The following is a 57,671-nucleotide window of genomic DNA, read 5'->3' on the forward strand; positions in this document are numbered from 1 at the left end:
ATTATCACACTAAAAAAAACACAAACACACCGTCTGAACATATTGCTGCTCTTTATCCTTTATTCCTGAAAATTGCAGATCAGAAACAGGCTGAGGCAGTTGCTAAGGCAGTTGCTGAGAAGTTTCTCTACCAGGGAGGATTAGTGACTACCACCAAAAATTCAGGGCAGCAGTGGGATCTTCCCAATGCCTGGGCTCCTTATCAGTGGTTAGGTTTTAAAGCAATGAAAAACTACGGCTTTGATGAGCTGGCAGAGAAAATTAAAAACAACTGGTGTTCCAATGTAGAAAGAGTCTATAGAAACACCGGGAAGCTGATGGAAAAATACAATGCATTAGACACAGAAACAATAGCAGGCGGCGGGGAATACCCCAATCAGGATGGATTCGGTTGGACCAATGGAGTGTATTTACAATTACAACATAACTGAAACTAACAATAAAAAATATGGCTATGAAAAAAAAATCGATCTTTTTAATCGCCGCAACAGCTACATTATACTTTAATAATGCTTATGCCCAGGAAACACCGAAAGATTCGGCAAAAGTTTCTTCTATAGATCAGATTGTCATTACCGGAAATTCCAGCCCGAAGAAAAAAATAGAATCCAGTACTGCGATTTCCACATTTAGTGCGAAAGAAATTCAGAAGCAAAACCCGATCAGTGCGGCTGCTTTATTGCAGAGGGTACCCGGATTTGCTGTGGAAACTTCAGGAGGTGAAGTAGGGAATAACCTTTTTGCAAGAGGAATTCCTTCTGCCGGTGCTTATGAATTTGTACAGGTGCAGGAAGACGGACTTCCGGTCTTCGAAGATGGGGCACTTCAATTTGCTAATGCAGACAACTTTTTCCGTGTGGATAATTCGGTAAGCCGTCTGGAAGCTTTAAGAGGAGGGTCCGGTTCTATTTTTGCAACCAATTCTCCGGGAGGGCTTATCAACTTTATTACCAGAGAAGGAACCAATGATTTCAGAGGAACCGCAAAACTGGAAACAAGTACCTACGGCCTGATGCGTACAGATCTGAACGTTGGCGGTGCACTGGTTCAGGATAAGCTATTCTTCAATATCGGAGGTTTCTACAGAACAGACAGCGGAATCAGAAAGACAGGCTTTAAAGCCAATGACGGAGGTCAGATCAGAATGAATCTGAAATATGTCTTTGATAAAGGATATGTAAAAGTGTACTATAAAAAACTAGACGACAGAAATACATTCTTCCTTCCGATTCCTTTGACGCAGAATGGAGATGATCTGAAAGGATTCCCAGGTTTTGATCCTAATTACGGAACATACAGCTACAGGGCAATCAGCCAGCTGAATATTCCACAAGCAGGAGGCGGGTTTTTCAAAAGAAACCTGGAAGACGGAATTCATCCTAAAGTAGATGTGCTGGGTGCTGAGTTTAAATATGATCTTGGAAACAATTTCAGTGTTTTAAACAAAACCAGATATACGAATATCAATATGAATTATACAGGGATTTTCCCTGCCGGAGCACCATACACCGCCGCAGATTTTGCGAAACGCAGTGGGATTTCCGGAAGCAATTACCAGTATTCATTGGTAAGCAATGGTGGAGTTGTTAATCCTCAATTCGTACAGGAACTGGGCTTCTGGGCTATTGACAAGCAGATGAACAACTTTGTGAACGATTTACAGTTCAACTATAAATTTGACAAAGGAAACGTTACGGCAGGATTCTATAAATCAAACTGGAAGTCGCATCAATACTGGAACTGGAGTAATATCCTTGCTACTGCAACAGACAGACCGGAATTGCTGAACCTGGTAGATACTTCTCTCACGCCTTTGGATAATGGATATTCAAAAACGTATAACGGAGTAACCAACATGACGTTCCTCCAGAGAGATACGCAAACACAGGGAAGTCTGAATGATCTTTATGTAAACTTAGATTATAACATTACTGATGCTTTAAGTGTAAACGGAGGTCTTCGTTACAGCCACGATTATTATAAAGGAAATTTTGCCAATACAACCACTGCCAATTTAAATAATTCGGGGTTAACAACTGATGGAACTCATGGTTTCAACACCACAACTGCCGATGATAATATGAGTGTTTTAGGAAACAAATACACGTATTGGAATTATAATATTGATAAAGTGTCTTTCACTTTAGCGGCTAATTATAAAATCAACAGAGAAAATGCTGTATATGCCCGTTTTTCTAACGGTTTCAGATCTCCGAATGAAGAAGCATACTACAATTATTTCTCCAACCCGACTCCGGACAAACCTCTAAAATCTGTAACAACCAACCAGTTGGAAGTAGGGTACAAATATTATTCGCGTACTTTTGATATCGCAGTAATTCCGTTCTATTCCACATTGAAGAATCTTTCCTTTACAGATATTTTCTCTAATGGAAAATCTGAAAATACTTTTGCCAATACCCAGAACTATGGGGTTGAATTTGAAGGGTACGCCCGTTTATTCAACAATATTTTGGAAGTTTCATTCAACGGAACGGTGCAAAGCCCAAAATATAAAAACCTTGAAGCAGGAAGTCTTCTCGAAGGAAATGTAGTACGAAGAATGCCGAAGTTTTTCTTCAATATTTCACCGGCAGTTAATATCACAAAAGCCTGGAGAGCTTATGCAAGCATGAATTACTATGGAAAACGTTTCCAGGATGAGATGAATGTGCAGACGTTGCCTTCCTTCACGGAATTTGGTGCAGGTACCTCTTATCAGTTAGGAAAAATACGCTTTGCAGTTGACGGAACCAATATCTTTAATACCATTGGTATTACAGAAGGAGATCCAAGAGCGGGATCACCCACAGGAGATGGAACCATCATGGCAAGACCTATCATGGGAGCTGCTGTAAGAGCATCCATTACTTTAGATTTCTAAAACAAACTCTATTTCTTCTTAAGAATGAACCCACCGGAATTTTCCGGTGGGTTCATATTTTTATTTCAAAAACGGATTATACTGTTTCTCAAATCCAATAGTTGTCGGGTTGCCGTGTCCTGAAAAAACCTTGGTATCATCATCCAGAGTAAAAAGTTTGGATCTGATGCCCTCAATCAGCTGATCATAATTTCCTTTATAAAGGTCTGTTCTTCCGATGCTGCCTTCAAAAAGCACATCCCCGGAAATCATGAATTTCTGACGGGCATTATGATAAACCACGCTTCCCGGAGAATGTCCCGGAACATGATAAATTGTAAACTTTTCCCCATCCAAATCCAGTTCATCCCCTTCATTGATATATTTTACCTCCACTTTTACAGGATCAATCTGCATTCCGAACCTGATCCCGCTTGCCTGAAGCATATCCAGCACTTCCTGATCTTCCTGATGCATAGTCACAGGTACTTTGAACGTATCAAAAGCCCACTGAAGCCCGAATACGTGATCAATATGAGCATGTGTCAAAAGGATTTTCTGAATTTTCAGCCCGTTTTCGGTAATAAAATTACTGATCGCCTCGGTTTCCTGCCCGCTCATATTTCCCGGATCAATTAACCACGCATTTTTATTTTCGTTATAGATGATATAAGTATTTTCGCTCGCAAAATTGAATACGAAACCTTGAATCTGAAGCATATCTGAATATTTTTTATTCAAAAATACGATATTATTAAGAAAATGGCTATTTTTCGTTATCTTCGTCGTAATGAAAACTTTACGAATACTCTTACTTTTTTTAGGCGGACTGGTTTTTGGACAAAATATCCAAAGTATTCAGCTGTTCAATCCTCAGACCAATGACGAAACTCCGGTAATCAGAATAGGAGAACAGTTGGTTTTGGGCTTTGATGATCTTACAAACGGCAGTCAGATCTACAGATACACATTCAAGCATTACGACAGAAACTGGAATGAAGATAATCTGTTTTTTACAGAATTTGCTACCGGAAGTATGAATGCACTGCTGGATCAGTTTCAGTATTCTTTCAACACGCTGCAGGCGTATACCCACTATAAACTGGTTTTCCCGAATGATAAAATCCAGCTGAAGGTTTCAGGGAATTATGAACTGATTGTTTATAAAGATTCTGCGGATAAGCCGCTCTTCAAAAAAAGGTTTTACCTGGTAGAAGATGTAACTTCCGTGGGACTGAATATTTCAAGATTTGCAGATGCCAAAAAGCCCAATCTTAACCAAAGGGTAGAAGTGAATGTATCTCCGAAAGGAGGAGATATTTCTTCCAATGTTAATTCCATTACGATGAATGTGATGCAGAATAACAATCCGAATATGGTCATTTCTAACCTTAAACCGAGCAGTGTCTTAGGAAATCAGATACTTTTCCAGCAAATGAATCTTACCTTCCCGGGGGATAATGAGTTTTATTATTTCGATAATAAAAATATGAATATGGCAGCTGATATGGTACGCGCTACGGAAATAAAAGATGAGGTGAACCAGACCTATCTTCATCCGGTGTGGGCATTCCCTTTAAATTATCAGTATCAGCCGGATGTAAATGGAGCATGGTATTACAGAAGAAATGATTTAGGCAGGGAAAGAGATGCAGAACGAGAAGCCGATTACTCCTGGGTACATTTCTATCTGGAATCCGATCCTGTAGATAAAGAGATTTATGTGTTGGGAGGGTTTAATAATTTTTTACCAAGCAAAGAAAATCAGATGCAGTACGATGCAGCTACCAAACAGTATGTTGCTAAAATATTCCTGAAACAAGGTTTTTATAACTATGTTTTGGTGACAAAAGATGAAAACGGGTTGAACTTTGGAGAAGTGAATGGTAATTTCTGGCAGACGGAAAATCTTTATCAGGCATTTATTTATTATGCGCCTTTCGGAAGAAATTATGATGGATTAATGGGCTATGGTGAGTTCAGAACACCAATTGCTAATAAAAAATAGATCATAATCTGATCGTATTTAAGTAAAAAAATATATAAATAGGACTGTCTCATAGGATAGTCCTTATTTTTTTTGTCAAAATTGAAGATGTTTAATCGTTGAATTTAAGATTTGCATTAATTTTTTTAAATATAATGCACGGCATAGTGAAAAATAATAATTCACAAAATTTTGATTTTAATTAAATATTTTAATCTAAAAATTACATTGTAGAAAAATTATATTTAAATAATTTTCTTTGTTTTAAAATCATCATTGTGTTTTGTTTATTGATTAATAATATCTATTGAATTTTAATCATGATTTATATCATTTTATTGTGAAAAGTTTATAAATTCGTCAGCACAATCAACCAACCAAATATTATTATGAAAACGAAATTTATCTTAGTGGCAAGTGTTGCCGCCTGCTCTTTTGTTTTTGCACAAAACACACCATCCAAATTAAATCCCGGTAAAAGCGGGCTGCATGCAGACTTTATGAGATTCGACAAAAACGCACCAGCTTTTCAGGGAAGCCCTGTTTTATTTGACGAAGCTACAGAGAGACTTTCTCCGGGGCAGGGGCTCAAGTTGGGACTTGAAAAAGATGCCTTAGGTTTTGAAACACACAGATTTCAACAGACCGTAAATGGTATTCCTGTGGAATACGGGATGATGGCTGTACAGACTAAAGGAGGGAAAATTGTAGGACAATCAGGAAAATGGGTTCTTAATGTTCCGAAAAATGCTGAAAGAAAAGCTAATATTTCTGAAAATATCGCTCTGCAGAATGCTTTATCATTTGTAGGAGCAGAATCCTACAGATGGCAGAATAAAGAGGAGGAAGACTTTTTAAAGAAAGACGCTAATGATCCCAATGCAAGCTTTGCTCCCAAAGGTGAACTGGTTTATTATTCAGATCCCACAGACGAAAAACTGAATAACCTAACATTAGCTTATAAATTTGATATTTATGCGGAAAAGCCTTTAAGCAGACAATACGTTTTCGTAGATGCTAAAAACGGAAAAGTATTGGGAGTGGATGCCATTATTCACGAAGTAAATGCTCCGGGTACAGCAACAACAGTTTACAGTGGAAACAGAAATATTGTAACTGATTCTTATAACGGAAGCTACCGGCTAAGAGAAACAGGTAGAAATGCAGGAACTTCTGTGGAAACCTATAATCTTAAGAAAACCACTAATTTTTCATCCGCTGTAGATTTTACGGATGCAGATAACGCCTGGAATAACGTTAATACCAACAAAGACCAATATGCTACCGATGCTCACTGGGGCGCAGAAATGACACTGGATTATTACTATTCAAAATACGGAAGAAAGAGTATTGACAATAATAACTTTGCCATCAAATCATATGTGCATTATGGAAACAATGTATTCAATGCCTATTGGGATGGTTCAAGAATGTTATATGGTGATGGAAGCTCTACTACAAACGGCGGTAAACCTTTAACAGCAATAGATGTCTGCGGGCACGAGATTACTCATGGTTTAACTTCTAAAACAGCCAACCTGGTATACCAAAGAGAACCGGGAGCTTTGAATGAAGGTTTCTCAGATATTTTCGGGAATACGATAGAACGTTGGGCGAGACCCACACAGGCAAGCTGGACGCTGGGAGAAGATTTCAGCTACGTGATCAGAGATATGTCTAATCCTAATGCTTACCGTCAGCCGGATACGTATAAAGGGACCTACTGGAAAGACGCTACGACTACAGGTTGTGCAGTACCAGGGCAAAATACCAATGACTATTGTGGAGTACATACCAATTCCGGAGTGCTTAACTTCTGGTATTATTTACTGGTAACCGGTGGTACAGGTACTAACGATAACGGCTTCGCTTATAATGTTTCCGGAATCGGACTGGATAAAGCAGGAGCTATCGCTTACAGAACATTGACGACTTACCTTACGTCTTCATCCAACTATGCCAATACAAGAACCTATTCTATACAGGCTGCTACTGATCTTTACGGAGCAACCAGCAATGAAGTGACTCAGGTTAAAAATGCATGGAATGCAGTAGGCGTAGGTGGCGGAACTTCTCCGGCAGGACTTGTTGCAGCCACTTCAAATGTTTCCAATTATACCATCAGTCCGAATCCGGCAACAGACAGATTTACTGTAAACTTCGAAGGTAAAGCGGGAAGAGGAGTGGTAGAGCTGGTAAGCCTTACGGGTAAGAAAGAAATTTCTGAAAAAGTGGAACTGAAAGACGGAACCAATCAACTTAACATCCAATTACCTTCCAACTTACTTCCAGGAGTGTATGTGGTAACTGTAAACGGAGAGAAAGCAGGAAATCTTATCAAAAAATAGACACCAAATTTTAATATATTCAGCGAAAAGGCCACAAGTTAGTTCTTGTGGCCTTTTGTTTATTTGAGTGAATTGAATTATACCAAATAAAAATCATTCAGTTTTTCTTCACAAAGTATTTTTACCACATCAATCCATCGGTCTTCATCATTCAGGCATGGAATATAATGGAAGTTTTCACCTCCACCATGCATAAACTGCTCTTTTCCTTCCACAGAAATCTCTTCCAGCGTTTCCAGACAATCAGAAACGAATGCAGGACACACGATGGCCAGATTTTTTATTCCTTTTTTGCCAATTGTTTCAAGCGTTTCGTCGGTATAAGGCTCAATCCATTTGTCTTTTCCTAATCTTGACTGAAAAGAAACGATTGTTTTCTCCTTAGGTAAATTGAGCTTTTCAATCACAAGCTGTGTTGTTTTGTAACACTGATGACGGTAGCAGAACTGATGGCTCGGATTATCTTCTCTGGAACAGCAGTCATTAAGATTACACGTCTTTGTAGGATCTGTTTTGTAAATATGTCTTTCCGGAACGCCATGATACGAAAACTGAAGGGCATCAAAATTTTCAGGAAGCTTTTCCTTAATGCTTTCCGCCAGACAGTTGATGTAAATATCTCTGTTATAAAAAGGCTGAATATAATTGATCTTGATCGTTGGAAACTTCTTTTTTCTTACTTCTTCGGCCTTCTCAATCACGGTTTCCGTAGTACTCATAGCATATTGAGGATACAAAGGGAAAAGAACAATTTCCGTTACTCCCTGATCTACCAGTTTCTGAATACCGGTTTCAATGCTGGGCTGTGCATAACGCATCCCGATTTCCACCGGAACATCTACCACTTTCTGAAGCTTTTTCTGAATTTGTTCGGTGATGACAATCAATGGAGATCCTTTATCTGTCCAGACCGTTTTATATGCTTCAGCAGATTTTGCAGGTCTTGTTTTCAGGATAATCCCCTGTACAAGAAGCGCACGAAAGATCCAGCGGTAATCAATTACCCTCTCATCCATCAAAAACTCATCAAGATATTCCTTTACGTCGTTTACGGCAGTTGATCTCGGTGATCCGAGGTTAACCAGTAAAATTCCTTTCTTATTCAATATTCTAAATTTTGTTATGAAACAGAAGTTATAAAATCTGTTACTAATTCTGATACTTTAGCAAAGGTATTACTTTCCAGCACGCCATTGCTGTCAAATTTGCCTTTTATTCCCTTTATCAATGTCTGATGTTGATCATCCACAGCTGCGCCCAGCGTTTTTAAGATTAATAATAGCTCTTCGTGGCATTTTTCTCCGCTTGCTGATGCTGTAATTACAGCTGCAGGCTTTTCAGAAAAAACCGTGGTGGATACACACCATTCCAGCATATTTTTTAATCTTCCCGGAATGCTGAAGATATATTCGGGAGTGGAAAATATAACTCCCGATGAATTTTCAATCGCTTTTCTTAGCCGTATGACCTCGTCAGGCGTATTTCCTTCCGTAAGGGCCGGATCAAAATGGGGAAGAGCAGAAAGATCATTGTGGAACTCAAAATCTGTATTGCTCATACCTTCCGTCACCTGTTCCATCAGTCTCAGGTTGCCGGAATTTTCCGAAGCACTTCCAATAATCACTACAATTTTCTTTCTGTGAGGCATTTCAGCTCTATTATCCGTTTACAGCCTCCACTCTTTCTACCAAATCAGGAACGAATTGCTTTAAAATATTTTCAATTCCGTTTTTTAAAGTAGCCGTAGAACTTGGACAACCCGAGCAGGCTCCCTGTAAAAGCATTTTCGCTGTTTTGTTCTCCTGATCGTATTCCATTAAGGAAATTTTTCCGCCATCATTTTCTACTGCCGGAGCTACATATTCATTTAAAATGTCAGAAATCTTCTGCTCATCTTCTGTATAATCTCTGTTGATGATTTTTTCAACAGGATTTTCGTGTTTCTGAGGTTCTATATTGGCAATTTCACCACCATTCTGAAGATATTCCGCAATAAGTGCACGAACAGTCATCATTACCTGATGCCATTCTACCGAATTATCTCTTGTAACCGCTACGAAATTGTCAGAAATGAAAACTTCCGTTGCAAAATCAAACTCTTTAAAAATAGCTTGTGCCAAAGGAACCCCATCAGCTCCCTCTCTCGATTTTACTTCCACGAAGCCATCCATCAGTAATTTGCTTGAAACAAACTTCATTACATTCGGGTTCGGAGTCATTTCAGCATAGATCTGATACATTTCTTTTTTCTTCTGAAGATAAATTCTTGGGTTAGCCAATAGCTCGTCTTCTATAACATTTTTCAGACTTTCAGCTACATGTTCCCATTCTACGGTATCCTGTTTGGCTACAGCAACAAAATTAGCTGTGATGAATATTCTTTCCACAAACGGATAATTGAAAAGTTCCTGAGCTAAAGGAATTTCTGATATATCTGAATTTCTGTCCAACTCTAAAGACCCAGGAATGAGATTGTAATCAGCAACAAATTTCATTACTTTAGGGTTTTCGGTAGGTTCTATAAGTACGGTACGCATTTTTTCGTTAAATTTGAGATACAAAAATACGCATTAGAACTTAGAAGCTGAAAATTGAGAGTTAGATTTTTGCTATCGCTGTAATTTAGAACTTAGATACCGGTAATGATAGTATATTCTAATTTTCAAATGGGCATATTTTCAAATTTTCAAATTAATACTTATGGCACTTATAAAAAAACTTTTAGGAAAAGCACCACAAATTGGTGAAAATACCTTTTTAGCAGAAACTGCTACCATTATTGGAGATGTTACCATGGGAAAAGACTGCAGCGTTTGGTATAATGCAGTAATCAGAGGTGATGTTCATTACATTAAAATGGGGGACAAGGTAAACGTACAGGATAATGCAATGCTGCACTGTACCTACCAGAAACACCCTCTGAATATAGGAAACAATGTTTCTATAGGTCATAATGCTATTGTACACGGATGTACCATTAAGGATAATGTCCTGATAGGGATGGGAGCTATTGTAATGGATGACTGTTTGGTGGAAGAAAATTCTATTGTAGGAGCAGGTTCTGTAGTTACTCAGGGCACCCATATAAAATCAGGAGAAGTATGGGGAGGAGTTCCTGCAAGAAAAATTAAAGATATTAATGCCCAGTTACTGGAAGGAGAAGTGAACAGAATTGCAGATAATTATGTGAAATACTCATCGTGGTATAAGGAGAATGTGAAGGATCATCAGTTCTAGGCAGCCAGGTGAATAGAGAATAGTCAATTCGCTTTGCTTGTCAATTAAAAAGCTCCGTTCATTGACAGAGCTTTTTTCGATTTGATATAGAACCTTTGTTTTAGGATTAGTTGGGATCAGGCGTTATCAGCCTTACCTTTCCGTGGATACATTTTAAAGAGGTAGGCGGAGTAATCGCGACACAGTTGGACATGATATTATACTTCTCATTAAAAGCCCTTACTTTGTCTGTATATTCATTTACTCTCTTCAGGAAAGCAGTTTCAATTTTCTTCGGATAAGCAATATATTGCTGAGGACCGCCACAAGGCTTCACTCCCATAGGTGCAAAATCCCATTCGCTGGCATCGGTACATTTTTCTCCTGATACTTCAGATTCGATAGATGCTTTTAGTCCGTCAAGCTGCGCCTGTTCATATTTCTGGCTGTCTTCGTCGGCAGGTCTGTTGGCAATATCAATCGGCAGATTGGTATTAGCATTCTTGGATGTATTACATGAAACTAAGGTTAATATAGTGCATAATACAATTACCGGAACATGAAAGAATAATTTTTTCACAATAAACTTTTTCTTTTTTATAATTTTTCAAAACTTATGCCAAGGTAAGAAATTCAAATTCATTTCCGTACTTTTGACAACGATGAACAATCATTTTTTTGACTTAATAGAATATACCAACAGAAGCGTTTTTTTAACCGGGAAAGCCGGGACGGGAAAGACGACATTTCTTAATGATTTTGTAAGACGGACTAAGAAAAAGCATATCGTAGTGGCTCCCACAGGTATTGCTGCTATTAATGCCGGAGGGGTTACCATCCATTCTATGTTTGGGCTGCCATTGAGAACCTTTCTTCCTACAACAGAAAGGATAGATACCAGTCTGGCTAATAATATTGCCGATCTGATGCCTCATTTCAAATACCGTAAAGATAAGCTGAAGCTGCTCAGAGAAGTTGAGATCATCATTATTGATGAGGTTTCCATGCTTAGGGCAGATGTGCTGGATATGATGGATTTTTCTTTGCGATTTATCAGAAGGAATAATCAGAGATTTGGAGGCGTTCAGATGCTGTTCATTGGTGATCTGTATCAGCTTCCTCCGGTAGTGAGAGATGAGCATATTCTTAAAATGTACTACAATTCTCCCTTCTTTTTTGACAGCCATGCCATTAAGGAAATTCCTATTGTCACCATTGAGCTGACAAAAGTGTACAGACAGTCTGATGAGGAGTTTCTTGAAATTCTGAATGCCATCCGTGATGGTGATGTGGACCATATAGATTTTAACCACCTCAATGAAAGATATGATCCTGATTTTGATATGGGAAAGGAGTCTTACGTGTATCTGTGCTCTCATAATAAAATGGCAGATGAAATCAATCAGGAGAAGCTGGCGGAGATTAAAGTGGAGCCTCAGATTTATGAAGCTAAACTGGTAGGGGATTTCAAAGAAAATCAATTTCCGAATGATCAGTTTCTGGAACTGAAAATTGGTGCACAGATTATGTTTATCCGAAACGATATTTCCGGAGAAAAGAAATATTTTAACGGAAAACTGGGTGAAATTATCGGCTTGGACGAAAATGAAATCCGTGTTGTACTGGACGAAAGCGAAAGGGAAATTGTGGTGAAAAGAGAAACCTGGGAACAGAAAAAATACTTCCTTGATACTGAAAAAAATATTAAAGAAGAAGTGTTGGGCAGTTTTGAGCAGTTTCCGATCAAATTAGCCTGGGCCGTTACCATTCATAAAAGCCAGGGTTTAACGTTTGATAAAGTGATTATTGATGCCGGGAAAAGTTTTACTGCCGGGCAGGTATATGTAGCTTTATCCCGCTGCAGAACGCTGGAGGGAATTGTTTTGAAATCAAAAATTACTCCTGAAGTTATTTTCAAGGATAACAGGATTTTACATTTCCATACCGACACCATTGCCAACGATCATGTGGAAGCCATTCTGAATCAGGAAAAATACGATTACAGTATCAGAAAAGTACTTCGCACGCTGGATTGTACATGGTTTTTAAAAGAAGTGGAGGAGTGGAATAACCTTTCGATTGTTACCAAGAATATTGACCATGCGAAAACCAAGCAGCTTTATCTTCAGCTGAAACATGAAGCGGTAAATCTTGGAAAAATATTTGAAAAGCTGGAACGCATCATTTTTCAGAAAGTTAATCTTTTTATTGAGCAGAAAGAAGAATGGACTGAGATTGAAAGTAAATCCAAAGGAGCCGTCAATTTCTTTTTTACAGAAATCAGAAATAAAATTTTCGATCCTTTGAAAGATTTTTACGCCGAAATAAAAGGAGCGAAAGGCTTAAAACAATATAATGAAGAGTTTAAAAGCTGGCTTGAAGATATTGAAGAATACCTGAACAGCCTGAGAGACATCCACCTTCTTGAAACGAAACTTTTAGATGAAAAGAATGATAAGGAAATTAATCTGAAAATTGCTAAAGTTCCTTCACAGGTTTTGACCTTCCAGTTATTTGAACAGGGAAAAACCATCGGAGAAATTGCCTTGGAAAGAGGTCTGGTGAAAGAAACGGTGATTGGGCATCTTGCCAAATTTGCAGAGCAGGGACTGCTGGATATTTCCAGAGTCATCACCTCAGACAAGATTAAAGCTTTTGAAGATGAGTTTTACAAAAATCCGCACGAGACACTTACCGAGTGGAAAAATGCACTGCCAAGTCATTTTGAATTTAACGAAATAAGGATTTTAATCAATCATTACAATTATAAAAAAGAAAAGAACTCCTAGGAGTTCTTTTTTGATTTGAAATGAATTTTTGAAACTAAGGATACATGGCATTTATGGTATTAATATCTCCGGTTGTAAATCCGGTTCTGTTATACGTGAAACTGCTGTTGTCTGCTCTGGTAATGGTGGGTTGTCCGTTTTTAGAATAAGATGTCGGCCAATACATCATTACCGAATTAATATTGAATGGCCCAATATCTGTTCCGGAACTGTAAATATTAAAATTATAAGACTGTCCGCTTTGGATATTGTTCCAAAGGATTTTTACATACTGATCCCTGTCTTTACGGGTATGTTCATGGTAAAGTCCCACTGTATGACCCATTTCATGAATGACCGAACCTACAGAAATGTACTGGTCCAAAGAAACCGTTTGTTTTCCGCCCTGGTACCCGATATGGGCCCAGCCATCCGATCCGGATGAACTTCCGAAAATAAACTCAACATAATTAGACTGATTGGTACGGTAGATCCATTGAGTATTGGTTTTGCTGTTATACTCGCTGATGGCGGAATTGATTTTATTAACGTTGATAGAACCCATATTACTGGCAATGGTGTAATAAATTTTACCGCTTGGCCATCTTGAATAGCTAGCCCCTCCTTTATTGACTTCATTACCTTCGGATAACTGTTTGTCAGAAAGAACCATATCTCCCTCGAAGAAATTCATTCCGTTTTTTCTTTCATAAATAATGTCCTGGCCTCCCAGTTTTCCTTTTTTTAGATTGTCTGCGTTGAAGGCGCTGGATTGTGCTTCAGAAGCAATGTCTTCATTGTTTTTACTGCAGGATGCTATTGTTGCAGCGACAAGAAAACTCATCAATACCGTTTTCCCTGTCAGGATCTGCCGATAGAACAGCCGGTTTGGTTTTTTGTTCATATTCAATTTTTTTAAGATTTGGTATACGAATATAATGAATATTTCTCTTTATGATGAATTATAAATGTTAAAAAAACTTTTTTATGATGATTATTTAATTGGAGGGTTTGTAGATGTAAAATAATAAAAGGGTTTGAATATTTTCAAACCCTTTTTATTATTATTCGTTTAGCATATCTTGATTTACTCTGTAACCAACAATTTTTATGTCTCCATCTTTATTCTTTTCTAAAGTAAAAGATTCTTCTGTTTTTTTAGTACCTCTTTTTACATTATACATGAAGAAGTATTGACTTCGTGCATTACTTCCCTTCACAACCATTGTTTCCCATTTGGCGAGATTATATTCTTCAACGGGACCAATTTCATTGACTGTATTCATAAGCTTCACAAGTTTTTCTTTATCGGTCACTTGAAAAAACTTCTCACCAAACAATTTATAAATATCATCAGGATTTTTTCCATAGCGGAGTTCCCAATAAAATTTTATGGGAATTTTTTCACCATCTGTTTTATCAGATTCTCTGTCCTTATAAAATTGATTGAAGGAGCAGCTCATTAAAAGGAATGATAAAAGGAGCAAATAAACATTTTTCATTTAAATTTTTGTATCTAATATTAATTTTCTGCGGTTGTTATCATAAAAAGTAGCATGATAACTTTTGTCTCTGAATTCAGTTTCTGTATTTTCTATTTCATTAAATAGGCTTTTGTCTGTTCGGGAAAATTCGACAATTTCAAAATACTTTTCATCAATATAGTTGAAGTCTACCAGCTTTAGATAGTCATTAATAGAGTTTTTATCAATCATAATTTTTCCACCACCAAATTGATGCCTGTCCTGACCATTTTTCTTTACGCCAGATATCCAATATTCCTCACCGGTTTCTATATCAAAATGATTAGCGTTGATTCCTGGCCTCTTGAGTTTTTTGAGTGCCTTGCTATTGAAATAAACAGTTTTTCCGGATTTTGAAAATTCTACAAAACCAATCCATGCCGGCCCGTGATGACCGTAGGATTTGTTTTCGATATACATTATTTTTGTTTGCATGTTCTGATTTGATACTGCAATTTAACTCAAAATCTTATAAGTAAAATCAAATAAGCAAAAATTTTATTCCAATAGTTTTTCCCTGAACTGATCAATTGTTTTTATTAATTACAAAAAGTAACTAATGCGGTTTATATGTCTTAAATTTGTTTGGTTTTTAAGAATCCAATTTAAATCATGAAACTGACAGAGGAGATTCTTATCCCCTTTTGAAAAAATAACGATCTCACTATGAAAAATTTTGAAATTTCTGTTTTAGATCTTGCTCCCGTAAAGCAAGGTAAAAGCATTCACGATACTTTTCAGGACAGCTTATCATTGGCTAATCACGCTGAAAATTTAGATTACAAAAGATTCTGGCTGGCAGAGCATCACAATATGGAGAGCATTGCAAGCTCGGCGACTTCCGTTTTAATAGGTTTTATTGCCAATGGAACACAAAAAATAAGAGTGGGCTCAGGAGGAATTATGCTTCCTAACCACAGTTCTCTGGTGATTGCAGAACAGTTCGGTACATTAGAATCACTTTTCCCCGGAAGAATTGATCTTGGATTAGGAAGAGCTCCGGGAACGGATGGGTTGACAGCTCAGGCTTTAGGAAGGAACCCCGCCATTATCAACGAACAGTTTCCGAGACAGATCCTTGAACTTCAAAGATATTTCTCAAAAGAAAATTCAGATGCGATGGTTCGGGCCATTCCCGGCGAAGGACTGGATGTGCCGCTTTATATTCTGGGATCAAGTACAGACAGCGCTTGGCTGGCAGCAGAATTGGGATTGCCTTATGCATTTGCAGGACATTTTGCTCCGGAGCAGATGGAAATGGCTTTTAAAATATACAGAGAGCATTTTGAACCCTCAAAATATGCAGATAAGCCTTATATCATTGCCTGTGTAAATGGTGTAGCAGCAGAAACTTCGGAAGAAGCTCATAAAATTTCGACTACTTTATTCCAGGCATTTATCAACATTGTAAGGAACGACAGAAAGCCTTTTGCGCCGCCCGTTGACGATATGGATGAAATCTGGTCGCCCATGGAAAAATCTATGGTTCTGCAGAAACTGAGATATACATTTATAGGGGATCAGGCAGAAGTGCAGGAAAAGCTGAAAGATTTTCAGCAAAGATTTCAGGTAGATGAGCTGATGATCAATTCTCACATTTATGACCATCAGAAAAGACTGAGGTCTTATGAGATTTTCAGAGCAGCAGCGAACTCTATCCAAAGCGTAATAAACCATTCATAATTAGTTGGCAGATGCTTATTTTTATGAGTATCTTTGCAAAAATAAAAAGTAAAAATGTCCGATATTAAATTAAATACTATTCCAGAGGCTATTGAAGACCTTAAAAATGGTAAAATAATCATAGTAGTAGATGATGAAGACAGAGAAAATGAAGGTGATTTTCTTTGTGCTGCTGAACTGACAACGCCGGAAATTATCAATTTTATGGCACTTCACGGAAGAGGGCTGATCTGTATGCCGCTTCCTGAAAAAAGATGTGATGAGCTTGGTCTTGAAGTGATGGTAAGCAGAAGCAGCGATCCTAAAGAAACTGCTTTCACAGTATCGGTTGATTTGCTGGGTAACGGAACATCTACCGGAATTTCTGCAGGTGACAGAGCAAAAACCATTCTAGCCCTGATGGATGAAAAATCCAAACCTACGGATTTTATGAGACCTGGCCATATTTTCCCGCTTCGTGCAAGAAAAGGAGGGGTATTGAAAAGAGCCGGACATACTGAAGCCGCTATTGATCTGACCCATTTGGCAGGTTTGAAAGAAGGAGGAGTAATCTGTGAGATTATGAATGAAGATGGTACTATGTCTCGTCTGCCCGAGCTTCACGCATTCGCGCAAAAACATGACATGAAGATTGTTTCCATTGAAGACCTGATCCATTATCAGCTTAAAAAAGGAAATCTGGTAGAAAGACTTGAAGAGAAAAAAGTGAAAACGCATTATGGTGATTTTGATTTTTATGCTTTCAGAGAAACTTCTAATGATCAGATTCACTTTGCTTTGACCAAAGGTGCATGGACTGTGGATGAACCTGTTTTGGTAAGAGTGCAGTCTTCAGATTCTTATTTCGATGTATTAACAAGACTGAACAACGGAGAGAAGCCATTATTGGAAAAAGTAACCAATATGGTAAATGAAGCCGGGAAAGGAGCTATCATTTTCATCAACAACGTTTCTAACTCTGAAAATACTTTGAGAAAGCTTCAGCAGTTCCTGAACTATCAGGATGGTCAGGAGCAGCATCCTACGCTGGCGTACAATTACAGAGATTATGGAATTGGAACACAGATCTTAAAGAATTTAGGAATCAATAAGTTTAAAGTAATCACTCAAAACCCTAATATCAAGCCTCAGGTTGGAGGATATGATGTAGAAGTGACTGAGATGGTACAATTATAATAAAATGGGATCGTCAGGGATAATCCTGACGGTTTGTCAATAAAAAAGGTTTAGAATTTTCTAAACCTTTTTTATTGGTATTTAAAATGAATTTTAGCTTAATGCTATTCCTTCAAAGTTCCTGAAACCATTGAGGAAATCTTTTACATTCATTCTTTTTTTGCCTTCGAGCTGAAGCTCAAGCGGAAAGTAGATGCCATCCTGTGTATAGATTTTAAATTCATTCTTTGAAATCTCTAAAGTTCCTGCCGGTTTCCCATGGTCAGAAAGTTCAAACGTACCTCCGAATATTTTTAGTCCTTTTTCCTCGTTTTCAATCTTTAAGGTTGTAAAAGCAGCAGGATAAGGAGACATTCCCAAAATAAACTGGTGAACAGTTTTTGAAGGCTGCTCCCAACTGATTCTTGTGTCTTCCTTGAAAATTTTATAGGCATTTTTAGGATGTTCTACATGGGGCTGAGGTTTTTCTTCGATAGCATTTTCTGCAAGGCCGTCTAAGGTTTTAACGACCAGCTTCGCACCCATTTCCATCAATCTGTCATGAAGGCTGCCAGCGTTTTCATCTGGTAAAATTTCTATTTCCTGCTGAAGAAGAATATTCCCTTCATCAATTTTTTCATTAATAAAGAATGTAGTGGCTCCCGATTTCTTTTCCCCGTTAATCACTGCGTAGTTAATAGGGGCAGCTCCTCTGTAATCAGGAAGCAGAGAGGCATGAAGATTGAAAGTACCCATTTTAGGCATCTCAAAGAGAACTTTAGGCATCATTCTGAAAGCTACTACCACAAAAACATCGGCATTCAGTTTTCTAAGCTCTTCCAAAAACTCCGGATTTCTTAATTTTTCCGGCTGAAAAACGGGAATATTATTTTCTTCTGCATAAATTTTTATCGGTGACTGGTGAATTTTCTGTCCACGTCCGCTTGCTTTATCAGCTACTGTTACTACACCTACCACCTCATGGTGGGATTGGTCAATGGCCTCCAAAGAAGTTTTTGCAAACTCAGGAGTTCCTAAAAAAACGACTTTCAATGATTTCATACTGCAAAGATAAGTTTTTGATCTGAGAGTCGAAGGTAGGAGATGGAATGATCTGTTTTATCGTATGGTTAATGAAAGCCTGCTCGGAATTGTAGCGGTGTCTGGCTTGTTTTACTTTTAAATAATTTACTGAAGGACTGCGGGTGTTCAAAGCCAAGCTCATAAGCTATTTCGCTTATAGATAATTCAGTGGTGGAAAGTTTCACTTTAGCTTTTTCAATAAGTTTTTCATGAATGTGCTGCTGTGTGGATAACCCTGTAATTGTCTTTAGCATATTATTTAAATAGCTTGAAGATAAATGGAGCTGTTCTGCCACAAACTGTACCGAAGGAAGAGACTTAACTTCATCTTCAAAATAGAATTCAAGGATTTCTTCAAGCCTTCCTAAAATCTGTTGGTTTGCCTTTTTACGTGTTATAAACTGACGCTGATAAAATCTTTCCGAATAGCTTAATAAAGTTTCTATCTGGGAAATTATAATCTGCTGGCTGAAAGTATCTATATGGGTATTGTACTCATGATCAATGTTTTCTAAAATACTGATGATAACAGATTCTTCTTTTTCAGAGATAAATAATGACTCATTAACTTTGTAATCAAAAAACTCATACTTTCTGATTCCCTTTGCCAAAGGCGTATTCCAAAGAAAATCAGGATGTATCAGTAAGGTCCAGCCTGCATGCTTAATATGGGAGGCGGCATTGGCTTCAATGCTGAAGAGCTGGCCCGGAGCAATAAAAAACATAACACCTTCTTCAAAATCATAAGCTGAATGGCCATATTTCATCTTGAGATCAAAATCTCTTTTTACAGAAATAGCATAAAAGTCATAGAATATATGCAGGGGCTGATCGCGATTTGCACTGGGAAAGTTTTTGAAATTAACCAGGCTAATCAAAGGATGCTGTGGTCCCGGAAGCCCCATTAGCTTGTGATAGTCGCTTATTGTTTTAATTCGTTGATACTGCATTTGTGTAAAAATAAAAAATTATGATAGGTAAATAGCGGGCTCACCTGGATATTGGGTACTAATATTTTTTATAGTAAACAGCAAATTCTTTAGCGAAATCCTCTAATTTTACTTTTCCTGTGACAGCACATTTTTGAAAGTCATAATCTTCCCTCATTTTGCCATTATGAATACTTGTATTTAAATCAATTGTATTAACGATTACATCTTCGGAAAGTCCTTGTTTTTCCATGCTGCTTCTGACTTCTTCGTTTGTAAAAATTTTCCATTCCAACTGTGGTATACCGATTTCTTTTCCTATTTCCTTAGCAATTTCGCTGGCAGTACGGTCATCACTTGCGATATATCTTACGCTTTTATCATTGCATGAGGTAGATGTTAATTCCTCAAATGAAGCATCTGCGATATCCTTTGGTGAGGATAATACGATTTTATCATTACCTCCGTAATTCGATCCTATATATCCTAAGTTCCTGATCATTCCTGCAAAGTGGAAGAGATTATAATAAATATATCCGGCACGTATATGTGTTATATTAAGATCCGGAATTTTATTAAGAATTTGTTCTACATCATAAGCACCGGTAATAAAACCCGTTTCTTCAGGTAAGTGGGCTCCCCAGCTGCTTATATTGACTACTTTTTTTACTCGCGATTTTTTGATAGCATCTGCATAAGCGTTTCCAATACTGTTATAGTAAGCTCTCGAATTAACAACCTGATAATTAGGAGGAACCATGGCGAATACAGTGTCCACATCACTAAAAGTTTTTAATAAGAATTCAGGATCATCCACGGATCCTATTGCCGGGATGGCCCCAATAGATTCGATTTCTAATGCCTTTTCCGGGTTACGAATGATACCGATTACTTCATGACCGCTTTTTACCAATTGCTGGGTTAAATTTTTACCGATATTTCCAAGAGAGCCTGTGACTGCAATTTTCATTTTTTCCAAATTTTATGAATTATTATGGAACAAAGGTCAGGCATTATCAAATTCCTTTTGTAGCCAAATCAATTTTTATTGTAGTCAAAAAAAGTCTGTCTCCTGATTTATGGGAAAGGTAATGGGAACTGATATTGTAGTTACTGGATCGTTATTCGTATCACGTTCTGTTCAGCTCATATGTTCTGAAATTCAGCATTCTTACCTTTCCGGAATCTAAAAGAAAAATAAGATTCTCCAGAATATTCTCCTTAGAATGGTAGCTCAGCTGTATCGAAAGTTCTTCTATAGTTGCCGGTTTTTTAGCTAATAAATTAACGATCTGCTGGGAAATGTTTTTCCCAAAGATGGATTGTTTATTCTTTTCGCACACAGAACATTGGCCACAGTTTTTTGAGTTTTTCTCCCCAAAATAAGCGAGAATAAGTTTCATTTTACAGTAATCATTATTTTCTGCGTAGAATTTCATTTCTTCCCATTTTTGGATTTTATTTCTCTGAATATGCTCAAATAATTTCCAGTATGTACTGTTCACCGCTCTTTCATCACGGGGTTTCAGGAATTTAATGCTGGCTAGCGCCCCATCAATATATTCAAGATAATTCTTTTGCTGCAGTTCTTTCAGACGTTCTTTAATTAAAGGGACACTGATATTGATTTTATTGCTTACCAGCTGTTCACTGAACATTACTTTGTGAGTTGTAATTCCGGAAACAGTACGGAAAAGGAGTTCTATAAAATGCGCATCTTTTTGTGGCAGCTGGTCTATCTCGTCAGCTTTGATAAAAAGCTCAAGAGAGGACAGGCTCTTGTTTTCGTTATAGTAAATAATTTCCTGATTATGCAGGAAATTAAGAATATTATTAATTTTTGCTTTCGACAGTTTGGTGAAGTTCTGTATACTAAGCGCATTCAACTGAAATGTTTTTTCTGGAAGTTCAAATTCTGCAACCTGAAAAATAGAGTAGAGGTAGCTGATGATTTTTAAAAACTCCGCTTTGCTGGGCGTTTGGTTTTTTAAAACCTGATCAAAATTGAGAAGTTCCTGTTTATTCCAAAGCATAAAAGCGAAACTGTCTTTCCCATCTCTTCCGGCTCTTCCTATTTCCTGATAATAGTTTTCGAGGGAAGCAGCAGGGGAATAGTGGATCACAAACCTTACATTGTCTTTGTCAATACCCATTCCAAAGGCATTGGTAGAGATAAGGACATGATTATCACTGGTATTCCAAAGGTTCTGCCGTGTATTTTTTTCTTTGGTGGTTAGGCCGGCATGGAAATAATCCACATTTTTCAGCTGATTTTTTTTCAGAAATTCAGCAAGCAGCTCAGCCTCTTTTCTTGTTCTTACATACACAATTCCTGAGTCGTTGCTGTATTTTAAAATATCAAAAACACGTTGAAATTTATCCGCAACTTCATCTGTAAATATCCTGATATTTTCTCTTTTAAAACTTTTTTGAAAAACAAAAGGTTTCTTGAGTTCCAGTTTGCTTTTAATTTCTTCCAAAACTTTCGGAGTTGCCGTTGCTGTAAGAGCAAGGCATGGAATCTCAGGATTATTACTTCTGAAGCCTTTAATATTCTGATAGCTTGGTCTGAAGTCCTGACCCCATTCTGAAATACAATGCGCCTCATCCACTGCAATAAATGACAGCTGAATTTCCTCCATATTCTGAATAAACTGACTATTGGTAAGTCTTTCAGGAGATACGTAGAGTAGTTTTGTAAGACCTTCTTTGCAACGGTCATATATGGTTTCTGCATCATACTCATCCAGTTCAGATGAAAGGTATTCTGCTTCTATACCACGGGATTTAAGCTGATTTACCTGGTCTTTCATCAGCGCCAATAAAGGAGAAACTACTAGGCATGTTCCTTCTTTGAGCAAAGCAGGCAGCTGATAGCATAAAGATTTTCCTGCTCCTGTAGGTAACAGAACCAGTGTGTCTTTTTCATTGATAACGGCATTAATGATCTCTTCCTGAGAATCTCTGAAATCGGTATAACCCCAGAAATACTTAAGAGTATCATATTTGAGCTTTTGAAAATCCTGCGGAGAAATCATGTTGTAAAAATAAGGAAAGAATGATGACAAAAAAAGCCACGCAAAGCGTGACTTTTATATAATATATCTATAAGTTTATTATTTAGCTTCGAAATATACTCTTCTGTTGGCTCTGTTTTTCCATTCAGGGCATTTTGTAGCTGGTTCACATTCCGGATATTTAAGGTCTTTTTCACCTTTTCCAACTGCCTGCAGCTTACCGGTTTGAACACCGTTTTTGATCAGATAGTTCTTGACGTTGTTCGCTCTTCTTTCAGATAGTTTTTGGTTGTAAGCGTCAGTACCTCTTGTATCAGTAGCTCCGATTACGTTGTAAGATCCGTTTGAAGAATTAATATAGTTTACAGCATTATTCAGGATAGGGGTATTTGATGGTAAAATTCTGTCAGAATTTAAGTCAAACTCTATTCCCTCCAATTTCGTTTCTGTTTCTACTACAGGTCCTGTAGTGGCTACCGGGCATCCGTTGTTTTCAACAGGTCCTGGCACTGTTACACACTTATCGTAAAGGTCAATTACTCCATCTAAGTCTGTATCAAGAGCAACTCCGGCACCATCCACTCTTGCTCCTGCAGGAGTATCAAGCTGTCTGTCCCAGTCGTCACATACTCCGTCGTTATCAGCATCTCCTTTTTTACATACTTCGATATCCTGGTTTTTGTTAGCCAATACATCAAGTTTGTAATAAATTTCCTGAAGCGGATCATGCCACATTACGTGAGATTCGTGCTTCCCAAGCTTTAAGGAAACCCCTAAAGTAGCGTTGAAGAAGTTGTCAGAAACCTGCTCAGAACGTCTGTTAATAGCGCTGTAAGCATCACCGCCACCGTCAAATTCTTCATCACCGGTTACTACATACATTAATCTACCTTCAATATCAATTCTTCTGTTTACTTTAAACTTCAGACCTGCACCAGCCTGCATAAACAATGAACCTAACTGGAAAGGTTTAATTTCAGTCATCAGTCTCTGTCCGTTGATGTCTTTCTGGTATGCTCTGTAAGCGATGGTACCGATACCTGCATATCCATGCAGAGCCCATCTGTAAGGGGAGTGGTTGTCAACCCTTCTTAGTAAATTAGAGAAGTTGATATCTCCTAAAATTGAGATTGCATCATACTGAGTTCTTGCTGCTACGGCATAAGCATCTGGTGCAGCATTTTTGGTATTGAACCATCCCTGTCTGGTTTCACCTCTGTCGTACTGTAAATTGATTCCGAAAGCATGGGTAATTGCTTTATCAATACTTACGTAAGCTGAATATCCGAAAAGGTTTTTACCATTACCGTTTTTAATGGAGGTTAAATCCGCAGATTGAAGAAGCGGAACTCCTACTCCGGCAGAAATAGCCCAGTCATTAAATCTCTTGGATTTGTTGGTGAATGGGGAAACATTAGCAGATCCTGAAGAAAATGTGTTAGGATACTCTCCTTTTGAAACTGCCGTTGAGTCTTGTGCATAAATGGCAGAAGGAATTGCCAAAGCAAATGCAACAATTGCTAAACTTAATTTCATAGTGTTATTTTTTTAAGTTAAGTTATTTTAAATGATTTTTTACGTTAAAAAGCGATTTTGTGTTGATTTTTTTCAAAACAAACTTGCTGATTTTTAATATGTTTCAAGTAAGCTGTATGAAAATAATGATAAAGGTATGTAAAATAATTCGTAGTAGAAAAAAAATAAACCGAAAAGAGCAATTCTTTCCGGTTGAGTATATGGTAAGAATTATTTTTTCTTCTTCTTAGCAACACCTTTTTTCACAGTCTTTTTTACTGGAGCATCTTCATAGTCTTTCTTTTTGATAGAATCCCAATCTGAAGCTTCTATAAATCTTACTGTAACTTTTCTGTCTGCCATTCTTTCAGCATCTGAAGCTGAGGCAGGTACAGTTGCTTCTGCAGAACCTACACCTCTTGATTTCAGCACATTTTCATTGATTCCTCTACTTTCTAAAGCACCTACTACTGCAGCTGCTCTTTCTTTAGACAGTCTTAGGTTGTAAGCAGCACTTCCTTTGATATCGGTATGTCCTGTTAAAAGGTAATTACCACCGTTTTCTTTGATGATAGAAGCTGCTAAATCTAATTTTGGATTAGACTCAGGTCTGATCGTTGCTTTATTAAAATTGAAATAAATATCTTTTAGAGATCTTTCTACTTCTTTAGCTGTTTCGTTGTTGTCTTTCTTAGCTACCGGGCATCCGTTGTTTTCAACAGGTCCTGGCACTGTTACGCACTTATCGTAAAGGTCAATTACTCCATCTAAGTCTGTATCAAGAGCAACTCCGGCACCATCCACTCTTGCTCCTGCAGGAGTATCAAGCTGTCTGTCCCAGTCGTCACATACTCCGTCGTTATCAGCATCTCCTTTTTTACATACTTCAATATCCTGGTTTTTGTTAGCCAGTACATCAAGTTTGTAATAAATTTCCTGAAGCGGATCATGCCACATTACGTGAGATTCGTGTTTTCCTAATTTGAATGAAAGACCTAAAGTAGCGTTGAAGAAGTTGTCAGAAATTTGCTCAGAACGTCTGTTAATAGCGCTGTAAGCATCACCACCGCCGTCAAATTCTTCATCACCGGTTACTACATACATTAATCTACCTTCAATATCAATTCTTCTGTTTACTTTAAACTTCAGACCTGCACCAGCCTGCATAAACATTGAGCCTAACTGGAAAGGTTTAATTTCAGTCATCAGTCTCTGTCCGTTGATGTCTTTCTGGTATGCTCTGTAAGCGATGGTTCCGATACCTGCATATCCATGCAGAGCCCATCTGTAAGGGGAGTGGTTGTCAACCCTTCTTAGTAAATTAGAGAAGTTGATATCTCCTAAAATTGAGATTGCATCATACTGAGTTCTTGCTGCTACGGCATAAGCATCTGGTGCAGCATTTTTGGTATTGAACCATCCTTGTCTGGTCTCACCTCTGTCGTATTGTAAATTGATTCCGAAAGCATGGGTAATTGCTTTATCAACACTTACGTAAGCTGAATACCCGAACAGGTTTTTACCATTACCGTTTTTAATGGAGGTTAAGTCCGCTGATTGAAGAAGCGGAACTCCTGCTCCTACTGAAATAGACCAGTCATTGAATCTCTTGGATTTGTTGGTAAATGGCGAAACATTAGCAGATCCTGAAGAAAATGTATTGGGATACTCTCCTTTCGAAACTGCCGTTGAGTCTTGTGCATAAATGGCAGAAGGAATTGCCATAGCAAATGCAACAATTGCTAAACTTAATTTCATCGTGTATATTATTTGTATTCTTTTTTTTAAAGAGAAATTTAATTTTTTAATTATTTTACCGGACATCCGTTGTTTTCAACAGGTCCCGGTACAGTTACACATTTGTCATAAAGGTCAATAACTCCATCAAGATCCATATCCAAAGCTACTCCGGCACCGTCTACTCTTGCACCTGCAGGAGTATCAAGCTGTCTGTCCCAGTCGTCGCATACTCCATCATTATCAGCATCTCCTTTTTCGCACACCACAAGATCTGTAGAAGCATTTTCTAAAACGCTTGTTCTGTAATATGCTTCCTGAAGAGGATCATGCCATGCAAGGTGAGAGTCATGTTTACCTAGTTTGAAGCTTGCTCCTAAAGTTACAGCCCATGAATTATCAGATTTTCTAGGATTAATCAAATTGTAGTTGCTGTAAGCATAACCACCTCCATCAAATTCATCATCACCACTAATAAAATACATGGTTCTTGCTTCAAGATCAATAAGTTTTGAAACATTATATTTGAGCCCTAAACCTCCCTGATAGTAAACAGAACTGATTCCCAGCGGAACATCGATAAATGTAGGATATGTTTTATTACCCCACTTGTTTACATCATTGTCATGCAATGAAGTTCTGTATCCCTGAAGACCAATTCCCATATATCCATGGAAAGCCCATCTGTAAGGAGAATGATTATCAACTCTTCTTAATAGATTGGAGAAGTTAATATCACCTAATAAAGCGAGCTGATCAAATTGGGTTGTTGCTGTAGCGATTCCGGCTGCCTGTCCTGCAGCTCCTGCAAGTTGCCCTGTCTGTTTTGTTTCTCCTCTGGTGTAGATAATACTTAAACCGAAAGTATGTGAAATTTGCTTGTCAATACTTACATAAGCATTATATCCCCATTTAATATTATCCTTGCGGATAGATTTTAAATCTGAGTGAACCATAAATGCAGGACCCCCTCCAACAGAAATAGACCAGTCTCTGAAGCGTCTGGCTTTGTTGTCGAAAGGCTGTACATTAGCGGAACCTGAAGAGAATGTATTAGGGTACTCTGTGGAAGAGTTTACCGTTGTACTGCTGTTCTGAGCGAAAGCAGCAATTGGCAAGGTTGTAGCCAATAATAATAAACCTAATTTCATACAATTTGTTTTATGTTTTAAATAAATTTTTCTAATAACACCCTTGAAAAATCCCTTTCAAAAAGATGTTTTTTATGAGGGATTACTAGTCTTTCTGATGTAAAGTTTAATTCATTATACTTAATGATATCAATATCAATTATCCTGTCAGTATAACCTCCGGATACTTTTGAATCATTAATTCTTCCCATCTCAACTTCTATATTCTTAATACAATCAAGCAGTTGAATTGGTGAAAGATGTGTGAATATTATTGCTGCAATATTACAAAAAATATTGGAACTGACAAACTCTACAGGTTCAGACATTAAATATTCGCTGATTTGTGAAATGTTATTTCCTGCCTCTTTTATCTTCTCAAGAGCAAGCTCTATATTTTTTTTTTGCTCTCCTAAGTTACTTCCTAGTAACAAAACGACCTTATGTTGCGACATATTGGAAAATTGATTGATTTATGAGAAGTTTCTTTAAAAATGTTTTGGCAAATATAGTAGCAATTGTCATACTTTGCGCTTTATTTTTCATCTTTTTCATTGTGATGCTTGTGTTCAGTTCTATGGGAAGTGATAAGTCTGTAGCGGTGAAAAAGAACTCGGTTCTTACGATTAATTTAAAGACAAATATAATAGACAGTCCTACGGAAGAGCAGATGGGGTTGTTCGGTTTAGGTGCCCAGAATAAAAGCGTTCTTCTGTATGATGCAGTGGAAGCCATTAATAAAGCCAAGACTGATGATAATATAAAAGGGATCAGCATTGAAGCAGATGATCTGTATGCAGGGCTTACGCAGATTGATGATATCAGAAATGCTATCGAAGATTTTAAGAAAAGCGGAAAATTTGTTTATGCTTACGGTAACGGAGTTTCACAGTCTGCTTATTATTTAGGATCTGTAGCGGATAAATATTATCTGCATCCTGCGGGAGGCATTGAATTGAAAGGTTTATCCACTGAAGTAACCTTCTTTAAGGATTTTGCAGACAAATATGGTATCGGGATTGAAGTGATCCGTCATGGGAAATTTAAATCTGCCGTAGAACCTTTTCTAAGAAATGATATTTCTCCGGAAAATAAAGAACAGCTAAGCACTCTTCTCAATGATCTATGGAAAAATACATCCCATAAAATGGCAGCTTCAAGAAAAATTGATACGGCTCAGTTCAGAACAATTACAGACAGTCTGTACGGAATGATCCCTGAACAGAGTTTAAAATATAAGTTGGCAGATAAGCTTATCCAGAAATCAGAATATGAAGATATTCTTAAAACAAAGCTGAATGTAAAGGATAAAGAAAAGCTGAACAAAATTTCTTTGGCAAGCTATATCAGTTCATATGCGGATGAAGATAAGTCCGGTGAAAAGATAGCGGTATTGTATGCGTCAGGATCTATTAATAACGGAGATGAGTACAATGATATTCATTCTGAAAAATATGTAAAGTATATCAAAAAACTTCAGGAGGATGATAAAGTGAAAGCCGTAGTTTTCAGAATCAATTCGCCAGGGGGAAGTGCTAACGCTTCTGATGAAATCTTGTTTGAATTACAGCAGTTGAAAAAGAAAAAGCCACTGGTGGTTTCTTTCGGAGACTATGCTGCTTCCGGCGGGTATTATGTAGCAATGGCCGCAGATAAGATTTATTCAGAACCCAATACGCTTACCGGTTCTATCGGAGTATTTGGAGTAATGCCTTATTATAAAGATATAGCCGGCAAAAACGGAATCCGTGCAGATATTGTGGCTACCAATGCCAACTCTATGTATTATTCCGGATTAAATGGAGTTACCCCTTATGGTGTCAATATGATGACAAGAAGTGTAGAGGGTACTTACAAGAGATTTGTATACTTTGTGACTCAAAACAGAAAGAAAACTTTTGAACAGATAGATAATGTAGGTGGAGGTAGAGTATGGAGCGGTGTGCGAGCCAAAGAGATTGGCCTTGTAGATGAGCTTGGAACTTTGAATGATGCTGTAAAGTTTGCCGCACAGAAAGCAGGATTAAAAACGTATCAGATCGATGCATTTCCCAAGAGAATGTCTCCGTTCGAACAGATTTTCAAAGATTTGAATGAAGAGGACGTTTCAGCAAGAATTATCAAGAATAAAATCGGTAAATCGAACTATGAAATTCTGCAGCAGATTACAGACAAAAAATTACAGTCTGAGGTGAAAATGGAAATGCCTTATCAGATTAGAATTAACAACTAACTAAATTTTATATTGTATACAAAAATCCCGGATCTGAATTTCAGATCCGGGATTTTATTTTTTATAAGCGTTCGTATCAGCTTTTTCTGGTGGCCATTCCGTAAATCCAGAGGATGATTAAAGCTCCTCCAATAGATAGAATCCAGCTTCTCGGATTCCAGAAAGACGTTACATCTCCCCAATGTAGAACGTAAACCCCAATAGCTCCTCCTACAAATGCTCCCAGAATTCCAAGGATAATAGTGATTAGCCATCCTCCTCCCTGAGTTCCGGGCATGATCATTTTAGCGATTGCACCTGCAATAAGACCGAATAAGATCCATGTTATAATTCCCATAGTTGCAAATTTTTTTATGTTAGTATTTAAATGAATTGTTTGCTAGTATAAGGGAAAACATGATATAAATCATCTTTTCTTGAAGAATGAGTCTACAAATTCCGTACCATTAAAAAGCTGCAAATCCTGCATTTTTTCACCTACTCCAATATATTTCACCGGAATCTGGAACTGATCGGAGATTCCGATTACCACTCCGCCTTTTGCGGTTCCGTCTAATTTGGTAACGGCTAAAGCGTTTACTTCGGTAGCTGCGGTGAACTGTTTGGCCTGTTCGAATGCATTCTGTCCCGTAGAACCATCAAGAACCAAAAGAATCTCATGTGGGGCATCAGGAATAACCTTCTGCATTACTCTTTTGATTTTGGAAAGCTCATTCATCAGGTTTATTTTATTATGAAGCCTTCCTGCAGTATCTATAATGACAACATCGGCATTCTGTGCAACGGCACTTTGTACGGTATCAAATGCAACGGAGGCAGGATCTGATCCCATTTCCTGTTTTACAATGGGAACACCCACTCTTTCGCTCCAGATGACCAGCTGGTCTACGGCAGCTGCCCGGAAGGTATCTGCAGCCCCAAGAACTACTTTTTTACCTTCTGATTTGAACTGATGAGCCAGTTTTCCTATCGTTGTGGTTTTTCCCACTCCGTTTACTCCCACCACCATAATGACGTAGGGCTTTTTGGTAGTGTCAATATTTCCTGTACCGGCATGAGGATTTTCAAGCAGTAGTCCGGAAATCTCATCGCGAAGAATTTGATCAAGTTCATTGACGCCTACATATTTGTCTCTGGCAACACGTTCTTCAATTCTTTCGATGATTTTAATAGTAGTGGAAGCGCCTACGTCAGAAGCGATCAGTACTTCCTCAAGATCATCCAGTACCTCATCATCTACTTTGCTTTTGCCGACTACGGCTTTCGTCATTTTTTCAAAGAATCCCTGGCTGGATTTTTCCAATCCTTTGTCTAGGGTTTCTTTTTCTTCCTTTTTGAAAATATTTTTAAACCAACTCATAGTTTTAGTTTATTCTTATTTATTTTTTATCACTGCTGTGGCTTCTACTTCTGTAAGCACGTCATCTCTGAACAGCCTGTTTACTTCCACAAGGGTGCTTACAGGAGAATTCTGAAGGCTTACCTACAAATCCCTTACTTTTCTGAATTCAGGTGTTTTTTTGATGTCTGTGGTAAAGATTCCCAGTTTGATTATATCTTTACCTGTTCCTGCATATTCTTTCAGGATACCTTCTGTATTTTTGAAAACCTGCTGTGTCTGCTCTTCTATTGTTTTCCCACGAGATTTCCTTCCGTGTCCATTGGTACCTGTCCGGATCATAAAATCATTCTGGAACTTCCGCAGTCAATGCTTACTGATTGGGAAGGCCCTTTTAAGCTGAAAACTTTTGGCGAACTTTTATATTCTACGGGCGTCATTGTTTTCTGACTGAATGAAAATAGAAAAGCTGCTGTACAGGCCAGAACAAGTATCTTTTTCATACTTTACTGATTAATAATCTGGTGCACAAAGATAACAAAAAAACTACCCAAAATATGAGTAGTTTTTTATATTGTAAATAAAGTACTGATTATTTTTTTAAATAACCATCTACTTCATCAGCATTCATTACTTTTTCTTCGAAAACGTAAGCTCCTGATTTAGAAGACTTAACCATTTTCACCACTTTAGTCATTTTTTTAGACCCAGTTTGTAGGGTTGCTACTACTTTCTTTGCCATGGTAAGTTATTATTTATAAATTACTTAATTTCTTTGTGAATGGTAGATCTCTTAAGAACAGGATTGTATTTTTTCAATTCCAATCTTTCTGTAGTGTTCTTTTTATTTTTTGTAGAAATGTATCTAGACATTCCTGGCATACCACTTTCTTTGTGCTCTGTGCATTCAAGGATTACTTGAACTCTATTTCCTTTTTTTGCCATGATTTATTAATTCTTTTTAATCAATCCGTTTCTAGTAGCTCTTTCAATAGCTTCCTCGATTCCAATCTTGTTAATCACTCTCAATCCATGAGCTGATACTTTCAGTGTAACGTGCTTATCTTGCTCCGGAAGGTAAAACTTCTTCTCTAATAAGTTAATTTCAAAACGACGCTTCGTTTTGTTATTAGCGTGAGAAACGTTGTTACCAACCATTGCACGCTTTCCTGTTATTTGGCAAATTCTTGACATATCTCGATGTTCTTATTTGTATAATATTTGAGAGTGCAAAATAACGAAGAATTTTTTAGATAGACAAATCTTTTGGAAAATATTTATAAATAAGTGGCTGATTAATAATATTGATTTTTTAAAATAGCAGAATCCTTGGGATACAGCAGATAAAGGGTCCTGATATATTTCATACAGGCTTTTTTTTATGCTCAGAATTTAATAATCTATCTTTGTTTTTAATTAATCTAAATAAAAATAAAAGTGAAGAGAATTTATATTTTATGGTCTATGTTACCTGTCAGCGTCATGGCTCAGAACTTTACAGAGATCCAGACCGGCATGAATAACTTTTATTATTCGGCAGCTGATATTGCAGATATGGACAACAACGGAACCATGGATCTCGTCCTAAACGGCGCTATTGATTCTGATGGTGACGGAAATGTAGACCGTACTTACAATGAAGTCTATCAGAATAACGGAACAACATTACTGCCTTATGCAGGACTGGGAGCGGATGTAACGCATCTTGGCGATATCAGATTCATTGATTATAATAATGACGGGCTGATGGATATTGTATCTACCGGACTCAGTTATTTGGATGTTGTTAATTACAGGCATTACCGGTTCAGAAATACCGGAGCGGGTTTTGTGAAAGATGCCGAGCTTCCGGGGAAAATTTACGGATCTATAGAGATTTTTGACTTTAATCATGATGGCAGACCTGACTATGCCATCAACGGAACACAGTATGCTCATGGAGGTGGTTTCAGAAATACATTGGATTATTATAAAAACACAGGTGCTGGATTTGATATGACGGAAAACTGGGTAGATGGTACCCAAAGTGGAAGTTTTAAAGTCGTAGATCTGAATAATGACCATCTTCTGGATCTCATAATTATAGGCTCAGACATCAATGGTACTCCGGTGTCTAAAGTATATATGAATCAGGCCGGAGTTTTGACTCCTACACAGGATCTCTTTCCGGTAGGGGTGGGAAAAATAGATTTCGCCGATTTTAATGCGGATGGATTTCAGGATGTTGTCGTGATTGGGAGGGATGGAAATGATGATGGGTATTTTGCTGTTCTGATGAATGACGGAACAGGTCATTTAACACCCCAAACGATTACCGGAACTGATATTTCTGACGTTTCACTAAGTATTGGTGATCTTAACAATGACGGTTATTATGATTTTATTGTTTCAGGGAACGAAAATTATAATGCGGTTGTCAAAACATATATCTATGATGTTTCCAATAACAAGTTTAATGAAGGAAGTATAACAGGAATTACTGACTTGGGAGGTCCCGGAGTGGTACATCTTTTTGATTTTAATAACGATCATCATCTGGATGTGTTATTGGGAGGATTTGACTGGGCGGCTTCCGACTTACCTTCACTTACGAAAGTATTTAAAAATAATTCCACAGCTGTAAATGCTAAACCTACTGCACCTACTCAGCTGAACGTGACAAAAAACGGAAACAGATTCAATTTTACATGGAGTGGTGCTTCAGATGATAAAACTCCGGTGAATGCACTACGTTACGAAATCACAGTAGGATCTACGCAGGGAGCAAATGATATTGCCAAATATGTAGTGACAACGCCATCATGGTTTCTTGAACTTGATCCGGTTATTCAGAATGTGTACTGGAGTGTGAAATCTATTGATGCTTCAAAAGTATACTCTGATGCTTCCACACAAGGCACATTAGGAACAGCAGACATTACATATGATCAACAGCTTGTCATCTATCCGAATCCGGTATCCGATAAAGTGTACATCAGAGGAGAAAAAGTTTCAGAAGCGGAAATGTATGCGATGGATGGAAGAAAAATCAATATCAGTGTAAATGGAGATCAGTCTATTGATGTTTCTCATGTACCGAAAGGAGTCTATATTTTAAAACTGAAGATAAAAAACGAAATAACCACCAGGAAACTTACGATTAAGTAATTGAATTACAATTCTATCTTCTATTAATGAGAAAAGCCAGACGTCCAGCTGGCTTTTCTCTTTTTATGGATGAATCTGAATACGCTGCAGTTTTTTTGAGCGTTAATTCTTATGGTAGTCGTTGTGTTTAAAATTATGCTTTCTTCGTTTTCCTTTTAAACCATTCAATCAGAAAATAAAACAATAAAAACCCTAAGGCAAAAATGGAAAACCTTGAAAGAAGGTCTCCGGCCCTTGTATAAAATGTCATTGTATCATAGAGATTTACTTTTGCAAATAGAGCTGTTTTATCTCCATAAAAAGTATCAGCAGTCACTTCTCCTTTTGCATTGATATGTGCTGAAATTCCACTGTTGGCTGCACGGGCAATTTCTCTTCTGGTTTCAATCGCTCTTAGTTTAGCATAGGATAAAAGCTGTTTATGTCCTTCCGTAACGCCCCACCAGGAATCATTGGTCATAATTCCTAAGAAATTAGCTCCCTTTTTCACATAATCTGTTACAAACTCACCATAAATGCTTTCATAGCAGATAATAGGGGCCAGTTTTCCTTTATTATAAGGATTTGAAAAAGCTACTCTTTCTTTATCTGTTCCCAAAGAGGCTACGGTGCCCCCCAGATTCAGCATAGCATCTCCTAAAAGTGGCTTCAGAACATTCATATAAGGAAAGATTTCCACCCCTGGCACTAATTTCCCTTTGTGGTACACCTGAACTTTTTGGTCAGGAACCAACTGAATGGCTGTATTATAACTGCTTACCCAAACACCGCTGTTGATCTGATAAGCTTCTTTAGGCAGGTCGGCAGGATTGTAAAAGAGACGGTGTGAAGAAATTCCTGTTGCAAAAACAGATCCCGGGTGACTTGATAAAAATCCTTTGATATTATTTAAAAGCAGGCTTTTTTCAAATGCTGTTTCAGAGATAGATCCTCTTCCAGGAAGTGCAGTTTCCGGAGCCATATAATAATCAATCTTTCCCGTAGAATTCTTTTCGGCAAGCGCTAACAAATCCTGCTCTATGGCGAGGCTGTCTTTGGAATACTTTTCAGCATAAGGATCAAGGTCCGGCTGCAGCATCAGAACGCCTACCTGTCCGATGGGTTTTTCATCAAAATTATTGTATTTGATCACCGAAATAATCATGGGAAGAACAATTAAAGCCCCAACGATTGCCGAATTTTTAATGAGATCTTTTCTTTTTCGTCCGGCTTCCCACGTTCTTACAGTGTAGAAAATTAAAACATTAATTAAAAGAATCCAGAAACTCCCTCCGGTTGCCCCCAACGTGTCATACCATTGGATCAGTTTGGGATACTCTGAAAATACATTCCCCAGGTTCAGCCAGGGCCATGTTAATTCCCATCCTAAATGAAATTTTTCAAAACTCATCCAGATGGCAATCAGAAATCCTAATCCCCAATAGGTTCCCTGTGCATTTTTATACCAGTGATAACATTGGAAAACCAGAGAATATAGAAAAGAATTGACCAGAACGGGAAATACAACCGCCATCATAGAGTGGCTTCCGTCCGGATTTTTTGAGCCGTACAGCCATCCTGTAGTGACGATATTCCAGATCACAAAGCATAAGTAGGATAATCCGAAAACGACCCAGCTTTTTCTTTTATACTCTGAAAATTTTGAAACTCCATGTTCCATCATCAGAAGGGGAACAAGGGCGAAAAATATAAAAAACGGTACCCCGTAAGTTGGCCATGAAACCGACAGCAGCATTGCTGAAATAAGGGTAAGTAAAACGTATTTCATTGGGATAAGATATAATGCAAAAATAAGACTTGTAAAAAGAAACGCCAAGCCAAAAGAAATTATTAAAAAATTAATTTTTTAAGGCCATATCTTTTATTCCCCAGTCCTGAATTGTCATCAGGATGGGCATAAAGGTTTTTCCGTATTCGGTGAGCTTATATTCTACTCTGGGTGGGATTTCTGCATAAATTATCCTTTCGATGATCTGATCCTCTTCCATTTCTCTGAGCTGGTTCACAAGCATTTGCTTACTGATCATAGGAATTGCCTTCTGCAGCATGCTGAAGCGGTTTACATTCATGCTGATACCATACATGATCACGGTTTTCCATTTGCCTCCTACTTTATTATAAAAATGAGTGACCGGACAGTTATTGGGATTGAAATCTTTATTTTTTCTTTTGTTTTCCATTGGTCTAAAAAATTGTACTATATATAATTATAATGACTAGACTCATTAATATGACAAAGGTAGTAACTTTGCAGGTATAAAAATCACAAATAAGGCTTCTGATAATTCAGCCTGAGGGAATTCAATATTTCCTGTATAATTAGGTTCACAATAAAAAACAATATGATGGAACACGTAAGAAAAAGTGCATTAGGAAAGTGGGAGAGTATTTCAACAGAAATTCGTCCAAGTACGTTAAAAAATGAAGACGGAAGTCTGAAACCCTTTTATTTAAAAAGATCATTTGCATTGCTGCCGGAAGATCATTTTGAGCTTGAGATTATTAATTATGCAGATGCTTACGGACAAATTCCTCTGGCTAAACTTACTCTGAAAGGGCATATAGAATGGAAAGGTGGCCATCCCGTTGCAGAAGGTGCCCAAAAGGTTGATTTTATCGCTGATGAGACTTATGATGTAGCCCCTTTAATTCAAAATTTTACAGATGTTTTAAATAATGTGGCCAGGGAGAATTTTGAAACCTGGGAAACCGGGAAATCTCAAAGTATACTGAGAAAAAAATTTCTTCCGTTTGGCTTGAGTGAAGGACAGGTTTTTAAAGAGTACGATCTGATGTATGTCTTTAATGATATGATGTTCTGGGGTGCAAGAAATATTGACGGCAGAGGTTTTGATACAGAAGAAAACCGTCCTGCCAATCTGCAGATTCCAATGAAAAGAAAATATTGATACCGTTTATCATTTGAAAAATCTGTTTTGAAGGATGTTGATTATTTTTTTTGAAATGAATATCTTAGCGGTACAATGCTGAAAAAAATATATCAACTCCTTATTGTTCCGTATACGCTGTTTCTGCTCTATCTGATGTTTTTAGGGATGGGCAGGTTTCAGTATGAAGATAACCTGATAACGGTAGAGCCTATACTTTCTACCATTAAATATATCCAGGGAGTGCGGTATTGGAGAGAAACAGTAACTGTTGTTCTCGGCAACATAGTGATGTTTATTCCGTTCGGCTTTCTGGGATGGGTTTTTCCGAAACTTAAAGATTTAAAACCGCTATTCATTCATTTTGTTGCTGCAATTACCATTGTGGAAGCGCTTCAGTATTTTACAAGACTTGGAATATTTGAGGTAGACGATATCATCCTGAATACTTTCGGAGTGTATCTGGGATGGCTGCTCCGCAGATTGATGGAAAAGAAGTTTAGCGATTCAGTTCTTTAGCGCGTTTTTCCGCATTTAAGATTCCCTTTTTCAGAATGTCTTTAAAACTGTTTTCTTCAAATGTTTTCAAAGCTGCTTCGGTAGTTCCGCCTTTGGATGCAACATCTTTAATCAATTCTTCCAGGTTTTTTTCTGAATTATTGATCAGATGATAAGCTCCGAGCATCGTTTGTTTTACAAAAAGCTTGGAAAGATTTTCTTCAATTCCCATCTCAATTCCTGCTTTAATCATTGCATCAATGATGTAATAAAAATAGGCAGGACCACTTCCCGAAAGCGCTGTAACCCCGTCTAAAAGATCCTCTTCTTCCAGATAGACTGATCTTCCGGTACTGTTCAGCAATCTTTCAATATTGATTAGCTGGCTGAAAGAAATTCCGTCTGCAGCAGTATATCCCGTAATTCCCATTCCCAAAAGAGTAGGAGCGTTCGGCATGGCTCTTACAACTAATGAATGATTCAGTGATTTTTGAATTTTCTCAATATTAATCCCCGCCATGATGGAGAGGATCATCTGGTTTTCTCTTAAAGTAAACTGAATATTTTGGGCGACCGTATGAAAATCCTGAGGCTTTACGGCAATGATGATCAGATCGGCATCAAGTTCTTTCACTTCTTCAAAGGTAGAAATTTGAGACTTGGGAAATTCTTCGGCTATTTTGGAGATTTTTTCCTGATTTCTGATGATAAGATGCAGGTGTTCAGCTTTGATTAATTCGTATTTCAAAAAAGATTTTGAGAAAGAAAGCCCCATATTTCCGGCTCCAAGAATAGCTATTTTCATCTCGAACTGTAATTTTTAGCTAAAATAATGATTTTCCTGAGACTTAAAAATATTCGACACTTAGAGATAATCAGAAAATTAAAAAGACTGAATCATATGAATCAGCCTTTGTCTATTTTTATATTAAATAATATTCACTTCCCGTTCAAGTTCTATCCCGAATTTTTCTTTTACAGAATTAATGATCCCGGTAGAAAAATCGAAAATTTCCTTTCCGGTAGCCTTTCCTGTTGCATTAATGATCACCAGTGACTGTAATGCATGGGATGCTGCATTTCCAATCTGCTTTCCTTTCCATCCGCATTGCTCAATCAGCCATCCTGCTGGAACTTTTACCATATCTCCGCTGGGATACCCCTGAATATTTTCAAATTTTTGTTTCAACACTTCAAACTGCGCGAGAGGGATCGTCGGATTCTTGAAAAAACTTCCCGCATTTCCAATTTCTTTAGGATCCGGCAGTTTGCTTTGGCGGATATTGATCACCGCTTTGGAAACATCCTGAATCGTTGGGTTTTCGATTCCCAGGTTTTCCAGTTCAGATTTGATTGCTCCGTACTCGGTTTTGATAACGTGATTCTTTTGGGTAAGTTTAAAAGTAACTTCCAGAATCACATATTTTCCTTTCCCTTCCTGCTTAAAAATAGAATCTCTGTATCCAAATCTGCATTTTTCCAGATCAAAATCTTCAATTTCAAGGGTTTCCAGATTGAAAACTTTGCAGCTGACAAAAACATCTTTAATTTCTGTTCCGTAAGCCCCGATATTCTGCATAGGAGATGTTCCAACGTTTCCGGGAATTAGCGAAAGGTTTTCCAGTCCGCCGAAATTTTTCCGAAGGCAGTACATTACCAATTCATGCCAGTTTTCCCCTGCTTTTGCAGTTACCAATACTTCATTTTCATTGATGTACTCTTCAGAAATACCTTTTAAATTCAGTTTGATGGCAATACCGTCAAAATCTTTGATTAAAAGAATATTGCTTCCTCCTCCTAAAAACAAAAGCTGAAGCGAACTGGTCTTCGAAAAAATGAGCGCCTCTTTTAATTCATCTATAGTATTAACTTCTGTAAAGTATCGCGCTTTGGCTTCAACACCAAATGTATTATAAGGTTTTAATGAAAAATTTTCTTGCATGTTTTATTTGTATTCTTTAGGAAGAATTTTGTCTAGTTGTTCTTTAACTTGCTGGAGCTGCTTGTAATGTAATGTGTCTACAAAAGAATTTACATAGATATGCGACTTTTTGGGAGTCCGGATCTGGAATGTTTCATCCATACCATCTACAGATTGCCGGCTGGGAGAGCTTTTGATATGGTCAAGATCTGCAATTTTAACGGATGAGATGAGGCTTTTCCAGGTATCGGAAGAGAGAGCAGATGCCCATTCTTTATGAGTTTGGTTGGCTGTCATTCCTTTTTCTGCAAAAACCGAATCTTTTGTAGCTTTAATGATTCTGTAGCTGCCCATTGTTCCGCCAACATCGGATACGCTGATAAAGGTGATTTCATTTGGATTTTTAAAATGGACTGTCGGTTCCGTTTTCTTTGAATCACAGGAAAAAAATGCCGACAGCAAAAAGATCGAAAAAAGGTTTTTCAGATATATAATTTTTGTTGTCGGCATAATATAGTTTTTACAGGCTGAATTCTTCTCTGTATTTTTTTAGAGCTTCCTTAAGGATTTCAGCGCTTCTTTTTAAATCTTCTTCTTTCAGAACATAAGCAATTCTTACCTGTTTTTTACCTAATTCAGGATTGCTGTAGAATCCGCCAGCCGGAGCTACCATGATGGTTTCATTATTAAGAGAATATTTCTCCAACAGCCATTGTGCGAATTTTTCAGTATCATCTACAGGCAGTTCAGCTACACAGTAGAATGCACCTCTTGGTTTAGGACAAATAACACCGGGAATAGCATTTAAAAGATCTACCAGTACATTTCTTCTGTGGGTATATTCTTCTCTTACGGCTCTGATATAAGGGCCGTCATTCTGGTGTGCTGCTGTGGCTGCAATTTGTCCCAAAAGAACCGGGCTTAATCTTGCCTGTGCAAAAAGCATGGCAGCATTACGTATTTTGTTGGAACGGGTAACCATACATCCAATTCTTACTCCGCACATAGAATAACGCTTGGATTCAGAATCTATGATGATACAGTTTTCTGCCAGTTCAGGGAAATCAAGCATTGAAATCTGCTGTTTTCCATCATATACATATTCTCTGTATACTTCATCTGAAATGATAACGATGTCATATTTTAAAGCAATTTCTGCAAGCTTCTGAAGCTCTTCACGGGTATACAGATATCCGGTAGGGTTTCCCGGGTTGCAGATGATGATTGCTCTTGTTTTTTCTGTGATTTTTTTCTCAAATTCTTCTACAGGAGGCAGTGCAAAACCTGTATCTATGGTAGAAGGTACAGCTACTACATTCACATCAAAAGTGCTGGTGAAACCATTGTAGTTGGCATAATAGGGCTCAGGAATAATCACTTCATCGCCTTCATCACATAAAGTAGAGATGGCAAAATTAAGGGCTTCAGAACCTCCGTTGGTCACAATGAAGTTATCAGGAGTAAGATCAGAAAAACCTAAAGAATGATAGTATTCCGTAAGGGCTTTTCTGTATTCTATATTCCCTTCAGAAAGTGCATATTCCAATACTTTTAAATCTATATTTTTTAAAGCATTTAAAGCTGTTTCCGGAGTTTCAATATCAGGTTGCCCGATATTAAGATGGTATACTTTTATTCCTTTTTGTTTTGCTTGTAACGCAAAGGGAACCAGTTTTCTTACCGGCGATGGCGGCATATGCAGCGCTCTGTTTGAAATATTCGGCATTGTTCAAAAAATTTGTATGACAAAAATAGGATTTAATTTCTCAATAATAAAATTAAGAATCAATAAGAAATTGGATCAGGATTCTTTAATCTTTTTTTAAGCTTTCATAATTTTCACGGGTTATAAATGATAATTTTTGGCTTTGATTAAAATTATATTGCTTTTTATGTAAAAAAAACTTTTTTGTATTGTTATTTTTACTAAATTTCGCCACAAATGTGATTAAAATGACAATAAATTTATTTTCTCGAGTGGTGCCTGCCATCGCTCTCTTTTCGGCCGGAATAATGCTGGCTCAAAATTATCAGACTATGCCTGTTTCGTCAGGTTTTACAGCGGATGTCATTGCCAATGGAATAGGCTCTTCAAACGTTTCAACCAATAATGACGTAGACGGAGTTTCCTACGCGTTTGTAGCTAAAGATTTTCAGCTGACCTCTACAAGTGCAGCTATTACGTATGGAATCCCTGTAGATGGAGTCATTAATTCTGTGGTTGCCGGAACACCGGGATTAAGCTATATCTTGGGAAATTTAAGTGGAAATAACTCACTAAGGTTAGTCGCTGCAAATGATAGCGGAACACTTACTTTTACGACTCCTAAACCTGCTTTTACCCTGTATATGCTTTCTACGAGCGGTAGTGGTACATCTGTAGTGAATGTAAATGTAAATTTTTCTGATGGCAGCAGTCAGGTCTTTTCCAATATAAGTATTTCTGACTGGTATGGAGGAGCCAATTTTGCCATACAGGGAATAGGAAGGATTAAAAGAAGTTCAGATGCTCTGGAGTCCAGCAGTTCAGATCCGAGACTTTACCAGACTCCATTAGCAATAGATGCCGCAAACCAGGCGAAGCCCATACAGAGTGTAGTAGTAACCAAAGTAAGCGGAGCAGGGTATCCTAATATTTTTGCTTTTTCAGCAGACGTATACTCAGATTGTGTGCCTCCGGTACTGCAGGCGGTTTCCGGAATAACAGCTAATTCTGCTTTAGTGTCATGGACAGGTAATGCTGCCAGCTATGATGTATATCACAGCACTTCAAACACAACACCAGCAAGTTCGGTTACTCCGACTTATCCGGGTGTTACAGGGACAAGTACAACCATAGGAAGTCTTAATTCAAATACAACGTATTATTATTGGGTAAGATCCAATTGTAATACAGCGACAGGCCAAAGTGTGTGGTCTTTTGCGGGAACGTTTAAAACAGCTTGTTCCACTTTCACTGTTCCGTATACAGAAAATTTTGATACCACAAGTGTTGGTTCCAGTACCAATACCAATGCACCAAGCTGCTGGGCATATCTCGAAAGTACATCGTTTGCCGGTTACGGATATGTGGCTGCATCCAATAGTTATTCTGCGCCTAATTCTTATTATCTTAATAATTCTACCGGTACTGCAGGAAGTCAGATGTTGGTGGCGCCTCCAACGATTAATCTTTCAGACGGAACCAAGCGTGTAAGATTCTATGCAAGAACTGGAACAACAGGGACTACACTCGTCATTGGTACATTGTCAAATCCTGCGGATCCAGCTTCTTTTACACAACTTGGATCACCTATTAGTTTAACGACTACGCATACACAATATACTGTTAATATTCCTGCAGGTTCCGATTTGCAGTTAGCATTTAAACATGGTTTAGGAGGTACCAGCCGTGCTATTTATATTGATAATATTACGGTTCAGAACATTCCTTCCTGCCTTGAGCCGACAGCAGTTGCACCGACCAATCTTACCATGAACTCTGCAACACTGGGCTGGACTGCACCTTCTTCGGTTCCGGCTAACGGATATGAAGTATATTACAGCACTACGAATACTGCACCTGATGCTTCTACTGTTTTAAATTCTTCAAACTCTGCAACATCTCCATCTCCATCTGCCACTCTGAATTCACTGTCTTCTGATACGAATTATTACGCATGGGTAAGATCCGTATGCAGTGCGTCTGATAAGAGTATCTGGAGTGAGATGGCTGCTTTCAGAACAGGGTATTGTCTGCCTTCATCTTCTAATCAGAATTCATGGCTTTCAGCTTTCAGTTCTACGGGAAGTCTTATAGATATGGCTTATTCGTCAGGGTCCAGTGTGGCAGGCGGTTATCAAAACTTAACGGCAACCAATAATAAGATCATAAATGCTCCGGGGGCTACTACTTCCGTATCCTTCACTGCCGGAGGTCCTACATGCGGAATCGGGGTTTGGGTAGACTGGAACAATAACTTAACATTTGAGGCTTCAGAAAGAATGTTTGTCACTGGCAATTATGTAACAACTACTACGGGATCAATTACCGTACCTGCCGGAACGCCTCTCGGAACTTATAGAATGAGAGTGGTAACTGATTTTAACAGTACAGGACCTTCCAGTGCCTGTGCCGCTATTACAAGAGGAGAGTTTGTAGACTTTAATTTTGAAGTTGCAACTTCTTTATCCACTTCTGAGACAAGCTTGAAGAAAAAAGAAATCAGTGTATATCCTAACCCTTTCAAAGATATTTTACATGTAGCAGATATCAGGGATGTGAAATCTGTAACCGTAACGGATGTAGCGGGGAGAATCGTGAAAACGATAGATAATCCTACTGCAGAACTTCAGTTAGGAGAATTGAATTCCGGGCTGTACTTGGTGACAATGAACTTTAAAGACGGTTCAAAATCAACGGTAAAAGCCATTAAAAAATAAAATTTTTTGAGTTAATAATTTCTGTAGGCAGCTGCATCCGTGCAGCTGCCTTTTTTATAATCAAATTAAATAATAACTGGACAAAACATTATTGAAAAATGTTGATGAAATTATTATACATTTGCAGCGAAAACTATGATACTATGAATAAATTTAAACTACTTTTTATAATACCATTATTTTATTCCGAATTTTCACATGCTCAGAGGATTGACAAAGAAACAATCAGTTTTCAGCTTTTAAAAGAACCTGTTTTTCCTACGGAACTTTCCAACAGAAACTACACGGTTACGGTAAAATCTCCTTATAATATCACCAGAGATGATGTAGTGAGATTGTCGAAAGAAGATTATCAGAGAAAAGTTGATAACTATCAGACCAATGTTGAAAATGCGAAATATGAGCATCAGGAAAGATTAAAAGATTATGATGCTGAGGTAAAAAAACTTCAGGAAAAATATAAACTGGAATCCGCAGAATACAGCAAATTATCAGCTGTTGAAAAAATTGCGGCAACCAATGGGGCTCCCACCTTGAGACTCCCTTCAAGACCGATTCTTAACATTCCGCCAACCCCTGTTTACCAGCAGCCCGATTTGAGAGATGCCTTAATTGTAGATAATAAAATTCTGGCTTCTCAGATAGATGTAATGGGTTTCTCAAAAGGCGGAAATTATCTTGATATCGTTATTGAAATGGAAAGAACCAACTTTCAGGACAATCAGGGGAAAACTTTTGCCAATCAGCCAACAAGAATTATAGCAAAGCAGGGAGGAGCTGTAAAACTGGACAAAACCTATTTTTCAGATTTTGCTGAAATAGCAAGTGTTCCGACCAATGAAATCAATCTGAATGCCCAGGAAAAAAGGTATCTGCAGAGAACGGTAGACCGTACAAGAAACATTATCAACGAAAACTTCGGATATCAGACCATCAATTCTTCGGTGGCATTGGCAACAGTCAAAAATAAAGGAGAATATGATGACCTGGAAAAAGCGTACATCTATGTTACCACCAATCTGAAAAAGCTTCAGGCAAAATCGGATAATCCATCGAATAAAGTAGCCATGGAAAATATGCAGAAAGGAATTGATATTTGGAAAAGCGCTTTGACAAAAATAAATTACAACGACAAAAAAGCGCTTTACAATCAAAAAATTGGGGAATATATTTATTTTAACCTGATCAGATTGAATATCGCTTTGGGAAATTACCAGGAAGCAGAAAAATATTTAAACGAATTACAGGAACATCTGGTGGACATCAAACTGTCCTACGATGCTAATCTTGAACTGAAAAGACTGGAAGAAAAAATTTATAATAACTAAAGAAAACAATATGATTAAACAGATCATTGCTTCGGCATTCATTACCGCTTCTGTGTACTCTTTTGCACAGACGAAAGTGACTGAAGGAACAAAATTTACCGTAGATGCCAATCTTGAAACCGATGATAAACTGGTACTGGCAGATGATTACAATTCTTACATGTTCAGTGCCATCAACATTGACGGGCTGATGAGAAATGTTTTCCCTCACAAAAAATTACTGATGAGAAAACTGGATCAGAACGGAAGTCTTGTAGATACTTATGTAAAAGATTATGCCAATAAAACAAACGGCGTACTTCATAATTACCTTGGATCCCAGCAGATAGATGATGATAAATTTATCGCGTTTACAGAAGAATATTTCGGAAAGGAAAACAGAAAAGAAGTTTTTCAGCATGTTTTCAGCAGAAAAGAGGGAACTTTCACAACAAAAAGCATTGCAAAATACAGTATTGAATCTACCAACAGATCAGGAACAACCTATGTTCTTTTCTCAGAAAACGGGAAATATGCTGCCATCTTTAATGACAGATTTGCCAATAAAAAAACGGAAAATGTAAATGACGTTCTGGTATTGGATCTGAGAACACTTACTCCGGTATGGAACAAGGAAATTACATTAAGCAGTGACTATGTTGAAAAGTCTTTAACATTAACGAACTCAGCAAAAATTGTTGTATTACGCAAAGCTGCGGGCTGGAAAGAATCTTATAAACTGGAGCTTGTTTCCAATACCGAAGATAAAGACCTTCCGTTTGATGATAAATACATTCCTGAAAAATTATATGCGTTCAGTAAAAATGACAATGATTATCTGGTGACTTTTGGAAGAAAAAATGCTGCCGTTACCATGGGAGCAAGTACTTTCGGGACAGTAATGTACTATGATATGAAATCCGGAAAAGCTGTCATCAGCAATACCAATCTGGCGGGAAGCAAAGACATGAATGATGTGAAGGTGATCAAAACCATTGTAAAAGGGGATGAGGTTTTAATGGCTGTTCAGCAGGAAACTGTTACCAGACCTATGCCTACAGCAATGAACCGTTTCCCGGATCCTGTTTATTCACTGGATGCAGGAATGCTGATCAAATTCAGTAAAGAAGGAGAGGTAAAGCAATTTGTGGCTGCCGGAACTTCTACAGGAAAAAGAATTCATCTGGTGGAGGCCGGAGAAAAACTTTATATTTCTGCATTCTATCCAAAAGGGGCTTTCGGAAACACAGGATTTTCTATGAAAGTTTTTGATTTTGCCAATCTGAAGCCTCAGGAAGTAAGCCTTGATTACAAAGGAAGAAATTTCTTTCAAAACTATGGTTTCGCAGACGGAAACATGATTCAGTATGTTCCGAATGTAAACAAAATGATGTTCCTTCAAAAGAGCGCCAAAGATGTTCAGATGTTCAATGTGTACAATTTTATAAAATAATCGTATTTTAGAAAAAAATACCATATGCAGATTCAGTCAGTTTCCATAGAAGATTATATTTCAAAGATTCCTGAAGAAAGACAGGAAGCTTTCAAAAAACTTTACGATACGGTGAATGATAACCTTCCAAAAGGTTTTGAAGAAGCAACCAATTACGGGATGATAGGCTGGGTGGTTCCTTTGGAAACCTATCCTGCCGGATATCACTGTGCACCCGGAACACCGCTTCCATTCATTAATGTGGCTTCTCAGAAGAATTTTATAGCATTATATCATATGGGACTGTATTCTACCCCGGAACTTCTCGACTGGTTTGTTGCAGAATATCCTAAGCATTCCAAAAAGAAACTGGATATGGGTAAATCCTGTGTCCGGTTCAAAAAAGTAGAAGATATTCCTTTTGACCTGATCGCTGAACTGAGTACAAAAATGACTGCAGATGATTGGATCAAAATTTATGAATCACAGTATAAGAGATAAAAAAGCTCCGAAATCTATCTGATTTCGGAGTTTTTTATGCTGGAGGATCGAGGCGGGAAGTCATATTTGTGTTTTTAGAATCAATAATAATAAAACCGTAAGTTGGAAATAATACTTGCTTTTAAACCACCGGTTGTCATCCATGATGAAAATTCCAGGTGGTAATAAGTTCATTACATGACGTGTATTTATTCATCGGCTTCCATAGATCTCCATTTCTCAGCCTCCATCATCCGGCTAAAAATGAATATCCCAGATTCCTGCTTTACGCTCAAGTTCTATTAAGGCCGCCGCATTATCTGCCAGCGCCTGATAATACTCTTTTCGAATGTTGTTATAAGTTCTCTGGGCATTCAAAACCTCAAGGATAGAGCTTTCCCCTCTTTTGTAGCTGTATATGATCCCTTCCAGAATGGTTTGTGCTTCTGAAAGCATTCCGTTATGGAATTGTCTGAGCTGTTTCTGCGTTGCGGTATATTGTTGGTAAGCCTGCATTACCTCTGCTCTTATAACCTGTTCGATCTGCTTATATTCCACCTCTGCTTGTGAATGGGCCATTTCTGCAATTTTCAATCCAGCGTTTCTTCGGTTGGAAAATTTCAGAGGAATACTGATCCCCATTTTTACTGCATTTACGGTAGGAGAAGGAGCAATTTCGTTGGTAGCTTCGGTATGACGTTCAGCTCCGGCGCTGATGCCTAGATCAATGACTCTATTAGCTTTTTCAAGATTAATCTGGCTTTTGGCAACCTCTGTATTCTGTCTGGCGGCCAATAAATCTGCTCTCTCATTCAACGCCTGAAGAATCAGGTCATCCCTATTGAAATCCCTGTTGAAGGCATTAAAGTCTCCGGCAACGTCTCTGTCTGTCATGCTGCTGTCTCCGAGAAAAACTGATAAACTGGTGAGAGCCTGCTGTTCAGCGCTTTCTGCCTGATATACTTCATTAAGTAGAGAAGCAGCTTCCAGCTTACTCTGCTTCGAAGCAACAGAAGAAATAGTTCCTAAGCGGTAACGGAGACTGTCGGATTTTGCCAGCTGCTGCATACTGTTATACGAATTCTGCTGTACCTCGAGCAATGCTTTGGATTTTAAAGCCTCAATATATCCTAAACTGGCATCTGCACGAAGATTTCTGAAAAAATCCTGCAGCTGTATTTTGCTCAGCTCAGATTGGTTTCTGGCCAGATTAACCCTCGCTTTTCTCTTGCCGCCAAGTTCCAGTGTCCATCCCACCGAAGCACCATAAACATACCCCATATTCTGATGTACCCCATTATTTGTAGTTTCCATTTCCATTTGAGGATCAGGGAACATATTAGCCGTCTGGATCGCCGCTTCAGCCATACTTACATTGTATTTTTGAGATGCATATCCTAAATTTTTATTTCCGACAAGGTTCAGGTATTCTTCAAATGGTAAAAGCTCTTTTTCCTGTGCCTTCATTTCTGTAATGCTGAATAATATTACAGATAATATGATAATATGAACTTTAGTTTTCATCTGATTTCAAATTTTGTTTTTCACTTCGGCGTTCAGCCATACAATAAATAGCCGGAAGGACGAATAGGGTTAAAATAGTAGAGAACATGAGTCCGTAAACAATGACGGTTGCCAGCGGGCGCTGCACATCAGAACCAATTCCTGTAGCTAAGGATGCCGGGAATAATCCGATTACGGCAACCGTTGCAGTCATCAGTACAGGTCTGAAACGGTCTTTTGCCCCTTTGATGGCTGCCTGTTTCAGCTCATACCCTTTTTTACGAAGATCATTGATGTGCGAAATCATAATGACCCCGTTCTGGATGGCAACTCCGAATAATGCGATAAATCCTACTGCTGAAGAAACATTCAGAGACATACCCCGGATATTGAGTGCCAGCATTCCGCCAAATAAAGCCAGTGGAACAATAGACATCAGAACCAAAGCCTGCCTGAAATCTCCAAATGCACCATACAATAAGAGAAACATAATGGCTAATGCCAGCGGAACAATAAATGCCAGTCTGGAGTAGGCTCTGTTTTGATTTTCAAACTGTCCGCCCCACTTGATCTGGTATTTTTCGTGATCGTACTTAATGTCTTTTTCAATTTTATCCTGGGCATTTTTCAGGAAAGAAGAAAGATCGGTTCCTCTAAGATTCAGCTTTACGGTAAGATGACGTTTGTTCATTTCCCGGGTAATCGTGCTTTCTCCGGTACTCAGTTTCACTTCTGCTACCTGTGACAATGGGATTTTTGCTCCTGAAGCAGAGGTCAGCATCAGGTTTCCGATTTTGTCTGGAGTGTCGCGGCTGTCTTCCGTATAACGGCATGAAATGTCGTACACTTTATTGCCGATAAAGATTTGAGAGATGGCTTTTCCTCCTAATGCCACTTCAATAAGATCGGCCACGTCAGCTACATTTAATCCATATTGGGCAATTTTATCTCTGTTGGCAATAATCTGCAGCTGGGGCAATGGCGGTTCCTGATCAATGGCAAGATCTGCCGAGCCCGGAATTTTATTTAAAGTTGACAATACATTTTCAGCAATTCTTCTGGTTTCTTTAAAATCTTCTCCATACACCTTTACCACCAGTTCACTGTGGGCTCCTGAGATTTTATCCATCACTCCGTCAATCATAGGCTGAGAAAACCCTACAGTGAATCCCGGCATGTTTTTATAATCTGCTGCCAGTTCTTTAATGAGGTCTGCTTTTGTTTTTCCTGCCGGCCACTCGCTGTAAGGTTTTATTCCGACAGAAACTTCAAAGTGGGAAGCTGTCCAGGGATCAGTACCATCGTCATTACGTCCTGCCTGTATCATCATATAAGTAATTTCGGGGTGTTTTAAGGTACGGGCACGCAGGGTATCGCTCATTTCTTTTGACTTGGCTAAGGAAATTCCGGGTGGAAGCTGTACCTGAAGCCAGATAGAACCTTCATCCAGTTCAGGAAGGAAATCTTTTCCCACATGATAGGAGAGAATTCCGGCAGATACCAGAACAATCATAATAGGAATAATTACTCTTTTGGGAGTCTGCATTATTTTTTCAATACTTTTTCCGTAGGCTGTGCTTAGTTTTTCAAGCCATTTATTATGATAAATCTTTTGTGGTTTTCTATAGATTACATAAGCCAATCCCGGGATCAGAAGCAATGCTACAGCAAGAGCTCCCAACAGAGCATATCCTACAGTAAAAGCCATTGGGGTAAATAATTTTTTTTCTACTCTTTCAAAAGCGAACAGAGGTAGATAGGCGGTAATGATAATGATTGTAGAAAAGAAAATGGGTTTGGCCACTTCAATTACTCTTTGGGTAACTGTTTTTTCTCCCAGTGTTTCTTCAGCATTTTCTTCTCTTTTCTTCAGAATGGTTTCCAGCATGACGATGGCTCCGTCTACAATGATTCCAAAATCAATAGCTCCTAAGGAAAGAAGATTAGCCGGAATGTTGGTAAAATGCATTAATATAAAAGCAAATAGCAAAGAAAGCGGAATGGTAATAGCGACCAGTAATGCGCCCCGCCAGCTTCCAAGAAATACAATCAGCACAATAATAACCAAAACAATTCCTTCGGTAAGAGTATGAGACACTGTGGTAAGGGTTGTTTTGACAAGATCCGTTCGGTCCAGAAAAGGATGAATCTTTACTCCTGGAGGAAGTGTTTCGTTATTCAGTTCTTCAATAGCTTCATGTACTCCTTCCAATACTTGTGATGGGTTCTGCCCTCTGAGTAAAAGCACGATTCCTTCTACACTTTCAGAATAATTGCGTTTTCTGTCGGTATAACCAAGAATTCCTTTTCTTTCCAGGTTTCCATACTTTAAGGTTCCTACATCATTGAGGAAAACAGGAACGCCATTTTGGGTTTTGACTACAATTTTTCCAAGATCATTCAAATCTTTTACCAGACCAATTCCACGAATTACATAGGCAAGATTTCCGCGGGGCAGCATACTTCCTCCGGCGCTCACATTGTTTTTGGCAATCGTTTCAGTAACTTCAGAAAGTGACAGTCCGTGTTGCTCGAGTTTATGCGGATCCAGCTCGATCTGAAACTGGGTGGTAATTCCTCCGAAATTGGTGACATCAGCAATTCCCGAGACTTGTTTGATACGAGGGATGATCACAAATTTCTGTAAATCTGTAAGCTCCCGGAGACTGTGGCTGTTACTTTCAATGATATAACGGTATACTTCGCCGATAGGAGAGGTAAGGGGATCCAATCCCGGTTGTGCCCCATAAGGAAGCTCCACGTCCGTAAGTCTTTCCTGAATACGCTGGCGTGCCCAGTAATCATCTGTACCATCATCAAAAACCATAGTGATAATGGAAAGTCCGAAGGTACTTTTGCTTCGCATCACATGCATTCCCGGAAGCCCGTTGAGTGATCTTTCCAGAGGAATGGTAATCTGTTGTTCTACTTCTTCAGCGGCCAGCCCGGGAACCTGTGTTACCACCTGTGAGGTTACATCGGCAATATCGGGATAGGCTTCTATAGATAATCTTGTCCAGGAATAATACCCGAAAAACCCTAGTAAAAGGAAGAGCGCAAGCATAAGCCATCTCTTTTGTATCGAGAGTGTTAGTAATTTCTTCATAGTTTTTCATTTACATTATTTTGCATCCAGCATATAAATTCCACCTTCGGTCATAATGATTTCTCCGGGTTTTAATCCTGAGATAATCCTTACGGTTTTCTGATCAGTTTCTCCAGTTGTCACAGAACGTTTTGCGTATTGATTCTTACCGGTTTTTACCCAGACATATTGAAAATTATCCTGCTGCATCAAAGCGGTTACGGGGATCATAACAGTTTTTTCCGGAGTTGTTGAAAAGCTGACGGTAGCATACATGCCCGGCTTTAGTTTTCTGTCCGGATTATCGCATTCAATAAGTACCTTTATACTTCGGGTATCTTCGTCTACAATTTCATTAATATGATATACCTTTCCGGTAATATCTCTATCCGGATAGGCACTTACCTTGACCGAAACCCGGTCTCCTTTATTGACAAAACGAATGTCTTTTTCTTTCACATCCCCTGAAATCCAGACTTTTGATAATTCTGCGATGATCATTACCGGATCTGCATCTCCTTTCAGATATTGGCCGTTGACAATTTTGTTGGAAATAATTTCTCCGTTAATGGGTGCTCTTACCACAAGAGGACTTCCTATACCTCCGCCTTTGCTGTTATAGACCTTCAAGGCAGAAGAAGCATTGGAGAGCGATGTTTTTTTATTTTTAAAATCGGTTTCTGCCTCGTCCAGCTCTTTCTGGATACCCACTCCATGTTTTACAAGATCCTGCTGGCGTCTGTAATTTTTTTCTGCAAGCTGTACATCATTTAAAGCATCCGTATAGTCTTTCTGAACCGAAAAATAATCTGAAGAAAGGATTTCAAAAAGAGGATTTCCAGCGGAAACTTTTTGCCCGAGCTGAATAAATGACCCTGTAATTCTTCCCGAAAACGGACTGGCTATTTCTGCATAGTGATTGGGAATGGCCTGAATTGTTCCTGCTGAAATTACCCCATCGCTGTGTTCCTGTTCGGTAACGGCCTGTGTTTTAATTTTTTTGAATACAGGATTGTTTTCCGGAACAGTCACCTGATCGTTTTTTATACGGAGATCCTGATCCTGCGGAATTTCACTTTTAGGATTTTTACAAGCGGTAACAAATGTTAAAAGTACTATTGCTAAGACTGTTTTTCTCATATAAGTTATTTATAACCATTATTTTATATTTAAGGATTTGCAGCTTTCTTAGACTAAAGCCACTGTCCGAATTTTCTGATAAACCATTGTTTAACGAGCTGTGTTACCATACAATAACCTGTAAGAATTGCTGCTAAATAGGGGAAGTAGCTCAGTGGTAAAGGCTGCATTTTAAGATATACGGCCATTGGAGTGAAAGGAATGAGAATTCCGATCAGCATGATTAAACTTGTTAACGCTACTACCGGCGTGGCGGCCCAGCTTTGGATGAATGGAATTTTTTTGGTTCTGATAATATGAACAATCAGAGTCTGGGACAATAAACCTTCCACAAACCAGCCTGTCTGAAACAAATTTTGTTGTTCCGGTGTATTGGCTTTGAAAATAAAAAACATTACCACAAACGTTACGTAATCAAAAATGGAACTTAGCGGTCCTATATACAGCATAAATTTTTTGATGCTTCCGGCTTCCCATTTTTTAGGGGTTTCCAGAAAGTCTTTATCCATGGTATCCCAGGGAATGGATGACTGAGAAACATCATAGAGTAAATTCTGGGTCAGAATCTGTAACGGAAGCATAGGCAGAAACGGAAGCAGCGCACTGGCCCCAATCATACTGAACATATTTCCGAAATTGCTGCTCGCGGCCATTTTGATATACTTGACGATGTTCCCGAAGGTTCTTCTTCCATAGATGACGCCGCTTCGAAGGACCATCAGATCTTTTTCCAGCAGGATGATATCCGCACTTTCCTTAGCGATGTCAGCTCCGGTATCAACAGAAATTCCTACATCTGCTTCTTTAATAGCTGCTGCATCATTGATTCCGTCCCCCATAAAACCAACGGTATGGCCTTTAGCCCGTAATATTTTTACAATGCGCTGTTTCTGCAGCGGGCTTACCTTGGCAAAAACAGAATAATGATCCATATCTTTACAAAGCTCCTCGTCACTCATTTTCTCCAGTTCCTCACCCAGCATAATAGAATTGATAGGGATTCCAACATCATGACCTATTTTTTTAGCAACAATATCATTGTCTCCGGTTACTACTTTTACCTCTATACCCAGTTTGTGCAATGCTTTGATGCTCGGTTCTGCAGAAGGTTTTGCCGGATCGAGAAATCCCATAAATCCTGTGAGGATAAGATTCTTTTCATCGGCTACAGAATAATTTAATGGATGATCACCCTCAAATTCTCTTATGGCAATCAGTAATACACGTTGACCGTCGGCATTCAGTTTTTCAGACATTCTGATAATCTGCTGCTTCATAAGATGATCTAACGGAACGATATTGTCATTTTCTATGTGCAGGCTGTGATCTTCTCCCGGATCCAGAGCATATTGACATAACGGAAGCATTTCTTCTACAGCTCCTTTGCATATCATCAGATGTTTTCCCTGGGAAGTATTCAGAATGACAGACATTCTTCTCCTTTCAAAATCAAAAGGAATTTCATCTACCTTTTGGTAAAGTTCATCAGCTTTCATGAGATTGTGAACTTCAGCATGATCCAGAACGGCCTGATCCAAAAGATTTTTGAGGCCTGTCTGATGAAAACTGTTGAGGTAACCCCATTTCAACACCTCATCATCTTCAATACCGCGAACGTTGAGGTGAGTTTCCAGTACGATTTTGTCCAGGGTAAGAGTTCCGGTTTTATCAGTACATAGAATATCCATGGCACCAATATTCTGAATAGCATTCAGTCTTTTAACAATGACTTTCTTTTTGCTCATATTTACTGCTCCTTTGGCGAGATTTGCAGTAACAATCATCGGAAGCATTTCAGGAGTTAATCCTACCGCAACAGCAATGGCAAATAATAAGGCCTGCATCCAGTCTCCTTTTACCAATCCGTTGATCAGGAAAATGACGGGTGTCATGATCAGCATAAATCTGATCAGCAGATAACTCACTTTATTGACTCCGATATCAAAGGCAGTTTCGGGTCTTTTAGAAACCAGACTTCTGCTGATGCTTCCGAAATAGGTGAAAATACCGGTATTGGCCACCACAACAGTTGCTGAACCGCTTACCACATTGGTCCCCATAAAACAGATATTCTGCAGGCTTAAGGGATTGAGCTCTTTGGCCTCTTTGATAGGAAGTGCACTTTTCTCCACTGGAAGAGCTTCCCCTGTCAGGATAGATTCGCTGATGAAAAGATCTTTGCTCTTAAGAATTCTGCAGTCGGCCGGAACCATATCACCCGCAGACAGAATAATAATATCCCCGGGAACAATTTCAGTTATTTCTATTTCTTTGCTTTCATTAAATTTTCTTTTGGTGAGACAGCTTGTCCTTACCATCTTCTTTAATGTTTCTGCGGCTTTATTGCTTCTGAATTCCTGAAAAAACCTCAACACTGTACTGAATAGCAGCATAAACGAAATTATAACAGTGGTACTGAAATCTTTCTCTCCGTCAGGAACAAGAATTGCGTCTATAAACAATGAAATGACAGCAATACAGGCCAGGATATAATTAAACGGATTAAAAAAAGAATGGGCAAACTGTTTCAGCCATGAAGGAGCCTTTTGGGCAGCAATTTCGTTTTTACCATAAATTTTCAGACGGTCTTTTACCGTGTTTTCGCTGAGACCTTCTTCTGAGGTTTCCAGCAGGGCATAAATCATTTTTTCATTCCCAGCTGCAGCTTCTTTCAACTTTACAAGAGCTGCAGAATTAAGATTTTTGTTGGAAGATTTTTTTAACATTGCTTCGATGGTTGTTTTTACATGTTACAAATCGTTTTCGGTACCTATTATTTCCCAGCTTACTTTGATGACTTTATCTTCAATGGTGAGTCTGCTGGCTGTTTTTTCCATGAAACTGTCCTGTGGAGTAGAAGCATGAACTTCTGCTGTAATGATGGCATTTTCCGGCAGGCCATTATCATCGCTGGTAAGGGATTTCAGCAGTACTTTATCATTTCCGCTCAGCGATTGCATGAGTTGTACGCGGACATGATTTTCCACTTCACTTTTGCACTTGATGCTGAGAAGATATTCGGTATAATGGTTTCTATGATTGATACTATTGCCCAGTTTTACCCCTAAAGGACGAAGGATAATATGAGTAAGAATGATAAATCCGCTGGTAATAGCCGCCTCAAAGGGGAATCCCATGGCACTTAGGGATCCTACGGATGCCGAGCACCAAATGGTAGCAGCTGTATTGAGTCCTCTCACGGTGAGGCCGTCTTTCATAATAACACCTCCACCCAAAAAGCCAATACCGCTTACAATATAAGAGGCAATTCTGCCAGTTGCATCACCTCCAATTCTGATAGAAAGAAGAACAAATGCAGCAGAGCCAAGACATACAAGGGTATTGGTGCGGAGACCTGCGCTTTTCTGACGCCACTGTCTTTCGAAACCAATACTTGCGCCCAAGGCAAACGCGGTAAGGAGACGAAGGGTAAATTCGAATGTATTCATAACTTTTCCTGTTTTTATAAAGCTTCTCAGCTGTACGGGAAAAGTGAGTACAACTAAAGCTTTTAAGATTGATAATTACTGTAAGGATCTGGGTCCATATGCTTTATTTTTTACAGTGCAAAAGTATGCAGGACTATTTTTTTTCACAGTTAGAAAAGCTTTAGAATACCATTAGAATAGTATTAGAGAAAATTTGGATAAAAAATTTATATTCAATCTGTACCCGTTTTGAAAGATAAAATTTCAATACATTTGGCACGGATAATTTTTATATAATAAATCTCAGGATTTGTCATATGAAGTAAGAACCTGTTTAATCCCGGGAATTTCCTTCCAGAATATTTTGAACGCTATATTTTAACAATGAAAAAATCAAACTTAGCTATACCGGCTACGCTTCTGGCGATCATCTGTGTACAGGGTGGAGCTTCCATAGCCAAGCAGCTGTTTCCTGCTATTGGAGCTATTGGTACAGTCACTTTGAGAATTGTACTTTCTGCTGTTTTGCTTACTTTGATTAACCGGCCAAAATTTTTACGGTTTAACCGCCAAAAATGGAAGTACTGTGCGGTCTATGGAATAGGATTGGCTGCAATGAATCTTATTTTTTACATGGCGATTCAAAGAATTCCACTGGGGCTGGCCGTTACTGTGGAATTTGCAGGACCGTTATTCCTTGCTCTGGCTTTGTCCCGTAAACTGTTGGATGTTGTATGGGCATTACTGGCCTGTGTAGGAATTCTCCTGATAGTTCCGTGGCAGAATGATCACGTTGATTTGTTAGGTCTTGGACTCGCCTTTCTGGCAGGGATATTCTGGGCAGTTTATATCATAATGGGCGGCAAGGTTTCTAAAATTACGGAGGGGAAAGATGCGGTTACCACCGGGATGATTTTTGCCAGCCTGGTGATTATTCCATTCACAATATGGGATGGTGCTGTTTTCAATCTTACTCCTGCAATTTTTGTGAAGGGGCTTGGGGTTGCCATTCTTTCCAGCGCTTTACCTTTTTCTTTGGAAATGATGGCTTTGAAAAGACTTCCGGCAAAAACCTTCAGTATTCTGATGAGTCTGGAGCCTGCATTTGCAGCGCTTTCGGGATTGATCTTTCTTTCCGAAAAGCTATCTTTTTTACAGTGGATTTCTATTGCCTGTGTGATTACAGCGAGTATAGGAACAACCGTTTTCAATAAGAAATCTCTTTCTCAGGAGTGATGAGATGATGTGAGCTTTTAACACATTAAGCTTAATAAGGATCTAGAGGTAACTTAAGAATCCGATAAATCTCATGAAACTCTAACTGATCATAAACTCAACTGTAAATGCAGTCCTGTTATGTTCTGATACGACATTGATACCTGCATGGTGGAGGTGAATAATTTTTTCGGTAAGAAACAGTCCTATTCCATGTCCTTTCTCATTCCTGGATGTTTCACTTCTGTAAAAAGGTTCGAAAATATGCTGTAAATCTTCTTTTTCAATGGTACTTCCGGTATTCATGAAACTGATTTTAAGAAGGTTCGAATTGGCTTTTACATCAATCAGGCAGGTATGTTCCGGTGAATATTTACACGCATTGTCAATAAGATTGTTAAAAGCAACCTGAAGTAGATATTCATTTCCCTGAATGATAAGCTGATGTTCTTCTACTGAGTCATTAATATTTAAAGACACTTTATAGCCTTCATTTTCCTTTGTGATTTTAGTATAAGATTCCAGCAGAATTTCATCAAGACGAATCTCAGAAAAACTGATCTCATTAGGGTCGTAGCTCGCTTTGGCAAGATCCATTAAGCTGTTGGAAAGGGTAACCATTTTCCGGGCATCTTCCAGTGCGTACCGAACGGTCTCCTGGTATTCTTCTTTGGTTTTT

At 38.3% G+C, this 57,671-nt stretch carries 52 protein-coding genes (2 of these 52 running past the window's edge); 17 read left to right on the forward strand and 35 right to left on the reverse strand.

Annotated features, from left to right (window positions below; genetic code table 11):
* Positions 1–431: the 3' end of a trehalase family glycosidase gene (locus BLW74_RS02030; RefSeq protein ID WP_089689796.1), read on the forward strand. 1,051 nt of this gene lie to the left of the window's left edge; 431 of the gene's 1,482 nt are visible here — the last part of the coding sequence; the start codon falls outside the window, past its left edge; the stop codon is at positions 429–431.
* Between the two features lie 23 nt (positions 432–454).
* A complete protein-coding gene (locus BLW74_RS02035) occupies positions 455–2,884 on the forward strand; it encodes a TonB-dependent receptor (RefSeq protein ID WP_089690620.1) in 2,430 nt (809 codons plus the stop codon).
* 60 nt (positions 2,885–2,944) lie between these two features.
* Here BLW74_RS02035 and BLW74_RS02040 read toward each other — a convergent pair whose 3' ends face one another.
* Complete coding sequence (locus BLW74_RS02040; RefSeq protein ID WP_089689797.1) at positions 2,945–3,583, reverse strand: MBL fold metallo-hydrolase; 639 nt, start codon at positions 3,581–3,583, stop codon at positions 2,945–2,947.
* Between the two features lie 70 nt (positions 3,584–3,653).
* Here BLW74_RS02040 and BLW74_RS02045 point away from each other — a divergent pair, with 70 nt between their 5' ends.
* Together BLW74_RS02045 and BLW74_RS02050 are read left to right on the forward strand one after the other, a co-directional pair.
* Complete coding sequence (locus BLW74_RS02045; RefSeq protein ID WP_089689798.1) at positions 3,654–4,871, forward strand: type IX secretion system plug protein; 1,218 nt, start codon at positions 3,654–3,656, stop codon at positions 4,869–4,871.
* Between the two features lie 368 nt (positions 4,872–5,239).
* Positions 5,240–7,198 (forward strand): M4 family metallopeptidase, encoded by a 1,959-nt coding sequence (locus BLW74_RS02050; protein WP_089689799.1) that lies wholly within the window; start codon positions 5,240–5,242, stop codon positions 7,196–7,198.
* A 77-nt stretch (positions 7,199–7,275) separates the two neighbouring features.
* Here the strand turns inward: BLW74_RS02050 and hemH are convergent, their stop codons facing one another.
* The 3 genes from hemH to BLW74_RS02065 are packed head-to-tail and all read right to left on the reverse strand — an operon-like array spanning position 7,276 to position 9,735.
* Entirely contained in the window at positions 7,276–8,304 is a 1,029-nt protein-coding gene (gene hemH / locus BLW74_RS02055; RefSeq protein WP_089689800.1) for a ferrochelatase, read from the reverse strand.
* A gap of 14 nt (positions 8,305–8,318) precedes the next feature.
* Entirely contained in the window at positions 8,319–8,846 is a 528-nt protein-coding gene (locus BLW74_RS02060; RefSeq protein ID WP_089689801.1) for an NADPH-dependent FMN reductase, read from the reverse strand.
* 10 nt (positions 8,847–8,856) lie between these two features.
* Positions 8,857–9,735 (reverse strand): NifU family protein, encoded by an 879-nt coding sequence (locus BLW74_RS02065; protein ID WP_089689802.1) that lies wholly within the window; start codon positions 9,733–9,735, stop codon positions 8,857–8,859.
* A 163-nt stretch (positions 9,736–9,898) separates the two neighbouring features.
* On the opposite strand from BLW74_RS02065, the gene BLW74_RS02070 reads away from it, so the two are divergent.
* Positions 9,899–10,435, forward strand: coding sequence for a gamma carbonic anhydrase family protein (locus tag BLW74_RS02070; protein WP_089689803.1), 537 nt, complete (start codon positions 9,899–9,901; stop codon positions 10,433–10,435).
* Between the two features lie 106 nt (positions 10,436–10,541).
* Here BLW74_RS02070 and BLW74_RS02075 read toward each other — a convergent pair whose 3' ends face one another.
* Complete coding sequence (locus BLW74_RS02075; RefSeq protein ID WP_089689804.1) at positions 10,542–10,994, reverse strand: hypothetical protein; 453 nt, start codon at positions 10,992–10,994, stop codon at positions 10,542–10,544.
* An 82-nt stretch (positions 10,995–11,076) separates the two neighbouring features.
* Between BLW74_RS02075 and BLW74_RS02080 the strand changes: the two genes are divergently transcribed.
* Positions 11,077–13,203: a helix-turn-helix domain-containing protein gene (locus BLW74_RS02080; protein ID WP_089689805.1), complete on the forward strand. Its 2,127-nt coding sequence runs from the start codon at positions 11,077–11,079 to the stop codon at positions 13,201–13,203.
* Between the two features lie 34 nt (positions 13,204–13,237).
* Here BLW74_RS02080 and BLW74_RS02085 read toward each other — a convergent pair whose 3' ends face one another.
* The 3 genes from BLW74_RS02085 to BLW74_RS02095 all read right to left on the reverse strand — a co-directional run bounded on the left by BLW74_RS02085 (position 13,238) and on the right by BLW74_RS02095 (position 15,140).
* Positions 13,238–14,086 (reverse strand): M12 family metallopeptidase, encoded by an 849-nt coding sequence (locus BLW74_RS02085; RefSeq protein ID WP_089689806.1) that lies wholly within the window; start codon positions 14,084–14,086, stop codon positions 13,238–13,240.
* 160 nt (positions 14,087–14,246) lie between these two features.
* On the reverse strand, positions 14,247–14,684 hold the full coding sequence (locus tag BLW74_RS02090) for a hypothetical protein (protein WP_139265681.1): 438 nt from the start codon (positions 14,682–14,684) through the stop codon (positions 14,247–14,249).
* Complete coding sequence (locus BLW74_RS02095; protein WP_175579915.1) at positions 14,685–15,140, reverse strand: hypothetical protein; 456 nt, start codon at positions 15,138–15,140, stop codon at positions 14,685–14,687.
* Between the two features lie 231 nt (positions 15,141–15,371).
* On the opposite strand from BLW74_RS02095, the gene BLW74_RS02100 reads away from it, so the two are divergent.
* Together BLW74_RS02100 and ribB are read left to right on the forward strand one after the other, a co-directional pair.
* Complete coding sequence (locus tag BLW74_RS02100) at positions 15,372–16,388, forward strand: LLM class flavin-dependent oxidoreductase (protein ID WP_089689808.1); 1,017 nt, start codon at positions 15,372–15,374, stop codon at positions 16,386–16,388.
* Between the two features lie 54 nt (positions 16,389–16,442).
* Entirely contained in the window at positions 16,443–17,564 is a 1,122-nt protein-coding gene (gene ribB / locus BLW74_RS02105) for a 3,4-dihydroxy-2-butanone-4-phosphate synthase (RefSeq protein ID WP_089689809.1), read from the forward strand.
* Positions 17,565–17,657: 93 nt separating this feature from the next.
* Here the strand turns inward: ribB and fmt are convergent, their stop codons facing one another.
* From fmt to folK, 8 genes are all read right to left on the reverse strand, one after another.
* On the reverse strand, positions 17,658–18,605 hold the full coding sequence (gene fmt, locus BLW74_RS02110; protein WP_089689810.1) for a methionyl-tRNA formyltransferase: 948 nt from the start codon (positions 18,603–18,605) through the stop codon (positions 17,658–17,660).
* Positions 18,606–18,673: 68 nt separating this feature from the next.
* Complete coding sequence (locus BLW74_RS02115; protein ID WP_089689811.1) at positions 18,674–19,576, reverse strand: helix-turn-helix domain-containing protein; 903 nt, start codon at positions 19,574–19,576, stop codon at positions 18,674–18,676.
* Between the two features lie 58 nt (positions 19,577–19,634).
* Positions 19,635–20,525, reverse strand: coding sequence for an NAD(P)H-binding protein (locus BLW74_RS02120; protein WP_089689812.1), 891 nt, complete (start codon positions 20,523–20,525; stop codon positions 19,635–19,637).
* A gap of 160 nt (positions 20,526–20,685) precedes the next feature.
* Positions 20,686–22,593 carry a RecQ family ATP-dependent DNA helicase gene (locus BLW74_RS02125; RefSeq protein WP_089689813.1) on the reverse strand — a complete coding sequence of 636 codons (1,908 nt, stop codon included), beginning with the start codon at positions 22,591–22,593 and terminating at the stop codon, positions 20,686–20,688.
* A 78-nt stretch (positions 22,594–22,671) separates the two neighbouring features.
* Positions 22,672–24,108 carry an OmpA family protein gene (locus BLW74_RS02130; RefSeq protein ID WP_089689814.1) on the reverse strand — a complete coding sequence of 479 codons (1,437 nt, stop codon included), beginning with the start codon at positions 24,106–24,108 and terminating at the stop codon, positions 22,672–22,674.
* A 210-nt stretch (positions 24,109–24,318) separates the two neighbouring features.
* Positions 24,319–25,845 carry an OmpA family protein gene (locus BLW74_RS02135; RefSeq protein WP_089689815.1) on the reverse strand — a complete coding sequence of 509 codons (1,527 nt, stop codon included), beginning with the start codon at positions 25,843–25,845 and terminating at the stop codon, positions 24,319–24,321.
* A gap of 50 nt (positions 25,846–25,895) precedes the next feature.
* Positions 25,896–26,975, reverse strand: a complete 1,080-nt coding sequence (locus BLW74_RS02140; RefSeq protein WP_089689816.1) for a flagellar motor protein MotB — start codon at positions 26,973–26,975, stop codon at positions 25,896–25,898.
* A gap of 17 nt (positions 26,976–26,992) precedes the next feature.
* Complete coding sequence (gene folK / locus BLW74_RS02145) at positions 26,993–27,409, reverse strand: 2-amino-4-hydroxy-6-hydroxymethyldihydropteridine diphosphokinase (protein WP_089689817.1); 417 nt, start codon at positions 27,407–27,409, stop codon at positions 26,993–26,995.
* A gap of 20 nt (positions 27,410–27,429) precedes the next feature.
* Between folK and sppA the strand changes: the two genes are divergently transcribed.
* The gene (gene sppA / locus BLW74_RS02150; protein ID WP_089689818.1) at positions 27,430–29,187 is read left to right on the forward strand and encodes a signal peptide peptidase SppA; all 1,758 of its coding nucleotides are present in this window, start codon (positions 27,430–27,432) and stop codon (positions 29,185–29,187) included.
* Positions 29,188–29,263: 76 nt separating this feature from the next.
* On the opposite strand, the gene BLW74_RS02155 is transcribed toward sppA, so the two are convergent.
* The 7 genes from BLW74_RS02155 to rpmB form a co-directional block, all read right to left on the reverse strand.
* Positions 29,264–29,524, reverse strand: a complete 261-nt coding sequence (locus BLW74_RS02155; protein WP_089689819.1) for a GlsB/YeaQ/YmgE family stress response membrane protein — start codon at positions 29,522–29,524, stop codon at positions 29,264–29,266.
* Positions 29,525–29,593: 69 nt separating this feature from the next.
* Positions 29,594–30,547, reverse strand: a complete 954-nt coding sequence (gene ftsY, locus BLW74_RS02160; protein WP_089689820.1) for a signal recognition particle-docking protein FtsY — start codon at positions 30,545–30,547, stop codon at positions 29,594–29,596.
* A gap of 123 nt (positions 30,548–30,670) precedes the next feature.
* On the reverse strand, positions 30,671–30,868 hold the full coding sequence (locus BLW74_RS22640) for a RidA family protein (protein WP_228424734.1): 198 nt from the start codon (positions 30,866–30,868) through the stop codon (positions 30,671–30,673).
* A complete protein-coding gene (locus tag BLW74_RS22645; RefSeq protein WP_228424736.1) occupies positions 30,865–31,029 on the reverse strand; it encodes a hypothetical protein in 165 nt (54 codons plus the stop codon). Before BLW74_RS22645 ends, BLW74_RS22640 begins: the two co-directional genes overlap by 4 nt.
* 89 nt (positions 31,030–31,118) lie before the next feature.
* A complete protein-coding gene (locus BLW74_RS02170) occupies positions 31,119–31,268 on the reverse strand; it encodes a DUF4295 family protein (RefSeq protein WP_065722020.1) in 150 nt (49 codons plus the stop codon).
* A gap of 20 nt (positions 31,269–31,288) precedes the next feature.
* Complete coding sequence (gene rpmG / locus BLW74_RS02175; RefSeq protein ID WP_002976756.1) at positions 31,289–31,471, reverse strand: 50S ribosomal protein L33; 183 nt, start codon at positions 31,469–31,471, stop codon at positions 31,289–31,291.
* A gap of 6 nt (positions 31,472–31,477) precedes the next feature.
* Positions 31,478–31,720, reverse strand: coding sequence for a 50S ribosomal protein L28 (gene rpmB, locus BLW74_RS02180; protein WP_002976757.1), 243 nt, complete (start codon positions 31,718–31,720; stop codon positions 31,478–31,480).
* Positions 31,721–31,963: 243 nt separating this feature from the next.
* Here rpmB and BLW74_RS02185 point away from each other — a divergent pair, with 243 nt between their 5' ends.
* Entirely contained in the window at positions 31,964–33,673 is a 1,710-nt protein-coding gene (locus BLW74_RS02185) for a T9SS type A sorting domain-containing protein (RefSeq protein WP_228424738.1), read from the forward strand.
* A 133-nt stretch (positions 33,674–33,806) separates the two neighbouring features.
* Here BLW74_RS02185 and lnt read toward each other — a convergent pair whose 3' ends face one another.
* On the reverse strand, positions 33,807–35,441 hold the full coding sequence (gene lnt, locus BLW74_RS02190) for an apolipoprotein N-acyltransferase (RefSeq protein WP_089689822.1): 1,635 nt from the start codon (positions 35,439–35,441) through the stop codon (positions 33,807–33,809).
* Between the two features lie 70 nt (positions 35,442–35,511).
* Positions 35,512–35,853, reverse strand: coding sequence for a winged helix-turn-helix transcriptional regulator (locus BLW74_RS02195; protein ID WP_089689823.1), 342 nt, complete (start codon positions 35,851–35,853; stop codon positions 35,512–35,514).
* A 162-nt stretch (positions 35,854–36,015) separates the two neighbouring features.
* On the opposite strand from BLW74_RS02195, the gene BLW74_RS02200 reads away from it, so the two are divergent.
* Together BLW74_RS02200 and BLW74_RS02205 are read left to right on the forward strand one after the other, a co-directional pair.
* Complete coding sequence (locus BLW74_RS02200) at positions 36,016–36,582, forward strand: hypothetical protein (RefSeq protein WP_228424740.1); 567 nt, start codon at positions 36,016–36,018, stop codon at positions 36,580–36,582.
* Positions 36,583–36,657: 75 nt separating this feature from the next.
* Complete coding sequence (locus tag BLW74_RS02205) at positions 36,658–37,080, forward strand: VanZ family protein (protein WP_089689824.1); 423 nt, start codon at positions 36,658–36,660, stop codon at positions 37,078–37,080.
* Here the strand turns inward: BLW74_RS02205 and proC are convergent.
* From proC to BLW74_RS02225, 4 genes are all read right to left on the reverse strand, one after another.
* Positions 37,061–37,864 carry a pyrroline-5-carboxylate reductase gene (gene proC / locus BLW74_RS02210; protein WP_089689825.1) on the reverse strand — a complete coding sequence of 268 codons (804 nt, stop codon included), beginning with the start codon at positions 37,862–37,864 and terminating at the stop codon, positions 37,061–37,063. The two genes, BLW74_RS02205 and proC, sit on opposite strands and share 20 nt — an antisense overlap.
* 123 nt (positions 37,865–37,987) lie before the next feature.
* Positions 37,988–39,001, reverse strand: coding sequence for a UDP-N-acetylmuramate dehydrogenase (gene murB / locus BLW74_RS02215; RefSeq protein ID WP_089689826.1), 1,014 nt, complete (start codon positions 38,999–39,001; stop codon positions 37,988–37,990).
* 3 nt (positions 39,002–39,004) lie between these two features.
* Entirely contained in the window at positions 39,005–39,490 is a 486-nt protein-coding gene (locus tag BLW74_RS02220; RefSeq protein WP_089689827.1) for a hypothetical protein, read from the reverse strand.
* 10 nt (positions 39,491–39,500) lie between these two features.
* Positions 39,501–40,706 carry a pyridoxal phosphate-dependent aminotransferase gene (locus BLW74_RS02225; RefSeq protein WP_034694997.1) on the reverse strand — a complete coding sequence of 402 codons (1,206 nt, stop codon included), beginning with the start codon at positions 40,704–40,706 and terminating at the stop codon, positions 39,501–39,503.
* 227 nt (positions 40,707–40,933) lie between these two features.
* On the opposite strand from BLW74_RS02225, the gene BLW74_RS02230 reads away from it, so the two are divergent.
* From BLW74_RS02230 to BLW74_RS02245, 4 genes are all read left to right on the forward strand, one after another.
* Entirely contained in the window at positions 40,934–43,402 is a 2,469-nt protein-coding gene (locus BLW74_RS02230; protein WP_089689828.1) for a GEVED domain-containing protein, read from the forward strand.
* A gap of 143 nt (positions 43,403–43,545) precedes the next feature.
* The gene (locus BLW74_RS02235; RefSeq protein ID WP_089689829.1) at positions 43,546–44,730 is read left to right on the forward strand and encodes a hypothetical protein; all 1,185 of its coding nucleotides are present in this window, start codon (positions 43,546–43,548) and stop codon (positions 44,728–44,730) included.
* Positions 44,731–44,740: 10 nt separating this feature from the next.
* The gene (locus BLW74_RS02240; RefSeq protein WP_089689830.1) at positions 44,741–46,162 is read left to right on the forward strand and encodes a hypothetical protein; all 1,422 of its coding nucleotides are present in this window, start codon (positions 44,741–44,743) and stop codon (positions 46,160–46,162) included.
* 24 nt (positions 46,163–46,186) lie between these two features.
* Complete coding sequence (locus BLW74_RS02245; protein WP_089689831.1) at positions 46,187–46,642, forward strand: DUF1801 domain-containing protein; 456 nt, start codon at positions 46,187–46,189, stop codon at positions 46,640–46,642.
* Positions 46,643–46,879: 237 nt separating this feature from the next.
* On the opposite strand, the gene BLW74_RS02250 is transcribed toward BLW74_RS02245, so the two are convergent.
* Genes BLW74_RS02250 through BLW74_RS02270 form a run of 5 tightly spaced genes read right to left on the reverse strand, consistent with a single transcriptional unit; the run spans position 46,880 to position 55,798 of the window.
* Positions 46,880–48,145, reverse strand: coding sequence for a TolC family protein (locus BLW74_RS02250; RefSeq protein ID WP_089689832.1), 1,266 nt, complete (start codon positions 48,143–48,145; stop codon positions 46,880–46,882).
* Entirely contained in the window at positions 48,135–51,230 is a 3,096-nt protein-coding gene (locus BLW74_RS02255) for an efflux RND transporter permease subunit (RefSeq protein WP_089689833.1), read from the reverse strand. Before BLW74_RS02255 ends, BLW74_RS02250 begins: the two co-directional genes overlap by 11 nt.
* Positions 51,231–51,245: 15 nt before the next feature.
* Positions 51,246–52,349, reverse strand: coding sequence for an efflux RND transporter periplasmic adaptor subunit (locus tag BLW74_RS02260; protein WP_089689834.1), 1,104 nt, complete (start codon positions 52,347–52,349; stop codon positions 51,246–51,248).
* Positions 52,350–52,402: 53 nt separating this feature from the next.
* Positions 52,403–55,075: a magnesium-translocating P-type ATPase gene (gene mgtA, locus BLW74_RS02265; protein ID WP_089689835.1), complete on the reverse strand. Its 2,673-nt coding sequence runs from the start codon at positions 55,073–55,075 to the stop codon at positions 52,403–52,405.
* 24 nt (positions 55,076–55,099) lie between these two features.
* Positions 55,100–55,798, reverse strand: a complete 699-nt coding sequence (locus BLW74_RS02270) for an MgtC/SapB family protein (RefSeq protein WP_089689836.1) — start codon at positions 55,796–55,798, stop codon at positions 55,100–55,102.
* A gap of 363 nt (positions 55,799–56,161) precedes the next feature.
* Between BLW74_RS02270 and BLW74_RS02275 the strand changes: the two genes are divergently transcribed.
* The gene (locus BLW74_RS02275) at positions 56,162–57,013 is read left to right on the forward strand and encodes an EamA family transporter (protein ID WP_089689837.1); all 852 of its coding nucleotides are present in this window, start codon (positions 56,162–56,164) and stop codon (positions 57,011–57,013) included.
* Between the two features lie 81 nt (positions 57,014–57,094).
* On the opposite strand, the gene BLW74_RS02280 is transcribed toward BLW74_RS02275, so the two are convergent.
* On the reverse strand, positions 57,095–57,671 hold the 3' portion of the coding sequence (locus tag BLW74_RS02280; protein WP_089689838.1) for an ATP-binding protein. 785 nt of this gene lie beyond the right edge of the window; 577 of the gene's 1,362 nt are visible here — the last part of the coding sequence; its start codon lies off the right edge, out of view; it ends in the stop codon at positions 57,095–57,097.

The sequence above is a fragment of the Chryseobacterium culicis genome, from assembly GCF_900108365.1.
GTDB classification, from domain to species: Bacteria; Bacteroidota; Bacteroidia; order Flavobacteriales; family Weeksellaceae; genus Chryseobacterium; species Chryseobacterium culicis.

Excerpts from the sequence above, each read along its gene's own strand:
- rpmB (WP_002976757.1), bottom strand. The coding sequence starts at position 31,720 with ATGTCAAGAATTTGCCAAATAACAGGAAAGCGTGCAATGGTTGGTAAC.
- BLW74_RS02260 (WP_089689834.1), bottom strand. The coding sequence starts at position 52,349 with ATGAGAAAAACAGTCTTAGCAATAGTACTTTTAACATTTGTTACCGCT.
- BLW74_RS02155 (WP_089689819.1), bottom strand. The coding sequence starts at position 29,524 with ATGGGAATTATAACATGGATCTTATTCGGTCTTATTGCAGGTGCAATC.
- BLW74_RS02220 (WP_089689827.1), bottom strand. The coding sequence starts at position 39,490 with ATGCCGACAACAAAAATTATATATCTGAAAAACCTTTTTTCGATCTTT.
- folK (WP_089689817.1), bottom strand. The coding sequence starts at position 27,409 with ATGTCGCAACATAAGGTCGTTTTGTTACTAGGAAGTAACTTAGGAGAG.
- BLW74_RS02090 (WP_139265681.1), bottom strand. The coding sequence starts at position 14,684 with ATGAAAAATGTTTATTTGCTCCTTTTATCATTCCTTTTAATGAGCTGC.
- BLW74_RS22645 (WP_228424736.1), bottom strand. The coding sequence starts at position 31,029 with ATGAAAAAGATACTTGTTCTGGCCTGTACAGCAGCTTTTCTATTTTCA.
- BLW74_RS02080 (WP_089689805.1), top strand. The coding sequence starts at position 11,077 with ATGAACAATCATTTTTTTGACTTAATAGAATATACCAACAGAAGCGTT.
- sppA (WP_089689818.1), top strand. The coding sequence starts at position 27,430 with ATGAGAAGTTTCTTTAAAAATGTTTTGGCAAATATAGTAGCAATTGTC.
- BLW74_RS02250 (WP_089689832.1), bottom strand. The coding sequence starts at position 48,145 with ATGAAAACTAAAGTTCATATTATCATATTATCTGTAATATTATTCAGC.
- BLW74_RS02040 (WP_089689797.1), bottom strand. The coding sequence starts at position 3,583 with ATGCTTCAGATTCAAGGTTTCGTATTCAATTTTGCGAGCGAAAATACT.
- BLW74_RS02100 (WP_089689808.1), top strand. The coding sequence starts at position 15,372 with ATGAAAAATTTTGAAATTTCTGTTTTAGATCTTGCTCCCGTAAAGCAA.
- BLW74_RS02240 (WP_089689830.1), top strand. The coding sequence starts at position 44,741 with ATGATTAAACAGATCATTGCTTCGGCATTCATTACCGCTTCTGTGTAC.
- BLW74_RS02050 (WP_089689799.1), top strand. The coding sequence starts at position 5,240 with ATGAAAACGAAATTTATCTTAGTGGCAAGTGTTGCCGCCTGCTCTTTT.
- lnt (WP_089689822.1), bottom strand. The coding sequence starts at position 35,441 with ATGAAATACGTTTTACTTACCCTTATTTCAGCAATGCTGCTGTCGGTT.
- BLW74_RS02205 (WP_089689824.1), top strand. The coding sequence starts at position 36,658 with ATGCTGAAAAAAATATATCAACTCCTTATTGTTCCGTATACGCTGTTT.
- rpmG (WP_002976756.1), bottom strand. The coding sequence starts at position 31,471 with ATGGCAAAAAAAGGAAATAGAGTTCAAGTAATCCTTGAATGCACAGAG.
- BLW74_RS02275 (WP_089689837.1), top strand. The coding sequence starts at position 56,162 with ATGAAAAAATCAAACTTAGCTATACCGGCTACGCTTCTGGCGATCATC.
- fmt (WP_089689810.1), bottom strand. The coding sequence starts at position 18,605 with ATGAAATCATTGAAAGTCGTTTTTTTAGGAACTCCTGAGTTTGCAAAA.
- BLW74_RS02035 (WP_089690620.1), top strand. The coding sequence starts at position 455 with ATGAAAAAAAAATCGATCTTTTTAATCGCCGCAACAGCTACATTATAC.
- BLW74_RS02200 (WP_228424740.1), top strand. The coding sequence starts at position 36,016 with ATGATGGAACACGTAAGAAAAAGTGCATTAGGAAAGTGGGAGAGTATT.
- BLW74_RS02170 (WP_065722020.1), bottom strand. The coding sequence starts at position 31,268 with ATGGCAAAGAAAGTAGTAGCAACCCTACAAACTGGGTCTAAAAAAATG.
- proC (WP_089689825.1), bottom strand. The coding sequence starts at position 37,864 with ATGAAAATAGCTATTCTTGGAGCCGGAAATATGGGGCTTTCTTTCTCA.
- murB (WP_089689826.1), bottom strand. The coding sequence starts at position 39,001 with ATGCAAGAAAATTTTTCATTAAAACCTTATAATACATTTGGTGTTGAA.
- BLW74_RS02235 (WP_089689829.1), top strand. The coding sequence starts at position 43,546 with ATGAATAAATTTAAACTACTTTTTATAATACCATTATTTTATTCCGAA.
- BLW74_RS02115 (WP_089689811.1), bottom strand. The coding sequence starts at position 19,576 with ATGCAGTATCAACGAATTAAAACAATAAGCGACTATCACAAGCTAATG.
- BLW74_RS02230 (WP_089689828.1), top strand. The coding sequence starts at position 40,934 with ATGACAATAAATTTATTTTCTCGAGTGGTGCCTGCCATCGCTCTCTTT.
- BLW74_RS02070 (WP_089689803.1), top strand. The coding sequence starts at position 9,899 with ATGGCACTTATAAAAAAACTTTTAGGAAAAGCACCACAAATTGGTGAA.
- BLW74_RS02120 (WP_089689812.1), bottom strand. The coding sequence starts at position 20,525 with ATGAAAATTGCAGTCACAGGCTCTCTTGGAAATATCGGTAAAAATTTA.
- BLW74_RS02195 (WP_089689823.1), bottom strand. The coding sequence starts at position 35,853 with ATGGAAAACAAAAGAAAAAATAAAGATTTCAATCCCAATAACTGTCCG.
- ftsY (WP_089689820.1), bottom strand. The coding sequence starts at position 30,547 with ATGAGTTGGTTTAAAAATATTTTCAAAAAGGAAGAAAAAGAAACCCTA.
- BLW74_RS02225 (WP_034694997.1), bottom strand. The coding sequence starts at position 40,706 with ATGCCGAATATTTCAAACAGAGCGCTGCATATGCCGCCATCGCCGGTA.
- mgtA (WP_089689835.1), bottom strand. The coding sequence starts at position 55,075 with ATGTTAAAAAAATCTTCCAACAAAAATCTTAATTCTGCAGCTCTTGTA.
- BLW74_RS02255 (WP_089689833.1), bottom strand. The coding sequence starts at position 51,230 with ATGAAGAAATTACTAACACTCTCGATACAAAAGAGATGGCTTATGCTT.
- BLW74_RS22640 (WP_228424734.1), bottom strand. The coding sequence starts at position 30,868 with ATGATCCGGACAGGTACCAATGGACACGGAAGGAAATCTCGTGGGAAA.
- BLW74_RS02140 (WP_089689816.1), bottom strand. The coding sequence starts at position 26,975 with ATGAAATTAGGTTTATTATTATTGGCTACAACCTTGCCAATTGCTGCT.
- BLW74_RS02270 (WP_089689836.1), bottom strand. The coding sequence starts at position 55,798 with ATGAATACATTCGAATTTACCCTTCGTCTCCTTACCGCGTTTGCCTTG.
- BLW74_RS02085 (WP_089689806.1), bottom strand. The coding sequence starts at position 14,086 with ATGAACAAAAAACCAAACCGGCTGTTCTATCGGCAGATCCTGACAGGG.
- BLW74_RS02095 (WP_175579915.1), bottom strand. The coding sequence starts at position 15,140 with ATGCAAACAAAAATAATGTATATCGAAAACAAATCCTACGGTCATCAC.
- BLW74_RS02060 (WP_089689801.1), bottom strand. The coding sequence starts at position 8,846 with ATGCCTCACAGAAAGAAAATTGTAGTGATTATTGGAAGTGCTTCGGAA.
- BLW74_RS02045 (WP_089689798.1), top strand. The coding sequence starts at position 3,654 with ATGAAAACTTTACGAATACTCTTACTTTTTTTAGGCGGACTGGTTTTT.
- BLW74_RS02130 (WP_089689814.1), bottom strand. The coding sequence starts at position 24,108 with ATGAAATTAAGTTTAGCAATTGTTGCATTTGCTTTGGCAATTCCTTCT.
- BLW74_RS02065 (WP_089689802.1), bottom strand. The coding sequence starts at position 9,735 with ATGCGTACCGTACTTATAGAACCTACCGAAAACCCTAAAGTAATGAAA.
- BLW74_RS02125 (WP_089689813.1), bottom strand. The coding sequence starts at position 22,593 with ATGATTTCTCCGCAGGATTTTCAAAAGCTCAAATATGATACTCTTAAG.
- ribB (WP_089689809.1), top strand. The coding sequence starts at position 16,443 with ATGTCCGATATTAAATTAAATACTATTCCAGAGGCTATTGAAGACCTT.
- BLW74_RS02245 (WP_089689831.1), top strand. The coding sequence starts at position 46,187 with ATGCAGATTCAGTCAGTTTCCATAGAAGATTATATTTCAAAGATTCCT.
- BLW74_RS02135 (WP_089689815.1), bottom strand. The coding sequence starts at position 25,845 with ATGAAATTAAGTTTAGCAATTGTTGCATTTGCTATGGCAATTCCTTCT.